Origin of the sequence: Pedobacter sp. SG908, from assembly GCF_011759615.1 — a bacterium.
Classification (GTDB): Bacteria; Bacteroidota; Bacteroidia; order Sphingobacteriales; family Sphingobacteriaceae; genus Pedobacter; species Pedobacter riviphilus.
In genome coordinates this window covers 288,328-345,998 of the sequence record NZ_JAAOYY010000002.1, presented here as the reverse complement: position 1 = coordinate 345,998, position 57,671 = coordinate 288,328, and the positions used below count along the sequence as shown (strand labels likewise).

Below are 57,671 nucleotides of genomic sequence, written 5' to 3'. Positions count from 1 at the left end.
ACCATGAGCCATAAAACACGAATGAACAATTTAACTTATAATTCAAACGTCGCTCCCCTTTCAGGCACCTCCACGTAAAAACCATCTTCTTGTAATGCCAATGATAAACTTTGCAGGCTTTTATCTTCACCATGCACCAGGAAAACTTTTTTAGGCTGACCGGTTTGTTTAATTGTTTTTACTAAATCGTTATGATCACCATGGCCACTGAGTAGATCGGTTTGGCGGATGGTGGCGTAAACCATCATTTCTCGGTCTTTGATCCGGACAATCGGTGCTCCGCTTAATAGTTTGTAGCCAAGCGTTCCTTTGGCACAATAGCCAATAAAAAGAATGGTGCAGTAATAGTTCTGAATGTTGTAATATAAGTGATCCTGAATCCTTCCGCCTTCCAGCATACCCGCAGATGAAATAATAATACAGGGATCAAAATAATTGGAAACATCTTTACTTTCTTTCATGCTTTGAACATAAGCCAGGTGCTCAAATTCAAACTCATCGCCCATGGTTTGGTAAAAATCTTTCGCTTCCTGGTTTACCAGGTTATGGTGTTTGCGGTAAACCTCGGTAGCTTGTATGGCCATCGGGCTGTCTACAAAAATCTGAATAGGTGGTAATAGTTTTTTGGTGAAAATCTGGTTTAAGGCAAATACCAGCGATTGTGTACGGCCAATACTAAATGCAGGAATAATCAATCGACCAGGGCTTTTAATACAGGCTTCGGTAATCTCCTGAACCAATCTTTCTTCCAGTGTTTGATCTTTGGTGTGCATTCTGCCGCCATAAGTGGCCTCACTTACTACATAGTCTACTTCTGGCAAGGGCTCTGGATTAACCAACACCGGGTAGTTCTCTCTGCCGATATCGCCCGTAAAAGCAATTTTCTTCTCTATGCCATTATCGTTTATGGTTAAAATAGCTGCCGCAGCACCTAATAAATGACCAACAGGCACAAAGGTTAAACTAATATCTCCATTAATCTTAAAGGGCTTATTAAATGCAATGGTTACAAAACGATCGATTGTATCCATTACATGTTTGTGCAGGTACAAAGGTTTTGGCCCGCTGAAGTTACCGCGTTTAGTACGTGGTTTGCGACCTGCTTTTCTTAGGAAAAGTTCAACAGAATCGAATAATAATATCGAAGTAAGATCGGCTGTGGGCGGTGTACAAAGCACCTGGCCTTCAAAACCCAATCGAACCAATGTTGGCAAATTACCAGAGTGATCGATATGGGCATGGGTTAAAATGACCAGGTTTATACTTGCTGGATCGAAGGGGAATTGTTGGTTTTCTTCCTGGTAGGTTTCCTTCTCGTAATCTAATCCACAATCTATCAGTATTTTATAATGCCCAATTTCGAGCAGGTGCATACTGCCTGTTACCTGCTGTGCTGCTCCCCAAAACGTTAACTTCATCTTCTTATCTATCGCGTAAAATCATTAGCCGTAAAGTAATATAATTGACGGGATTTTTAAACAATAAGACGTAATTTTTTAATTATAGTTGATCTGCTTCTCTAACTTTAACCTCAAAAGATTTTTATCTTTGTAAGAAAATATCAGTTATGCAAGAACCTTTTGATATAGAGATAGGGCCGATTAATTATTCAGTTTTTCCGGAAGGGAATGATTCGTATACCATTTTTAAAGATGGAAAGGAGTACATTCAGATCCAGAAAGATACTTCAGCTATCTGGCTGAAAATGGACTATAAAACCGAACTTCCGATTTTTGAGGAAGATGAAGAAGTGAATGCAATTGGACAGGCGATTGAAAATTATGTACCTGAACCTGAAGACGAGGAAGAAGACGAATTATAGCAAGAAATCCTCAACAGCGATTAGTTTCGCCCATCGTTGTTGAGGATTTAAATTTAGGCAAGGAGCTTTAACAACTCTTCTGCAACTTTTTCTGATGAAGCCGGATTTTGTCCGGTAATCAATAAACCATCCACTACAGCATAAGGATTCCAATCGGCTATCTTGCTGTAATGTCCACCATTTTTTATCAACATATCCTCTACTAAAAAAGGTACTACATTTGTTAATTGTACCGCTTCTTCTTCGGTATTGGTAAACCCGGTTACATTTTTTCCATTCACCAGGTATTCGCCATTTACCTTTACATCCTTAAGCACTCCCGGAGCATGACATACAAAAGCAACAGGCTTGTTGGCGGTATAGAATTCGGTAATGAGTTGCTGTGATGTTGCGCTTTCTGCTAAATCCCAAAGTGGTCCGTGGCCTCCTGGATAAAAAACCGCATCATAATCATCCATCACTACATCAGCCAATGGGGTAGTATTCTTTAATTTGGCCAAAAGAACAGTGTCTTTGTCCATTCTTTTCGTCGTTTCGGTTTGAAAAGAAGGATCTTCACTTTTAGGGTCGATTGGTGGCTGACCACCTTTTGGTGAGGCCAAAACAATATCAATACCTTTATCGGCTAAGGCATAATAGGGCGCTGCCAATTCTTCTGACCAAAAACCCGTTTTTAAACCTGTGTTTCCTAATTCGTCGTGGCTAGTAAGCACGAATAAAACTTTCTTATTCATATTTTTATGCTAAGTGTATCACAAAATTAGTGCAGGTGATTCTGGTAGCAAAGGACTTCAATCACAAATTTAATGTGCGCAAAATCACACTTTTGCCGAAAGTCTGCTTAAGGTTTCTCTCGAAATGCCCAGGTATGCTGCAATTATTGTTTTAGAAACCCGTTGCATCAATTGCGGATACTGTTGTGCGAGTTGTTCGAAACGCTCTTTCGGGCTTGTGGTTAAGAGCGATAAAATCCTTTGCTGTAAAGCGACATAGCCCAAACTGTTTTTTATCCTGAAAAAATGCTCCATTTTATGGCTTTCGCTACATAACTGATCTAAATTTTCTTTGCTAATGGAGAGTAGTTCGGAGTTTTCGAGGCAGCTGATGTTGGTAATTGATTTAACATGACCATAAAAAGCCCTGAAATCGGAAAGCCACCAGTTTTCCATCGCAAACTGGATAATATACTCTTTACCATTGGCATCCGTAAATGTGGCCTTTAATAAACCTTTAACTACAAAATAGATATGATTAACAAATTCATCTTCCTGAATCAGATACTGGTGCTTTTTTAGCGTTTTGGGTTTGAAATAAGCTGCTATATGCTCAAACTCCTGGTCGCTAAGGGAAATGATTTCTTCGAGGTGTGTTTTTAATTCAAAACTCATGCTATAAATTTAGCTAAATTAAGCATGAAACTCGTTTTTGATTTCAGAACCAACTAAGGACAAAAAATAAGGCCCGACTGCGAGCCGGGCCTTATTTTTGAATTATTCCTTGTTATCTGGTACAATCGGCAGTCCAGATCTGACTGTCTTTGGCTACCCTGATGGTTAGGTTGCTGGCATCGATGCTAATGCCTGTTAAACCCGAACCGATACTCACATAGCTGTTATCACCTTTCTTTTCAAACTTTACTCCTGTAATATCCGGAATGTTATTACCAAAGTAAAAATTATAGGTCTCTCCAACTTTACTCACGGTTACTTTTCCATCGCTGCTGGTAATGGTATTTTGACCGCTTCGATACGAAACAGAACCTTTGTAGGTGCCCACAAAGAAATCGCGATCTGCGGGATCGGTATCTTTTTTACATGATACCATTACGGTTAATGCTATTAAAAGCATGCTGAAAATTTGAACTGTCTTTTTCATCTCTTTCACTTTTTTTAGTTTTTAAATAGGTAATAAATGTAACAGAGCTATGACAATGACTATGCCAAAGGGTGATTTCTATGCTAGATACAGAAAGCTTAAAAGAGAAATTAAATTTTATTTTCTGTTGGTAACATGCTGCTTAATAGTTGATTGATTGCTGTATTTAGCTATTTGGGACTATGCTTAAGATTAGCTTGAAGTGGGAACAATAATTTGCTAATGCCAAACTCTAAAACTGTTCAGTATACAGGAATTTGCCCGCGGTGTTCCTTCTCTTTTTCAAAATTTGGATTATTTCGGCCTAAGTTCAGGGGTTGGTATTGGGTATAGGGTTTCGCATTGCTTAGTCAGCTAAATATCGGTAAAAATCGTTTACAAATGTTTTTTGTCCATCGCTAAAAATGTTTGTACAATTAAAGTTTAGGATTAATCCTTGAGGTGTTTCGAGCAATTTCATGTAGGTTAATATTTGTGCCTCTGCAATAGGCTCGATAATTTTTGCAGCTTTTATTTCAACAACAAGGCAGTCTTCAATAAGGAGATCACAACGGAGCATTGTCGCAACAACGATATCCTTATAGCTAACTGGCGTAGATATTTCGCTTAAAAACCCCAAGCCTCTAAGTGAAAGTTCATGTTTCATACATTCGTGATAAACACTTTCTAATAAACCGGGGCCAAGCGATTTGTGTATTTCAATGGCTGCCCCAATTACGTTATAGGTTAATTCTCTTAAGCTAGATTTGGTCGTCATAATTTGTTTAAATTTTAATTTGGCTGTATTATAGTGAACAAATAGTTTAAGTCCCTCTATGAACTCTATATCTATATGGTCAATTTTAATTATATGTTTAATGGGCCATATAGGTATATAGGGCATATAGTTTTATGTGCTGGATTTATATAATTTTATCCTGCCCAACCCTCTCTATCCAGACTCCTGTAATTAATCGATTCTGCTAAATGTTCGAGTTCTATATTTTTACTGCCATCTAAATCTGCGATTGTTCTGGCCACTTTCAGAATTCTATCATACGCTCGGGCGGATAGGCCTAATCTTTCCATTGCTGATTTTAATAGGGTGGTTCCTGCCTCGCTGATTTGGCATACTTTCCGGACCATTTTCGGGCTCATTTGGGCATTGCAATGCAATTCTTCTCTATCTGCAAAACGTAGATCTTGAATTTCTCGCGCCTGAATTACGCGTGTCCTGATGTGGTTGCTTTTTTCTGCTTCTTGTGAAGAGGCAAGTTCAGTAAAATCAACAGGGGTAACTTCTACATGAAGATCAATCCGGTCTAAAAGTGGTCCAGATATTTTACTCAGGTATTTTTGAACCACACCCGGTGCACAAACACAATCTTTCTCCGGGTGATTATAAAAACCACATGGGCAGGGATTCATCGAGGCCACCAACATAAAGCTGGCGGGATATTCTACCGAAAACCTAGCCCTTGCAATGGCCACTTTACGGTCTTCTAAAGGTTGGCGCATTACCTCTAAAACAGTACGTTTAAACTCAGGTAGCTCATCTAAAAACAAAACGCCGTTATGCGCCAGCGATATTTCTCCGGGCTGCGGATTCATTCCGCCGCCTACCAGTGCTACATCGCTAATGGTATGATGTGGGGAGCGATACGGACGGCTCGTCATCAAAGCATCGCTCGCGGCGAGTTTTCCGGCAACAGAATGGATTTTGGTGGTTTCTAAGGCTTCATTTAAATTTAAGGGTGGTAAAATAGTGGGTAAGCGCTTGGCCAGCATGGTTTTGCCCGCCCCTGGCGGACCAATTAAAATAACGTTATGACCACCTGCTGCAGCAATTTCTAGGGCTCTTTTTATATTTTCTTGCCCTTTAACATCTGCAAAATCGTGTTCATAGTTATTGATATTTTTTAAGAATTCTTCTCTGGTATTCACTTTAACCTGTTCCAATGTTTCACTTTTATTGAAAAAAGCAGCTATCTGAGCCAGGTTTTCTACTCCATATGCAATTAAGTCGTTTACAATGGCTGCTTCGCGAACGTTTTGTTTGGGTAAGATAAATCCTTTAAAGCCGTCCTGCTGTGCTTGTATGGCAATTGGTAAAGCTCCTTTTATAGGCTGTATACTGCCATCTAAGGAAAGTTCGCCCATAATAAAATAATCTTCCAGTTCGTCAGTAGGAATTTGCCCTGAGGCTGCTAAAATGCCGATGGCAATCGGCAGATCGTATGAGGACCCTTCTTTTTTGATGTCGGCTGGTGCCAGGTTTACCACTATTTTCTGTTTAGGCATGCGAAACCCGGAAACATTAATGGCACTAGCCACTCTTTGCAAACTTTCTTTTACTGCATTATCAGGCAGGCCTACCATATAGTATTTGGTACCTGCGCTAATATTCACTTCGATGGTTATGGTTAGTGCATTTACACCATAAACAGCACTCCCGTATGTTTTTACAAGCATTTAGTTTAATTAAAATAAATTCGGATGTAAATTATTCGGGATGAATATTGATTCTAATATACAGATTGTTTAAACAAAGATCAAGTTTTAGTATCTATTAATGAGGTGATTTTACCTGCCTTTGTTAAATAAACTCATTGGATGAATGCCGATTTCTTCTATCGGCTTAGGGAAAGCAGGGCTGAAACCCCTATGAAATACCGACATTCATTTCCAAAACCAATAAAACAAAAAATCCCGACCATTACAGATCGGGATTTGTATTATTTAAAAGATGCTGAAACAAGTTCAGGATAATGTTTAGGTTAGGATCGGGATTTAAATTTTCAGGAGGAAATAAAGCCTTGCGCCCTAAACCCTCTACCCTAAACCTTTTAATTATCTTCCAAAAGGCATTTTAGGCATACCTTTCATCATGGCTGCTGCGGCTGCCGGGTTCGAAAACTGCTTCATCATTTTACGCATATCTTCAAACTGTTTAATGAGCTTGGTTACTTCTTCTACCTTGCTACCCGAACCTTTTGCAATACGTAAACGGCGGCTTTGCTGAATAGCATCCGGGTTTTCTTTCTCAAATGGTGTCATAGAATTGATGATTGCTTCGATTGATTTGAACGCATCATCCTGGATATCTACGTTCTTCATCATTTTACCAACACCTGGTATCATGCCCATCAGATCTTTCATGTTACCCATTTTCTTGATCTGCTGAATCTGGTTGTAGAAATCGTTAAAATCAAATTTGTTCTTGCGGATTTTCTTCTGAAGTTCTGCTGCCTCTTTCTCATCGAACTGCATTTGTGCACGTTCAACAAGCGAAACCACATCACCCATACCCAAAATACGCGATGCCATACGATCTGGATAGAAAACATCCAGCGCTTCCATCTTCTCGCCTGTACCGATAAATTTAATAGGCTTGTTTACTACCGATTTAATGGAAAGGGCGGCACCACCACGGGTATCGCCATCTAATTTGGTTAGCACAACGCCCGTAAAATCTAAACGATCGTTAAATACTTTAGCTGTATTTACTGCATCCTGACCAGTCATCGAATCCACAACGAATAAAATCTCGTGTGGTTGAGTTTTAGCCTTAACTTCAGATATTTCGTTCATTAAAGATTCGTCGATCGCTAAACGACCAGCGGTATCGATAATGATTACGTTATTTCCATTTTGTTTACCGTGTGCAATACCCTCTAAGGCAATACCAACAGGATCGTTTGATGCGCGGTTAGCATAAACTGAAACGCCAACCGAGGTTCCTAAAACCTCTAATTGATCTACAGCCGCTGGGCGGTACATGTCACCTGCTACCAACAGCGGTTTTTTGCCCTTACTTTTTAAATGTAACGCCAGTTTACCTGCAAAAGTAGTTTTACCCGCACCGTTTAAACCTGCAATTAAAATAATAGTAGGATTTGCCTTAGTATCTAACTCTGTAACTTCGCCACCCATTAAGGCTGCAAGTTCATCGTTCATTATTTTGGTAAGCAATTGACCTGGAGAAACGGCAGTAAGTACGTTTTGCCCCAAAGCTTTTTGCCTTACATCATCAGTAAATGCTTTTGCTGTTTTATAGTTAACATCGGCATCTAGTAATGCTTTGCGGATTTCTTTCATGGTTTCTGCCACGTTGATTTCCGTAATGCTGCCTTGTCCTTTTAGTACTTTAAATGCTCTGTCTAGCTTGTCCTGTAAATTATCAAACATCTTTTTTTAAGCTAAAGGCTTATTGCCTGAAGGCAATAAGCTACTTGTTTTTAATAAAAGGCAAATGTATCAAATTTTGCTTGTAAATCTTAGCAACTCAAAGTCAAAACTTTAGGAAGATGAGCATTAAATTTTTCGTTTGGTGCAACATTTTGGTTAAGCGGCGGTCTTATACCTAACTAACCTAAACGAATGAAACGCTGCATCCTTCTTTTTTTCATATTTATTTGTGCTTTTTGTTCTGCTCAGGATATCTCCAAGCAAAAACATCTTGAAGCTAAAAGAACCTCGTTAAGCCCCAAAATAGATGGTATTTTAGATGATGAATGCTGGAATAATGTTTCCATAGCGACTGATTTTATTCAGATCAGGCCAAATCCGGGAAAGGTAGAAACTCATGATCGGCGTACCGAAATGAAGCTACTTTATGATGATGTTGCGATATATGTTTACGCCCGAATGTACGATCACCCTGACAGTGTATCGCACGAGCTGGTTTCGAGGGATAATATTGGCAATGCCGATTTCATTTCGATTATTGTTGACCCATTTTACGATAAAATGAATGGAAACGGCTTTTTTGTTACGGCTGCGGGCGTTCAGTTTGATGCCAAATACTCGCAGGTTGGTGATGAAGATGCGAACTGGAACGCGGTATGGGAAAGTGCAGTTAAAATTGATGATAAAGGCTGGACCTGTGAAATGAAAATCCCTTATTCGGCCCTGCGTTTTTCCAGTAAGGAGGTCCAGAATTGGGGTTTGAATTTTAGCCGCAGGATACAACGGAGCAATACGCAGACATTTTGGAATTTTGTAGACCCTAAAGTAAATGGTTTTATCAACCAGGAAGGATTGTGGATGGGAATAAAAGATGTTAAACCTCCGTTACGATTATCCTTTTCACCCTATATTTCGGCCTATGTAAACCATTATCCTGCTAATTTGCCTGGGGTAAAAAATACAACATCACGTTTTAACGGTGGGATGGACGTTAAATATGGAATCAACAACAGCTTCACGTTGGATATGACTTTGGTGCCCGATTTTGGACAGGTTCAGTCTGATAACCGGATATTAAACCTTACTCCTTTTGAAGTGAAATTTAATGAAAACCGACAGTTTTTTACAGAAGGAACAGAGCTGTTTAATAAAGGCGACCTGTTTTATTCGAAACGGATCGGCTCTATACCAGCTTATTATAATTATAGGGAGGTAGGCAGCGATAAAATTGTAAAAGATCAAACTGAGGCCAAGGTGTTAAATGCCACGAAGATTTCCGGGCGAACGGCTAAAGGCCTTGGTATTGGCATTTTTAATGCAATTACCAATAGTATGGAAACCGAGGTAGAGGATGCTCAGGGCAACCTTCGGATGGTAGAAACACAACCACTTACCAATTATAATATTTTGGTTTTCGACCAGTCGTTAAAAAACAACAGTTCGGCTACGTTTATCAACACGAACGTGCTTAGGCAAGGTTCTGCTTACGATGCCAATGTGAGTGCCCTGCTTTTCAATTTAAACAATAAAGGCAATAAATATTTCGTAAACGGCGGAGGTAAAATGAGCTATTTACGGGGTGAAGAATCGAGTACGGGTTATAGCTACACTTTAAGGTTTGGTAAACAGAGCGGTAACTTTACCTGGAGTTACAATCAGGTATATGCTGATGATAAATTTGATCCATCAGATATGGGTTTCTTTACCAATAACAACTTTTTAGATCAGCGGATTGGTATTGGTTACAACGTATACAAGCCAAGCAAATGGTATAATCAATTTGAAAGTTGGTTTAATCTGAATTATTCCCGCAGGGCAATACCCAGTGCTTATCAAAAAACAAGTACAAATGCAGGATATTGGGTTCAATTTAAAAATCAATGGTCGGCAGAATTAGATTTAAGCTGGGAGAGAAAAAGTAATGACTTTTATGAAGCGCGAAACGGCCAGTTATACCGCGCACCAGAAAACTACGGCATTGGCCTGTATATAAACCCCAACCGCGCCAAAGCCTATAATTTTGGTGGAAATGTGCGGTATTTTGAACAGCAGCTTTTCGGAGGTAAGCAGTATAATTTTTACTTTTTTCAGAACCTGAGGTTAAATGACAAGATTGCCTTTGGTTTAGACCTGAATTTTAACCCCAATTACAATTACGTAAACTGGGTAACGGCACAGGGTAATCAGGCTATTTTTTCGAAATACGACCGCCGGACGGTAGAAAACTCATTTGATGCTAAATACACCTTTACCAATTTAATGGGGCTAACCATTGTTCTAAGGCATTATTGGAGTGATAGAAGAAATAAAGAATTTTACCTGCTTCAGCCTGATGGCCATTTAACAGCATATCAAGGAGCGCCGTTAACCGGGATGGATAGAAATTATAACGTATTTAATATTGATTTAATTTATACTTGGCAGTTTGCGCCCGGTAGCACCCTCTCGGTTTCGTACAAGGATGCAGCCGAAACTTATGATACCTTTTATACAGCGCGTTATAATAAAAACCTGAGCGGGATTTTAAACGCTCCGCAGAATAACAGCCTTTCGGTGAAGGTTTTGTATTATGTAGATTATCTAGACCTTAAGAAGAAAAGGAAAAAGAATTAAATTACGGGTTTGAGTAGTCATTTCCTGGCCTTGGGTTTAAAGCCAAGGCCAGGAAATGGAAAATATATGCTGAGACTAAGGACTAAAGACTTTGGATTCTAAACGCTCAGCTAAACTACCTTGCTTTTGCAGGGCTTATACCGAATTTTTTACTAAAAGCACTGCTGAAATGCTGTACCGAAGAATAGCCTAGTTCATCGGAAATATGCTTAATGTTTTTGGCGCTATCGGTTAAGAGTTCTTTAGCCCGCATCAGTTTATAATCGCTTAAATAACCAAAAACAGTGTTCTGAAAAACCTCTTTAAAACCTTGTTTTAATTTAAATTCGTTTATGCCTGCAACCTTTGCCAATTCGGTTAAACACGGGGGATGGCTGGCATTGGCTAACAAATATTCGCGTGCATAATAAATGCGGTCTTTATCGTATGCCGATTTAATGGTAGAGCTGTCGGTTTTTTTTGCTGCAAGTTCAAAAGCCTGGGCTTGCAATGCCAAAAGTTCGAGGCATTTAGATTGCAGGAACAAGAGCTTTAACCCACCGGTAAACTGGCAGTTCATAATATCATTTATACAACTGTGCATGGCTAAGCTAATGGGCAGGTTTTCTGATGAAAGCTCTACCGGGCGGTTGTTCATGATTTTTTCGGCAAAGTTTTTTAGCAAAGTGCTGCTTTCACTAGTTAAATCAACAAAACGGGCTCTTTCGAAATTTACCTCGAAAAATTTATGCGGGCCATTGGTAGGAAATTCTGCCATCCCATCAAAATCAGGACTATAAATAATATTGTGCTGATTGGCTTTAATATCCAGGCGTTTGTTGGTGAGGTAATTTTCCATAATGCCGCCCCCTGTAATTGAAAAATGAAGCTCAACCATATCGGGCTCATCAAAAGATTTAATGCGTAGGCGGCTCTTTTTCACTAGCATATCGCCGTAAACAATGTAAATACCTGAAAAAGCGATCTCCACAATCTCTGCATCGCCAAAGGGAAAGCTGTATTTGTCCCTTCTTTCGGTTACCAGTGCCTGGTTAAACTCGTTATCGGCGAATTTGTTACCAACAATATAGTATTTTTCGTCACCATCATAAATGTTTAAAGCCATAAAATCCTTTTGATATAAACTTTAATCCTTTTGGTATAAAAAGATGCGTTTGTTAGACCATTACTTTTGTTCAAAGTTACTAAACAAAAGAATACTATGCCAAAATTACCATCATGGCTGGCCAATACAATGGAAAAAGTGATCAGCAATAAAATATATCAAGTAGAAGTTGTAGAAACTAAAATGTTAAGCAGCAATTTAAAGTGCGTTACCTTTAAAGGAGATTTTTTTGATGCTGAATTTATTCCGGGAATGGAAGTGTTGTTTAGGGTTAATGCCAACGAGTACCGGCATTATACCCTATCTGCCTTTGATCAAATGAACGAAACCTGCGAGGTGATCTTTTATTTAAACAGACAAGGACCCGGGCACAGCCTTGCCGTGAACATTCAGAAGGGAGACATTTTAAAACTTATTCTAGACCGCGCGAGAATTAAATACAAGGAAGAATCTAACCAGCATTTCTTTTTTGGTGATGAAACCAGCCTGGGTTTGTACGAATCGCTTGGGAAAAAAGTAGTAGATGAGGATGTAGAATATTTTGGCATTTTGGAGCTACAGGAAGAAAACCTTTGCTCAGTTGAACAGTTAAAACTGTTGATTGATGCGGTACCTTCTGATGTGGATACTCCGGCCAAAAATGCCATCAACTGGATGGAAAATATGCATCCTATGTGCTGGGAAATGTGGCAAAATGCTACGTTTTACCTTACCGGAAGAGCGAAATCAGTACAGCAATTTAAACGTTACTTAAAGCAAAGAGGTGTAAGTTTTAGGCAGATTATTACCATGCCATACTGGGAAATGGGTAAAATTGGTGGGGCTTAGGTTGATGCTATCTGGGGAAGGTAAAGCCAAAACCCAGCGCTAAAGTTTGGTTTGCCTGTATTTTATTGGTGCCGGTATCTTTATCGAACAGTAGTACACCAGTTAAACTGGTGTTCATAAAGCGATTGATTTTTGCCGTTAATGCAACATCTAAGCGATGATCAATATTGCTCATTTTAAAATCCTGATAAGGAATGAACATCTGATAACGTGCTTTAAGATTTGTATTGGTAAATATATCCTTATCAAATGCACTTACTATTTGAAAAGCCAGTTCGTTACGTACTTTTTTGCCATACTCTACCCCAAAAACAGTAGCTTTTGGTGGTTTGGTATTATCAACCGGATCAAGAAAAAGCTTTTCATCCAAAACAAAAGTCTGGCGTGCAGTACCTGTACCTATACGGGTAGAAAAATATTTAACAGGTTTATACTCGAAACCGATAGATTCTGTTAAATAACCTGGACCCATAAATTTTGAAATCAGCGTAGCGGTTTCTTGGCCGTTTGTGACACTGTAAGAATAACCGTTATCGAACTGGGATTCAAAACTTAACGACCCGAAGAAGAACCAGCTTTTAGAAAGTTGGAAAGAAGCTTTATTATCCCAAAAAATACGGTCGTTGGTTTTCTTTTGCAGCTGATCTTTATTTTTGATTTTACCATATTGCAAAACAAGTTCGCTTACATAGCTATAGCTGTCTTTGTTATATTCTGCCTTCCAGTTTAATAGCCCTCCAACAGCCACAGAGTTGGTACCGCCACCTTTCCAGTTGTTACTGAATTGGGCCTGGTTAATATTGATGCCGATATTGGTTCTTGTTTTCCAGTAATTAATCTTAGCGTTTACCACCAAAGGCTTAATTTTTACAGGCTCAAAGTTTAATGGTCCCTGCCTGCTTGGCAACGGACTACGCTTTAACTTTATATTCAGGTCTTTTGTATTGATCGGAATAGTATCAATTTCCTGTGCATATAATTTTGTAGAGCAGAAACTTAGAATCAGAATTATGGCAGCTAAACAGTTCTTCATTATCTACAAAGAAAAAGAAAAATTTTAGAGATAAAAAGCATTTAACAAAATGATTACCAGAACGGCAATTGAAGCTAAAGTGAAAGCGGCAGTTTCACATCTTTTTGATCCAACCATACCAATTGCCATTTTTTAGGTAATTTAAGTCGGTTTCATAATCGTAAGCCTCTTTCTCAAAAATAATGTTCCGGTAGGCCAGATCGTGTTTTTTGTATCTGATCAGGTTGATCAGATAGTTAAGCAGGTATAGGGTATAAAATGGGAATACAAGTAATTCTAGCTGTTGGCGCAGATGGATTTTCTCGTGATTAATAATCTCCGGATCGTTTTTAAGCTTTGCCGATTTTAGCAGGATAAACGGAAAGATTGCCATACCCGCTGCCGGAAGTTTTTTAACGATCAGTATGGGCGCTTTCACAACTTATCGATCGTTATTTTAGGCAATGCAGGTAATTGTAAGGCTTTGGGATTTAGCCTGTAGCTTTTATAGGCATTCCTGATAAAAAGATTAAATGCATAATCTGTTGCATCTAGTACAAATTGATAAGTGGGCCGATATTGCTGCATAAAATCTGTCAGTTCAGCATCTTTTATACCTAATACCTGACTAACCAGGCTGGCATTGAAACGATAATCAATCAACTCTTCCCGATAATCTTTTTCGAGGATTTTTTGAAGATGACGGGCATTTCTACCTTGTTTGCTTAATAGGTTATAAATGGCATCGATACCTAAACCAACACCACCGTTGCCTAAATTCAATAAATCTTTACTACTTCCTTTCATGGTTTGGTAACGATATTCCTGAACATTTTTTTCGTATTGCTGCTGTGGGCTTAATTTTTTTTGCTGAATAACAACATCACGCAGTCTGATGCCTAGTGATCTGAGCTGAAAGTATGCGGCTGTTTGTCCTTTAAAAACAATAGTATCTACACCGTAGCCTGATAAAGCTGCAACCAAGGTATCGCCCGGTAGTGCAAAGGTGCTAAATTCGCCTTTCGTATTGTTGTATAAACCATCACCTGTACGGATGTTATAAATATAAACCTTGGCCAAACGCTGTTTGGTTTCTTTATCAATAACAATTCCCTGCACAGGTTTATTTTGTGCGTGAAGCAACGTAGCGAAGCCCAAAGCAAATATTAAGGGAATAAAAAACTTCATTAAGCTACAAAACTACAAATATCTGGCAGGCTATGTTTGTACTTAACATTATTTAACCTTAAGTATCTGACCGAGCTTAATAGCATCCGTACTCATTTCATTCAGCATTTTTAACTGATCGACTGTTAAATTAAAGCGTTTTGCAATATTATAGAGCGTATCTCCTTTAACAACGGTATAAGTACCATCGGCAAGAATGGGTTTAGCCCCTGCTGGTGGAGTTTCAACTGGTGTAAATTTAGCTTTTTCCTGAGGGATATTCTGGTTGATTTCTGAAAACACGCGATCTTCGCGGGCAATCTTCTGTTTTTCGTTTTCCGATTGATCGTATTGGTAAAGCTGGTATTTTTCAATGGTGTTGATTAACAGATCAGGATATTTTGGATTGGTTGCATAACCTGCTGTTTTTAACCCCTGCGCCCAACTTTTGTAATCGTTTTTATCTAACTGAAAAAGAAAACTATAACGTTTGCGTTTTAAAAATTCAGAGTGATCCCTGAAAGATTCGCGGGCATCTTTATACACCCTAAAACAGTCGTTTTTCTGGTCATCATCCCGGAAATAGTTTTTCCCTTTCCAATCCGATGTACACTTAATCCCAAAGTGGTTGTTCGCGTATTTAGCCAGATCACTATTTCCACTGCCCGATTCTAAAATTCCCTGCGCCAGGGTAATACTTGCGGGGATGCCATTTGCATTCATTTCCTCTACCGCCACACCCTTAAACTCATCAATATAACTTAAAGTATTATAGCTTTTGTACGAATTGTTATTGGCTTTGTTGGCTGCCTTTTCGATCTGTTTGTTGTTTTTAGAAAATTTCCGCGTACCGCAAGAGCTAAAAAAGATGAGTATTGCTGCTATAAAGATGTAATGGTTATATGAACGCATATGGGGTTAATTGTTTAAATCGGTTAACGGGTTAATTGTGAAACTGAATAAAGCTAATTGTTGGATTCGACTTCGGACTCATGACTCAAAACCGTAATTTTTGTCCTGGTTTTAAGTTTGCCTTTTTAATGCCGTTTTTCTGCATGAGGGACTTCACGGTTGTGCCTTTCTTTTTGGCAATTATACTCAGGTTATCGCCAGATTTTACGGTATAACTTTTTGTTGTTCTTCTGTTTTTTGCTCGGTGGCTAACAGGTGCTGCATACACGGGCTCTTCATATCCCTCTGGCCGCTCATCGTATTGATAGAGTTCGTATTTTTTAATTAAGCCAATTACCTGGCTGGCCCAGCTTCTACTTCTGGCGTAGCCACAGCGGCGGATTCCATAAGCCCAGCCTTTGTAATCGTATTGATCATATTTTTCAAAAAGATTATTAAAAGGCTCTCGGGTTTCCATAATCTCTACAAAATGGCTGTAAGATTCATCCGCATTTAAATAATCGCGGTAAGATGACCGTATTTCCGCATTGTTGTTCGGGCCTTTTACTCCAAAGTGATTATTAAGGTGTTGTGCTATTTTACTGCTTCCGGCAGCCGATTCATGTATGGCAACAGCTAAAATAACACTGGCCGGAATTTTATGATCGTGCATTAAGCCCTGCGCATATTCTACATGCTCGGCAATATATTCTTCTGTGTCTTGTGCCTTCGCAATAATTGCTGTTAAAAGGAGCAGACAAAAAGTAAAAATTTTATTCATTTCTTTTTTGGTTAATAGACTATGGTATAATGGTTGATCACTTTGGCTTATAAGCCATCATCATTTCTTCCTGATCACAAACAAACCATCCCGAACAGGTAATATCAATTTCTCAACCCGTTCATCTGCAGCTATTTTATCATTAAAACTAGTAATATTTCTGGTGTCTTTATCCTGTTTCTCCTGAAGTACTTTTCCACTCCATAGTACATTATCAACAATAATAATCCCGCCTGGGCGAACGCGATCAAAAATAAGATCGTAATAGGTGCCGTTGTTTTTCTTATCGGCATCGATAAAAACAATATCGAAAACTTCATCTAAACCCGCTACTGTAGTGGTAGCATCGCCAAGGATATAGTTGATCTGGTGGTTAAATGCAGATTGGGCAAAGTTATGGCGAACCATATCTTCCAATTCTTCATTAATATCTAGCGTATACAATATACCATCTTTCGTTAATCCTTCAGCAAGGCATAAAGTGGCATAACCGGTAAAAGTGCCGATTTCTAAAATCCTTCTAGGGGAGATCATTTTGCTGAGCATGCTCAAAACCCGGCCCTGATAGTGGCCAGATAGCATACGGGGCATTAAAACTTTAAGGTTAGTTTCGCGATCTATCTGTTGAAGCAGTTCGCTTTCAGGTTCGCAGTAGGCAATTAATAAATCTTGTAAATCGTCGTTTATCAGGCTCATTTGTTGGTTATAAACGGTTACTTTCCATAAAATATTGTAAAATGATGGTTGCGGCAATGGTATCAACCCTATCTTTATCCCTTCTGTCCATTTTTTTTAAGCCACTCTGCATAATGGCCTGATGGGCAAGCTTAGAGGTAAAACGCTCATCAACCCAGTGCCTTGGGATATCAGGGAATGATTTTTTTAACAGTGTAGCAAAACCTTTTACATGTTGTGCGGATTCGGATGGAGATCCATCCATCTGTTTAGGATCGCCGAGTACAAAAGCCTCCACCTGCTCGGTAAGCATATACTTTTTAACATACTCGATCACATTTTTCGGATGCACGGTGTCCAGCCCTGTTGCAATAATCTGCAAAGGATCAGTTACCGCAATGCCGATGCGTTTGGTTCCATAATCAAATGCGAGGATACGTGCCATAAAAATAATTAAGCGTAGGGTGTTTGGCGCAAAGCTTTTAGTCCCGTTTAAAAAATAAAAGCCAAAGGTAAGGTTTTTGAAATAATCAATAAACCAAGATTAATGTTGTGGCAACGCGTATGTTGTTTATGGTAAAAGTTGATGGTTTCATTTTTTGGAAAGCAAAGCCTGTAGTACTTGGGTATATACGGTCCTGCTGTAGGATGCCCGCTCTCCCATCAGGTTTAGTTGATTCAGGCCTGTACGGTTTGGGTGAAGTTGGTGAGCATATTATATCTGGATATTCTGGTTTTAAAGGTTTATTTCCGAAGAATTACTGATTTAGTTAAATAAACCTGATAGAACGAAAAGCCCACAGCGAAGCGAGGACTTGAAGAGATAGCAGGGCTTTCGGAACCGAAACGCTCAAGACCTTGCTTTTCAAAATAATATTGACCAAATAAGCTACAGAAGTCATGAGCTTTATTTAACATTTAACACTAAAAAATGTGTTTCAAAAGTAAGATCGTAATGACGAATGTGTGAATCTCATATCTATTTCTTATTTTGCACCAAATGCAGTTTAAAGAAATCATCGGACAGGAAAGAGTGAAGCAACAATTGGTGCAAACGGTTAAAGAAAACCGCATTAGCCATGCGCAACTATTTTTGTCGCCTGCTGGTTCTGGCGCTGTACCGCTGGCTATTGCCTATGCACAATACATCAATTGCCTCAATAAAGGCGAAAATGATAGTTGTGGCGAATGTTCGAGCTGTAGAAAATACGAACGTTTAATTCATCCCGACCTGCATTTCTCCTATCCTTTTTTTGCCTCGGCAAGTGTAAAAACGGCCGTTGATGTATTGGAAGAATGGCGGGGCATGTTAATGCACGATCCTTATTTCGATATGGATATCTGGCGCTCTAAACTCGATGCTGCCAATAAACAGGCTAACATTAACATTGCCGAATGCCACGATATTATTAAGAAGCTAAGTTATAAGGCTTTTGAGGCCGAAACCAAGGTTTTGATTATGTGGTTGCCCGAATATTTGGATAAAGCCGGAAATGCTTTGCTGAAATTAATTGAAGAACCGCCTGCAAATACTTTGTTTATTTTAATCGCCCAAAGTCAGGATCAGATTTTAACTACCATTTTATCCAGAACGCAAATTGTGAAAATCCCAAAACTTTCGTCGGAAGAGGTAACAGGATATTTATTAAATGCGAGTGGATTAAGCGAGCATCAGGCTATTGATTATTCATTTTTAGCTGATGGAAATTTAATTGAAGCAAAAGCACTGGCAGCAGATACGCAAAGCGATAGTTCTGGTACGTTTACGGCCTGGCTGAGGATGGGGTTTGGCAATAAAGTGCCCGACCTGATCGATTTTACCGATGAAGCAGCCAAGTGGGGAAGAGAAAACCAGAAGAATTTTTTAAAATATGGCGTAAATTATTTACGCGAATGCTGTTTAATTTTGAGCGGAGCCGAAGAGTTGGTGAAATTACCCCCCCTAACCTTCGAAACGGCCAAAAAACTCAGCACACATGTACTTACCTTGCCCATGGCAGAGGCCATAATTGGCGAACTGGAAAAGGCACATTACCACATTGAAAGAAACGCAAACCCGAAAATTCTGTTTTTAGATGTATCTTTACAATTGGTAAAAATTATCAAGTTTAAAACGCTCCCTGCGGGGACTCAATATATATACAATTAATATGGGATGTGGAAGTTGTTCAACAGGTGGTGGCTGCACCCCTAATGGATGCAAAAGTAATGGCTCATGCGGCACCGGTGGTTGCCAAACAATGGAAGTTCACGATTGGCTGTCTAATTTGGATATGCCTTCTAATTATAAACCTTTTCAGGTTACAGAAATCAAATTTAAAGGCTCACGTAAAGAGTTTTTCCTCAATAACGATAACATTTACCTCGAAATTGGGGAACTTGTTGCCGTTGAAGGGCCAACTGGTGGTTTTGATGTAGGGCACGTTTCGCTTACGGGTGAATTGGTGCGTATCCAGATGAAACGCCGCAAAACTGCGCTTGATCAGGTAACCAAAAAAATCTACCGTAAGGCTACAGAGGCTGATGTGGAGAAATGGAATGCCGCCAAAGGGATGGAATGGGAAACCATGCATAAAGCCCGTAAACTGGCGCTCGATCTCCGTTTGCAGATGAAAATCAGTGATGTAGATTACCAGGCTGATAAAACCAAAGCAACATTTTTTTATACTGCCGATGGACGTGTGGATTTCCGTGAGCTGATTAAAAAAATGGCGGAGAGTTTCCGTATCAGAATTGAAATGCGCCAGATCGGGATGCGCCAGGAAGCTGGCCGTTTAGGTGGGATTGGCTCCTGCGGCCGCGAATTATGCTGCTCTACCTGGTTAACTAATTTTAAAACAGTTTCTACAGCTGCGGCGCGTTATCAGAACCTCTCGTTAAATACATTAAAGCTTGCTGGCCAGTGCGGTAAATTAAAATGCTGTTTAAACTATGAGCTTGATACCTATTTAGATGCATTAAAGGATATTCCGGACAGGATTGAAAACCTGGATACAGAAGCGGGTTATGCTCGTCATCAAAAGACAGATATTTTCAAAAAAATTATGTGGTTTAGTTACCAGGGCGATGAAAACTGGATTCCGGTTAAAGCAGCCAGGGTAAAAGAAATCATGGCCATGAACAAAGCAGGCAAAAAAGCACCTAATTTAAAAGAAGAAGCCGTACAGGTTGCTGTGCCTGTGGTAATAGAAAAATCTTTCGATTATGAAAATGTAGTTGGTCAGGATAGTTTAACCCGCTTAGACGAACGTTCTCGTGGCAAAAACAACCAGAATAAAAACAATAACCAGAAAAACAACCGCAACAATAATCAAAATAGAAGGGAAAGAGTACCAGCCGGAGAAAAGAACGCTGGAGCTAATAACAGAGCTCAGCAGCCTCAACATGGTGCACAGAAAGCTCAACAAGGCGGAAAACAACAACCTAACGGATCAAAACCGCAGCAAAATGCAGGTCAAAAGCCCCAACAGACTGTTCCGAAACCACAGCATGTTAATGGACCAAAACCTCAAAACAATAAGCAAAAACAGCAGCCACAAGCACAAAAGTCTGTAGTAAAAGCTGAAGGAAGTGTAGCGGCAGAGGGTGTTAAGCCAGAGCAGAGCAAAAATAAGAATAGAAATAACCGTAGGAAAAATAACAACCGCCGAAACAATAATAATGGTTCAGAAAATAAACCTGCTGCTGAATAAAAAGCATATAATTTTGCTTGGCTTTTTATTGATGGTTACATTATTTGTTGGCTGCACGGCCAGCGTAATTGATAGCAATGTAGAAATTGCCAATCGCAGGTGGACTTACCGTAATCATATTTCGACAGCATTTGAAATAAAAGACAATACCAAAGCCTATAATATTTATTTCAAGCTAAGGCATACCGCAGATTATAAATACGCCAATATATTTATTCTTGCCCATTTTAAGGATGGTAAAAAAATGATAACCAAACGTTATCAATATAAATTGGCTAAAAATGATGGCGAATGGTTGGGTAGTGGTTCTGGAAACGTGTTCAGCTATAGTTTACCCATGCTAACCAATTATCATTTTCCGAGAAATGGCAAGTTTGAAATCGAAATTGAGCAGAATATGCGCGATAATCCACTTTTGGAAGTAAGTGATGTCGGTGTTTTAGTTGATTTGGCTCAATAATTTGTTTATTTCTTGCCTGGGATTTAATTTTTGCATTTTTTCGATCGTTTGTCTTTAATTATTTACATGAAAAGGGTGCTTTTTTAGTACTTTGTTCTTTATCAGGTAGTTATTGTGTGAGAATGTGTGATAAAATTGTTATTATTGTTTATAAACCTATACACTATGATAAGAATTTTATTCAAAAACACCCTCGCTATTCTCCTTTTTCTAACGTCGGCCCAATTATTTGCGCAAGGCTTAAAAGGTAAAGTTACAGATTCGGCCGGCCTGGCTATACCTGGTGCAACTATTCAGGTAGTTGGCTCAAAAATTGGAACATCTTCCGATGGAAATGGGCTCTATGCCTTAAAATTTACGTCAGCAGGAGCTTATAAAGTCCGGATTTCTTTTACTGGTTACCAAACAGCTGAAGTAGCCGTTCAGATTGATAATACTGTAAAAACGATGGATTTTGTACTTCAGGATGCGAAAGAACTTTTAAGTGATGTAGTTGTGGTCGGATCAAGATCAACACCGAGAACGAACATCGAAAGTGTGGTCCCCGTTGATCTGATTTCTACAAAAGACGTTAAAGTATTTGCGCAGACAGATTTAACGCAGATTTTAAACTTTGTAGCGCCATCTTTTAGCTCTAACCGACAAACCGTTTCTGATGGAACCGATCACATCGATCCGGCATCTTTACGTGGTTTAGGACCAGATCAGGTTTTGGTGCTGGTAAACGGAAAACGCAGGCATACTACAGCATTGGTAAACATTAACGGTACTTTCGGCCGGGGTTCTGTTGGAACCGATTTAAATTCTATCCCGGTTTCGGCGATAGAACGCATTGAGGTGTTACGTGATGGTGCTGCGGCGCAGTACGGTTCGGATGCTATTGCCGGGGTAATCAATATTGTGTTAAAAAAGGTAACGCCTTATAGTTTCTCTACCTCTTTTGGCCAATCTTCTTCAAGTGCCTTAGGACGCGATTTTAGCGATGGCAGAACTTTTCAGGTTGATTTTAGCAAAGGCTGGGCATTTAAAAACGACAAAGGTTTCATTAATTTTGCGGCACAATACCTCCAAAGGGGCTATACGAACCGGGGTGGTTTAGATACCCGTCCATTATTGTATTCTGCAAATCCAACTAAGGGTTCGACAGAAACAGAAGCCGATTTTCAGGCCCGTTTTGCCAGTTTAAAAGCTGCCGATGACGCCAGGGCTGCAGCAAATGGTTTAGATAGAAACAACATGCGTGTAGGTAATTCTGACTCCAAAAACGGTGGAGGGTTTTTAAACGGGCAGTTCAATTTTGGTAAAACTACCCAATTGTATTATGCAGCAGGTTTTACCCATAAAACGGGTAGTGCAGCGGGTTTTTATCGTTTGCCAACACAAACTACTCAGATAGATTTGTCGATCTACCCTAACGGGTTTTTACCATTTATCGATACCAAAATCAATGATTATTCATTTTCTGCAGGTTTAAGAGGTAAAATAGGCACCTGGGATTACGACCTAAGTAATACAAGTGGAGAGAATACCATTGAGTTTAATATTGACAACACGGTAAATGCCTCTTTACCAACAGGTACAAGCCCTACTTCATTTTATGCTGGAGAGTTACTATTCAGACAGAACACCAGTAATCTTGATTTAAGCAAAAAGCACACTTTTGACGGTGGATTTTTAACTTCGTTAAATACTGCTTTTGGGGGAGAATTTAGAATAGATAACTATCAGATCAAAGAAGGCGAGCTGTTATCCTATTCAAATGGTGGAAGGTTGATCGGAACATCCCCTACTGCATCTGGCGCACAGGTATTTCCTGGTTTTAAGCCTAGCAATGCGCTGGATAAATCGCGGCATAATGTTGGAGCCTATGCCGATTTAGAAGCTGAATTTGGATCAAGGGTAACCTTAGAAGCCGCTGGCCGCTATGAAAACTACAGTGATTTTGGTTCAAACTTCTCTTATAAATTTACAGGTAAGATTAAGCTTTTTGGAGATGTTTCATTGCGGGGAGCTTATGCAACCGGCTTTAGGGCTCCTTCATTACACCAACAATACTTTAATAACGAGAGTACACAGTTTGTTGGCACAAACGCAACCCAGGTTTTAACAGTAAATAATGCAAACCCTATTGTTGCCCAATTTGGTGTTGGTGCATTAAAACCTGAAATTTCTAAATCGGGAAGTTTAGGCTTAGCAGGCAAAATAGCCAAAACCTTTACTTTTACCGTTGATGCTTATAACATTGATATCAGCGATCGTATTGTTTTCTCCAGCCAATATGCCCGCGAGCGTTCTGGCGGGGTTTTAGTGCCAACAGGTGTGGTAAACCAGATTTTAAACACGGTAGATCCAACGGCACAAATTAACAGCGTACAGTTTTTTACCAATGCCATTACCACCAATACTGCCGGGATAGATGTGGTTTTAACCAATAGATTCAATTTGGGCGCAAAAAGCAGCTTAATTTTAAGTGTTGCCGGAAATGTAAACAAAACCGTAGTGAGGAGTATTCAAGGCTCTGACAAAATTGAAAGTGATCCAACTTTAAAGGCTAAATTATTCGATCGTTTGGAACGCTCTCGTTTCGAAAGTTCCGTACCTAAAAACAAGTTAAATCTTACCGCAACCTATAATGTAAGTAAATTATCATTCGTGGCAAGAACAGTCCGTTTTGGAGAGGTTACCTATTTAAATGCCATCGATCCAAATATCCCTGCCAATGGTTTACCCGTTCAATTGGATCAAACTTTTGCCCCGAAATGGATAACTGATTTCTCTGTAAGTTACGCCGCAAGCAAAACCTGGTCGGTAACGGTTGGTGCAAACAATATTTTTGATGTTTATCCTGATAGATTATATATCAATCCACGTAATAATGAAAATAACTTGAGTGGAGACGCTGCCAGTAATTATTCTGGGGGATTAGACAACACCTCGAATGGTAGATTTTTGTACTCAAGAGCCGTTAGTCAGTTTGGCTTTAATGGCAGGTATGTTTACGGAAAAATTGCCTGTACGTTTTAACAATATTTAAATTAATTAGCTGTCTCAAATAAATATAATTGTTCTAGTGAAAAATTATATTTAGACGTATCGTCATTTCCAACCCGGTAGCTATCAGGTTGATTGGGAATCTTAATGCTAATGGAAGCACGCATTAAGATTCCCGCATTCGCGAGAATGACGTAAGGTGAATAAAGTTTTGATAAGAATACGATTCAATTTGAGACAGCTTTTCTTTTAGAAGAAAGGGCTATAAATACTGCAGCAAACTTTCCAGTTTCATTCCTCTTGATCCTTTTAGCAGTACTAAATGATCCCGAACCGGATTTTCCTGTAAGTAAGTGGCGGCCTCGGCCGGGGTTTCGAAAAATGTACCTTTAAAATTGTCTTTAAATGTAAAGAAATCCTTCCCTATAAAAATGAGTTGGTCTAAACCACTTTCATTAGCTTGCTTTGCAATAAGTTCGTGCTGGCCAGGTGACTCAGGGCCTAATTCGAACATATCACCCAAAATGGCAGTCTTTTTATCAGCCGATAACACTGCGATATTTTTCAGTGCAGCGGTCATGCTGCTTGGGTTTGCATTGTAAAAATCGCAGATTACAATATTCTTTTCTGTTTTGGTTAATTGAGAACGGTTATTTTTCGGCTGATAATTCGATAAACCGGTGTTGATCTCTTCAGGGCTCATGTCGAAAAAATCACCAATACAGATGGCTGCCAAAATATTTTCGAAGTTATAACTTCCTGTTAAATTGGTTTTTACTGAAGAAGAAACGTCATGGTTGGTCCAATCCACTTCGATAAATGGATCGCTGCTTTTTAACTCCCCTTTAATGGTATTGCCGTTTTCTGTTCCATAATAAATCAGTTTATTCAAGCCTGCGGCATTGCTCATTTCAAGCAAGTATGGATTGTCTCTATTGATAAAAGTATAACCATGGGTTTCTTTTAAATAGGCGTAAAGCTCAGCCTTTCCCTTTTTTACGCCTTCAAATCCGCCGAAGCCATCTAAATGGGCCATGCCCACATTGGTAATGATGCCATGGGTAGGCTGCGCAATGGTACAGAGCAGTTCTATTTCTTTTTGGTGGTTGGCACCCATCTCGATTACTGCAATCTGCACATCATCCGTAATGGATAATATAGACAATGGAACGCCGATATGATTGTTTAAGTTACCGAAGGTGGCAAAGGTTTTGTATCGCTCTGCTAAAACCGCATTTACCAACTCTTTACTCGTTGTTTTACCATTGCTCCCTGTTAAGCCAATAACCGGAATACTAAGTTGTTTACGGTGATGGCGTGCCAGATCCTGCAAAGTGCTTAACACGTCTTCAACCAGCAGGCATTGATTGTTTGTAGCATACTTTTCTTCATCTATAACAGCATAAGCCGCTCCCTTTTCAATGGCTTGAGCGGCAAATTCGTTGGCATTAAAAAGATCTCCTTTAAGCGCAAAAAAAATACAACCAGGGGTAATGTTTCTGGTATCGGTAGAAATGACAGGGTTTTCTTGGAAGTAATCGTATAATCTTTCGGTTGTAATCATGCCTATGGTAAAAAATATGATGTAAAATTAAGCTTTCGCATCAACAAAAAACAAAATTAGTACATTAGGTAAATTTTTTCCCCTATGAAAAGACTCTTAACGTTCTGCCTAATCTCCCTTAGTACTGTTCTGTTTGTACAAGCACAGCTAAAATCTCCCGATGAGTTTTTGGGGTACCAGCTGGGTTCGCACTTTACCCCGCACCATAAAGTAGCCGATTATTTTAGACAAACTGCTATAGCTTCTGCTAAAAACATGAAGCTGATAGAATATGGTAAAACCAATGAAGGCAGGCCGCTGATGGTGGCAGTTGTTTCTTCTGCAGAAAATATAAATAGACTGGAACAGATTAGGAATAACAATTTAGTTTTGGCAGCGGGCACGAATAATAATAGTGTCGATTTAACAAATCAACCTGCTATACTTTGGTTAAGTTATAATGTGCATGGTAATGAGGCAAATTCTACTGAAACTTCCATGAAGATGCTTTATACCTTAGTTTCGGGCAATAATAAACCTGCAACAGATTGGTTAAAAAATACAGTGGTGGTGATTGACCCTTGTTTAAACCCCGATGGAAGAGACCGTTATGTGAATTATTTTAATAGTGTGGTGGGAAAAACACCAAATTCTGATCCCTTGTCAAGAGAACACATCGAGCCATGGCCAGGCGGTAGACCAAATCATTATTATTTCGACTTAAACCGCGATTGGGCCTGGCAAACCCAAATTGAAAGTCAGCAAAGGTTAGCGCTATACAACCAATGGATGCCTCAGGTGCATGTCGATTTTCATGAGCAAAGTTATAATGAGCCTTACTATTTCGCACCGGCGGCAGAGCCGGTTCACCAAGATATTACACCTTGGCAAAAAAGCTTCCAGGTGGTGGTAGGTAAGAACAATGCCAAATATTTTGATGCAGAAGGCTGGCAGTACTTTACCAAAGAGCGTTTCGATTTGCTATACCCCTCCTATGGCGATACTTATCCTTTATATAATGGATCAATCGGCATGACCTATGAACAGGGCGGAATCAGGGCTGGATTATCTGTGGTAACCAATGACGGTGATACGCTAACCCTAAAAGACCGGATAGCACACCACTTTACAACGGGGATGTCGACCCTTGAAGTAACCTCTTTAAACCATAATAAATTATTAGAGGAATATAAAAAATATTTCCAGCAGGAATTAGCCAATAGTCCGGGCGTTTATAAAAGTTATATCATAAAAGCGACTAATTTATCCCGCTTAAAAAAATTGGCCGAACTGCTAACTAAAAATAAAATCGAATTTGCCTTTGGTAGCGATAAAACCGGAAGAGGGTACGATTATGATACCCAAAAGGAAGAAAATTTTAGCATCGCCCGTAACGATTTAATTGTTAATATTCAGCAACCAAGAGCAGTTTTGGCCAACGTTTTATTAGAGCCCCAAACCCTTGTAACCGATTCTAACACTTATGATATTACCGCCTGGGCCCTTCCCTATGTGTACGGATTAAAGGCTTATGCCAGTAAAGAAAGTATAAAAGGGAAATATTCAGCGATTGAGGAACCAAAAATAATCAATAACGAGGTGGAGAAACCCTTAGCCTGGTTGTTTAGCTGGGGAACGAGCGAAGATATTCAGGTTTTAACGGCGTTGCAAAAGGAAAATATAAAAGTTAGACAGGCCGATCAGCCATTTGCTGTAAATGGTAAAGATTATCCTGCTGGAACCTTAATTGTGTTAAGGGCAGAAAACGAAAGGCTGATAAGGGGGGTGAAAGATAAGCTTGCATCGATTACCAAAACCTTGAACAGGCCGATTCAAGCCGTTAGCAGTGGTTTTGTAGAAAAAGGGAAAGATTTTGGTTCTAATGTTTATCCATTGTTAAAACAGCCCAAAATTGCCATTGTATCTGGCATGGAGGTTTCTTCTCTCGCTTTTGGCGAAGCTTGGTTTTTTCTTGAGCACGATTTAAATCTTTCGCCAATCATTATTAATGCTAAAGATCTGAATAGCCTGGATATTAATAAAGTAAACACCTTGGTTTTGCCAGATGGAAGTTATAGCCCTTTTATAGGTGATGGTTTAACGGCCTGGTTAAATAAAGGAGGAAGATTGATTTTGATGGAAGATGCAATCGAAAGTGTATTCGAGAAAAAAGGATTTGATATTAAAAAGAAGGAAGCGGTTGTAAAAAAGGACGAAAAGCCTGAAGCGAACAAACTTCTTTTCAAGGATAAGGACAGAGACGATTTCGAAACGACCATACCAGGTGCAATTTATCGGATCAACCTCGATGCTAGTCACCCGTTTTCTTACGGCTTGGGTAAAACCTACTACAGTTTAAAAACAGACCGCAAGGTTTATGAGCCTTTTGTTAAAGGCTGGAACGTGGGTTTAATTAACGAAAAAAGCTTAATGGCTGGTGTAGTTGGCAAAAAAGCAAGAGAAGACCTTAAAACCGGACTCCTTATCGGGGTACAAGATTTCGGGCGAGGCAAAGTAGTTTATTTGGCTAACGACCCCTTGTTTAGAAACTTCTGGGAAAGCGGAAAAACCTTATTCGGGAATGTCATTTTTTGCGGGTATTAAAAGCTTGAAATTTATATCTTGTGTACCTTTTGATTTCTAAATTATTAAGGGAATAAAAATATATTCAATTAGATCAATTTTTGTAGATTTTATTAGAGTAGTTGACCAAAAAATTGTGTTTAAGTTCCTAAAACTCTAATTTAAAGGGTGAAATTAATGGTTGAAAAGGATGAAAATCACCTATTAATTAATTTGTATTAACATTTTATAATTTATAAACAAAATTTAACATTATTGTAAGCAACTGAAAAACAGGTGTTTAGTCTTTAAAAGATATGCTTTTGTTAAAAAATGTTAAAAAAATTTTCTATCCTGATTTTCAAAAGCTAAATTAGGCCAATCATTAATCATTAACTAACCTATTTCATAATTATGAAAAAACTTCTACAAAGTTTGTTCATATTGATGTTTGTTGCTGTGACGGCAATGGCTCAAGATCGAACAATCACAGGAACAGTTACTGCTTCGGACGATAAAAAACCTCTTCCGGGAGTAAGTGTTAAAGTAAAAGGCGCGCAAGGCGGTACTGTAACTGGTGCAGACGGCAAGTACTCAATAAGAGTTTCTGGTACTGCAACAGGACTAACCTTTACTTATCTGGGCTATGTAGCCCAAACAGTATCTCTATCTTCAAATTCAATCAATGTTGTGCTAGCCCCAGATGCGACTACCCTAAGTGAGGTGACAGTTACTTCGGCGTTAGGTGTTAAAAGATCAGAGCGCTCTATCGGTACTGCGCAACAACAGTTAACCGCAGAAAAAATCAGTCCTACTAAGATTGCAGACGTTAACACGGCCATTGCAGGTAAGATAGCGGGTACTCAGATCAGCGGCGGTTCTGGAGCTAAGTTCGGGACATCTACTATTCGTATCCGTGGTATTAACACTTTAAATGGTGGTAATCCTATTTATGTAGTTGATGGAGTAATTACCAATCCTGACGGTGTAAATCCTGATGATATTGAGACATTGAACGTACTAAAGGGTCCGGGTGCAACCGCACTTTATGGACAACGTGGTTCTGAAGGTGCGGTTGTTATCACAACAAAAAAAGCATCTAAAAAATCAGGAGTTGGTGTAGACGTGAATCACTCTACTACTTTCGAAAATGTTTATATCTTGCCTAAATACCAAAATGAGTATGGTGGTGGTAACGGTCAAACCTGGCTAACCTATACTGCTCCGGCAGGTAGCGCAAACGCGGTACTAAACGGTGCTAGATATTATGATTTCTCTATCGATGAGAGCTGGGGACCTAAATTCGATGGCCAACCGTATGCACCTTGGTATGCTTTCGATCCAACTGACCCGGAATATGGCAAAACCAAACCTTGGGTAGCTCAGCCAGACAATGTTAAAAATTTTTACGAAACAGGTGTTGCAAATAATACTTCTGTTGCCTTGTCTAAAGCAGGCGAAAACTCAACAACGCGTTTCTCGTTCACGAACTTAACCCGTAGTGGTGTTTCTCCAAACTCTAAGCAACAAAAGAACTGGATCGTATTCAACAATACAACTAATTTGAGTAATAGGTTATCGGTTACTGGTAACTTCAACTACGTTTATGAGAAGAGATTCAACATTCCACGTGAAGGATACGGTACCCAAACTGCAGGTTCATTTAACCAGTGGTTTCATAGAGATATCGAAATGGAGAAATTACAAAGATACCAGCGCCCTGATGGTACTTTTACCACATGGAATATCTCTGGTCCCGATAACTTAACTCCAAAATTCTGGGATAACCCTTATGTAGAAGTTTATAAGAACTTATCTGAAAGTTTTATCCAAAGAATTTACGGAAGTGCGAGCGCAACCTATGATATTGGTTCGGGTTTAAAGGCTTCGGTAATTGCAAGAACTAACGTTACGAATATCAATTCTGACGGTAGAACTGCATCATTTACTTTAAATACTCCAGCATTCAATAGTGCCTCTACAAAATTTTCTGAGACCAATTACTTAGCGAACCTTGCTTATGATAAAGAATTTGGTTCTTTCTCTTTAAAAGCAGCGGTATATGGCGAGTTAATGACCCAGGATAATAATAATGTTGCCACTGGCACGGTGGGTGGATTTATTGTTCCTAATGTATATAACGTATCTAACTCCCTTAACGAAAAATCGGCTACTAACTCTTTCAGCCGTAGAAAAGTAAACAGTTTATATGCTTATACAACATTGGGTTATAAGAATTATTTATTCTTGGATTTAAACTTACGTAATGATATCACTTCAACTTTACCTGTTGCTAATAATTCTTATTGGTATGGTGGTGCTGCAGGTTCATTCATCTTCTCAGAATTTACCAAAGATTTCAAAGCATTATCATTTGGTAAGTTACGTGCATCGGTTGCGCGTGTTGGTACAGATGTAGGTGCTTATGCTTTAGCTGAGACCTTTCCTTTAGCAGCAACAAACTATACTAAATCAAGCGTAGTTTATCCATCTCAAACAGTATCTAACTTAATTCCAAATCCAGAGCTGAAACCAGCTTTATCAACGGCTTATGAGATTGGTACCGAATTGAGGTTTTTCAAAGATCGTTTAAGAGCCGATTTCAACTTTTATAGCAGACAGACCAAGGATCAGATCATTAATGTAACTACTCCTGGTTCTTCTGGTTATACACAACGTACAATCAATGCAGGTAATATCAAAAACTATGGTTATGAGATTACCTTGGGTGGTACACCGATCAGAAGCAAAGACTTTACCTGGAATGCTGATTTTAACTTAGGTATCAACAAAAACAAAGTTATTGCTTTAGCTCCTGGTGTTGATAACATCCTAGGCGGTATTGATGGCTCTGCAGGATCTTTCGGATTCGTCGGATCTCCTTTTGCTTCATTGAATGCTAAAGTTGGACAAGCTTCAGGTTTTATCAATGGACAAGGAATTGTTAAAGATGCCAATGGAAACAAATTGATTGATGACGATGGGTTCTATGTATTACAGGACAATATGCCATTGGGTAGTATCCTTCCAAAATTTACCGGAGGTTTCGCAACTTCATTTACTTATAAACAGTTTACTTTGGCGGGATCATTAGATTTCCAAAAAGGTGGTAAATTACTTTCTTTAACTAAAATGATCACTGCTGGCTCCGGTTTATCTGAAGAAACAGCTGGATTAAACGATAAAGGTTTTCCAAAAAGGGATGATCCATCAAAAGGTGGTGGTATCAGGTTAGAGGGTGTTAATGCAACTACTGGATTACCGAATACAGTATATGTTGATGCCAGAGAGCTTTATGAAACAAGACTTCAGAACGTTTTCGAAAACTGGATCTACGACGCTTCTTATGTTAAACTAAGAGAGGTTTCCCTAACTTATAGCCTTCCTAAAACTTTATTCAAAAAATTGCCGTTCCAAAGAATTGATGTATCAGTTATTGGGCAGAACTTATGGTTGATCTACAGTAAAGTGAAGGGTATCGACCCAACAGAGTTACAATCTTCGTGGATTGATACTGCTCAGCTTCCAGGAACCAGAACGGTTGGTTTTAATGTTAAATTTTCATTGTAATTTTAAGGATAGGAAAAATGAAAAATCAATTTAAAAAATATATACTATTGATGGCCATGGGTGCAAGCACGTTATCTGCTTGTAAAAAAGATTTCGGAGATTTAAATACAAATCCTAATACGCCGCTTTCTCCAAGTACAAAATTTTTGTTCTCAAGTGCGGTTTTAGGTACAAGAGGTGTTCCGAACGGTGCCGCTGGCCTACTTTATGTACAGCATATGGCCGAGTTTATCTATACCAACGAGTCGAGATATTCTCAGATCCAATATTCTTATGATGGAATTTATTCAGGTCCGCTGCAGGATTTACAACGTATTATTAAATTGAATACAGATCCTGCTACAAAAGCAACTAAAGAAGTTACCGATAATGGTAGCAATGCCAATCAGATCGGTTTTGCTAGGATTTTGAAAGCTTTTTTAATGCTTCAAATTACCGATAGATGGGGTAATGTTCCTTACACGGAATCTGGATTGGGATTATTAAATACGCAGCCTAAATTTGATACGCAGAAATTCATTTATAATGACCTTTTGAAGGAACTGAAAGAAGCTCCCTTGCAAATAACAACGTCACAGCCTAATGACCCGCTATTTGGCGGTGATATCACCAAATGGAAAAAATGGGCAAATTCATTAAGGGCGATTATCGCTTTAAGAATGATGAAGACTGAAGATGTTGCGACCGCTAAGGTGGCATTCGCAGAGGCAGTGGCAGCAGGCTTGATGACTTCTAATGCGGATAATGCCATTTTTGCTTATCAGGCTAACTCAACGTATGAAAGTCCTTGGTATACAAATTATGTAAGAAACGGCCGTATCGACTATGGTGTGTCGCAAACTGTGGTTGACAAAAACATGGTGGTTAATGCAGATCCACGCTTACCTGTTTTCTCTAGAACAATTGGTTCTCCAGCTGTTTATAAAGGTATTCCATATGGTGTTACCGACCAATATACTGCCGGAGTTGATGGGGCTCTATTAGGAAGAGCAATTTATGCTCAGACCTTTCCTTTACAACTAACAACTTATTCACAGATGTGCTTTACGCTTTCCGAAGCTGCTCTAGAAGGCTGGATTCCTGGTGGCGATGTAGAAATGATCAATTGGTATATTAAAGGTATAGATGCTTCTATGGATCAATGGTCTGCAGTTTCTACTAATCCTGTTGTTTCAATTACTTCTGCGCAGAAAATAGCTTACGAAGCACAACCTAATGTTTTATTAACAGCTGCATTAACCCATAATCAAAAGCTGGAGAAAATCCAAACCCAAAAATGGTTAAATTTCTATATGAACAATGGTTATGAGGCTTGGGCAGAATGGAGAAGAACAGGTTATCCTGTTTTGGTGCCAGCTCGCGACGCTGCAAATGCAGATAAGCAGATCCCGAGAAGACAAGCTTATCCTAAGACTGAAAGTGATCTAAACAAAACAAATTATGATGCTGCGGTGGCTGCTCAAGGTCCTGATGCCTTAAGTACACGTGTGTGGTGGGATAGACCATAATATACGGTAAAAGCTATATTTATGAAGAGCGGCAGAATACCTGCCGCTCTTTTTTATGGGTATATATTTTATTACTCTTAGGCAATGTACCCCGTAAGATAAGTCAGTAATAAACAAGAGATGTGTTTTCCAAGCTTTTAGCTTGAAAATGTCTATAATTTTGATAAATTGTCATAATTTGAGAATGTTTCCGCATATTTAACGTGAGTTCGGTTTAAGCCGCGAGCGTTAGCTTTCCTTTTGTAAGATAGTAAGATAGAACGATAGTATCTTCTCTTTGTCTTGATGATAAGGTGCGGAGCCTGAATCCATAGAACCAGCAAATGGAGCATTACCCACGTTTTGCGCTGTCCTTAAATACCTGGTGCGGATGTATCCTGTGGTTATGGCATACTTTCGGGTGCGTGAAATCAATGGAGTTCAATGCCCTGCACTTTCCCAAACAGTTCATCTTGACAAACAACATGAACAGTACTGCTGACTTTGGCTGAAGCTTGACAAACCTGTAATAGGATACCAGCTCTGGAACATATCCTCCAGGTGCGGTTGCGCAAAATGGACATAGAACGACTACAAGTTGCTGAACTGCCATAGTGGAAGGCAACCATCAGGGTAATCATTTCACTGTTGCATAGTCCAGTCTTTCGCTTGCGCTTTCCCAGAGAACGGTCCTGGATTAGCTGTTTTTAAAGAGCAGGCGTTATTTCTTTGCAGAAATCATCAACTTGTACAGGAATTTCTATAATTTTATCTCTGAATACAGGGCTGATTGTTGTTTTTAATAGATTGATTGTCAGATGTTTGTATATGAAAAATCATACCCTTTGCTCTTGTTTTTATCTATTTCTTTATCCCAAACTCACGTTAATTATTTACTTTAACCTCATTAAATTGATTGTCATTTGAACTAAGTAACCTTGCCTATGCAATTGGTATGTGTAAAAAGAAGACTTTGTATTACGAGTGCTTTCGCTCTACCAATTAATAAGCTAATGGTTTAAGCGTATGATTTACTTAGCATTGCCAAATGTCTTATAAGGACGCGTTATCTAATTTTAATGTCATTTTGTTTTTCTCAAAAACATATTCTTTTGTAATATTTAAAATACGAGATAATAATTTTTCTAAATTAGTCCCCTTAACTATTTAATCAAACAACTAACTTAAATTTCATGAAAAAACTTCTACAAAGTTTGTTCGTGTTTTTGTTGATTGCATCTTCTGCAATGGCTCAAAACCGAACAGTCTCAGGTACAGTGACTTCAAAAGAAGATGGTTTGCCTCTTCCAGGAGTAAGTGTAAAAGCGAGTGGCACAGGTACTGTTACTCAAACAAACGTTGATGGAAAATACACATTAAGTGTTCCGGCCTCAACAAAAACAATAGAATTTTCTTATATCGGTTACAGCAAGCAGACTTTATCTATTGCTGGCGTAATCAATGTGGCATTAGTTGCTGACAGCAAGTCACTTCAGGATGTTGTGGTAACGGCTTATGGTACAGTAAAAAGACAAAACTTTACTGGGACAGCAGCAACCGTTGGTAATACGCAGATTAAAGATCAACTGGTAAGCAGTATCGGCAATGTTTTACAAGGACAGGCAAGCGGTGTAATTGCGGTTAACAGCACTGGCCAACCTGGGGCTAACCCAACTATCCGTGTACGTGGTATTGCTTCAGCAAATGCTTCAGCAGATCCTTTAATTGTTTTGGATGGTGCAATCTTCGGCGGTAACCTAAACAATATCAATCCTAACGATATTGAAAGTATCACAATTGGTAAAGATGCAACCTCAACATCGTTATACGGATCAAGAGCAGCTGCAGGTGTTTTATTTATTACTTCAAAATCAGGAAATGGTAAACCAAAAGTTGATTTAAGTATTAATAGTGGTTTTTCTAACAGAGCAGTTAAGGATTATGAATATTTAGGTTCTCAAGGACTTTATGAAGCTACTTGGGAAGGCCTTCGTAATCAAGCGTTAATTACTCCAACATTGGTTACTTCTTCCGGTTCTACATCGGCAGCAGACTACGCAAGTAAAACCGTAGTGCCTACGCTTGTTTATAACCCATATAACATCGCTCAGCCAATTGGCCAGGATGGTAAATTGGTTTCAGGAGCCAATGCTTTATGGAACCAAGACTGGGCTGATGCTTTATTAAGGACCGGTAAAAGAACCGATATTAATGGATCAGTTTCGGGTGCATCTGATAAAACACGTTATTATATTGGTGGTGGCTATTTAACAGATGAAGGTTTGGCAAACGAATCTAAATTTAAAAGATATAGCGGTCGTGTTAAATTGGATAATCAGATGACTAACTGGCTAAAAGTTGGTGCTAACGTAAGCGGATCTTTCTCTACCCAAAACTATCCTAATCAGGCAGGTTCTGGTTACTCAAACGTAATTTCTTGGATCCGTACCGTATCTAGTATTTATCCGGAATATATTTTGGCTCCAACAACAGGTCAACCTATTTTGGATGCCAACGGTAATAAACAGTATGACTTTGGTAACAATGGTCCTTTGCTTCGTCCGGTGTTAAGACCCGGTAACCCTGCCGCTACCACATCGATGAACCCAACTACTTATGACCGTTATTTAACCTCACTTAACGGTTATGCCGAAGCTAAGGTAATTGATGGTTTAACTATCCGTTCTCAATATGCTTTAGATTACTATCAATATGCATTCGACCAATATTACAATCCATTTGTAGGTGATGGTGCTGCTTATGGTGGTAGAAGTGAAAAATATAGGGAAGCAACAATCACACAAACTTTAACAAATACCGCTACTTATGATAAGACATTTGGTGTTCATCATGTTAATTTATTAGGCGGTTGGGAAGTTTACAAATACAAAGATAATTATACTGATGCAGAAGCTAGGGGTTTTACGTTCCCAGGTACAACAGAACTATCTTATGGTGCAACACCATATACCGCGAGTTCAAATACCTATTTAAACAGACAGACTAGTTTCTTCGGTAGAGCAAGTTACGATTATAAAGATAAATATCATGTAACAGGTTCGGTGCGCGGTGATGGAAATAGCCGTTTCGCAGAGAACGTTCGTTGGGCAACATTCTATTCAGTTGGTGCTTCCTGGAATATTAATCGTGAAGTTTTTCTTTCCGATGTTAAAGCAATTAACGATTTAAAATTAAGGGCAAGTTATGGTACAACGGGTAACCAAGCGCTATTAAACAGCTCCGGTGGGCAGAATTATTTTCCTTATTTAGGCGTTTACACTGGTGGAGCAAACATTGCTGGATACAGCGGTTCTTACATTTTAAGTGCTGCAAATGATGTACTTACCTGGGAAAAACAAACTGACTTAGATTTAGGTATTGATTACAGTATTTTGAACAATAGAATTTCAGGATCATTCACTTATTTCAATAAAAAATCTAAAGGATTATTGTTTAACAGACCATTGGCACCTTCAAGCGGTTTAAATGGTGTTAACGATAACATTGGTCAATTATCTAACAAAGGTATCGAGATTGAATTAACCACTAAAAATTTTGCAGGTAAAGATTTCCAATGGTCTACTTCGATCAACTTTACCCATATCAGAAATAAAATTACAGCTCTTCCTCAACCTACAATCACAGGAAGTAACTTCTCTCAGCTTTCTGTAGGAGAATCTTTATATAATTTCTACCTAAGGGATTATGCTGGTGTTGATCCTACTGATGGCCGCCCAATGTGGTATTTAGATCAAACGGATGCTAATGGTAATGTTACGCAAACAACTACTAAAACCTATAGCGCGGCAACACGTTACTATAAAGGAACAGCATTGCCAAATGCTACAGGAGGTATTAACAACACATTTAGCTACAAAAATTTTGATCTGAATGTATTAGCATCTTTCAGTTTTGGCGGGAAAATTTATGATTCTGACTATGCTGGCTTGATGCATGCAGCTATTGGTACAAACCCAGGTTATAACTGGAGTGTTGATATTTTAAATAGATGGCAAAGCGCAAGTAACCCTGGTGATGGCGTAACTCCACGCTTAACCGGTACAACTGATGATCAGTCAACTTCAGCTTCAACCAGGTTCTTATATGATGCAAGTTATGGGCGTATTCGTAACATTACTTTAGGGTACCGTTTCCCACAACGTTGGTTAGAGAAAATCAAATTTGCAAATGCCAGAATTTTTGCTGATTACCAAAACCCGTTCACCATATTCGGGCGAAAAGGTTTAGATCCTGAGCAAGGTATTGCAGGTGTTACCAATAACACATCTGTTGTTTACAAAACCTTATCATTTGGTATCAATTTCGGATTTTAGTAGGGCTATTTAAAAAAGATTATTATGAATTTAAAGAAATATTTATTGATCAGTTTAAGTGCTATAGCACTTTCATCATGCACTAAAGATTATCTTAACGAGCCTCAGCCAGCTGATGGTAGCGTTTCGGATGTATTGGTGTTTAATTCTAAAGTTGGCGTTGATAACGCTATGACAGGTATTTATTACCTGATGCGTAATTATCAAGGTACCCAGCAAAATATGTGGGGTTGGAAAACAGTACAGTTAAACTTTGACATGAGAGGTAATGATATGATCTCTGATGCAAGTAATTGGTGGTTATACGAGAATAACTGGACTGATAATGGCTATGGTAGAATTGCTACTGCAGGACGTAATACGCAAATCTGGAACCTTTGTTATAAAGTGATTAACAATGCCAATGCTATTGTAACAAACATTAACAAGTTGCCAGAATCTGATGCAGTAAAAAATGCTTTTGTTGCAGAAGCCAGAGCCTTAAGGGGTTGGGCTTACTTTCAGCTGGCAAGAGTATACCAGTTTACTTATGCTAAAGATGTAAATGCAGCAGGTGTACCTATTATGTTGGAGCCGACAACAGCTACAACAACAGGTAAGCCCCGTTCTTCTATGAAAGATGTTTATGCACAGGTGATATCTGATTTAGAGTATGCAACCGCAACATTAACAACAACACGTGTTGATAAATACCGCATTAATAAAAGTGTAGCTCAGGGTATTTTGGCAGAGGTTTACCAGGAAATGGGAATGGCCGATGCTTCTTTATGGGCTAAAGCAGTTGCTAATGCACAAGCAGCCAGAACCGGTTTTACTTTAATGAGTGCTGCCGATTATAAATCTGGTTTTAATACTGTTTCTAATACAGAGTGGATGTGGGGCTTGCAATTTAACGCTTCACAGTCATTATCTTATGCCTCTTTCTTTGGTTATATTGAACCTTTAAATACGCCAAATACTTCTTTCAAAGCAAGGTATAATGATTTATATATCAACAATACTTTTGTCAGTTTATTCACAGCTTCAGATATTAGAAATACTTTTTTGGCTGCTCCTGGGCAATCAAGCGCCTTAACCTGGAAAAAATTTGTAACCTACAAATTTCAGGATAATGCAACCCAAACAGGTGATTTTGTAATGATGCGTGCCGCTGAGATGTATTTGATCGAAGCTGAGGGTGATGCACAGCAAGGTTTATTAGAGCCTGCAAAAGATGTGCTTTTTGTATTACAGAAACAAAGAGATCCTAATGCTGTTCGTTCTACCGCTGCAAGTAAAGATGCGTTGATTAATGAGATTCTGGTGGAGCGAAGAAAAGAATTATACGCTGAGATGGGTGTTGAGTATTTTGACTTGAAACGCTACCAAAGAGGTTTAGTCCGCAATGGTATCCAATGGAGCTTGTTAAATATACCTGCAACGGATAACCGCTGGAGGTGGCAGATTCCACAAACAGAAATGGACAATAACAAGAGCTTAACCAGTGCTGATCAAAATCCATTATAGATTTTAATCCTTTGAAAGTATAAAAAGAGGCTATCTTAAAAGGATAGCCTCTTTTTTTATACTAAAATTGAAAGAACACTTCAGCTGTAGATAACGATAACATATTTTATCCTTTGAATATATATTATCTTAAACTAACATGCTTTCTGTCTAAATGAAGCTGATTTGTCTTACGGATGCTTTGTTCTGGTGAATAAATATTTGATGTAAAATGCATTACAGACACTCGTCATATATTGGGTAATTATTTAAAAAACCTAAACTTTTCATAGAAGATTTCTTAAAAGTTGTCATATGGCTGCGTATGGCAAATTCTGCAAAAAGAGATGATGAAACTGGTTAAAAATTTCTATCCATTGGGAATTTATTATTCTTTTCGGACTTATGATCGAAAAATAATGTTGATTTTGCTAAAGCTAAATTAAGTAATATCCTAATCCATTCAATTAATGTCTAGTCCTCATATATTGACAAAAAAAGTTTTTCAACGGACGAGAAAACAACTGTGGGTTTCTAATATTACCATCTGAAAGCTGGAGAAGAACCCAGTTACTTAGCTTTCGGCGGCAGATGCATATTCAAAAAAGGATAGTTGATTACGAAGTTTTTGAATATCTCAACTATTAAAGGGAGCAAACACGGACTGAAAATGTCTATCTCTAAAGGGCATATAAAAGGAAATATTGATCCATCATTCAAGCGGGCGGGGCGGCGCAGTATTGCGGTGATGAATATCCGCAGGTACTCAAATAAAATAGAATCAGGTGCAGCATGATAGAAAACACATGTAAAAATACTACACTGGGCAGGTAAATGTATTCAAATGCAAAGAATTTATCGCTATAAAAATTAATATAAATCTTAGCAATGAAGAATTGTTCTTGAATGGGTTATTACACTGAGCGTTTTTCACCTAGATTATGTTTTTCTAATGCAATTTTAATGTATTTGTATCTTTTTTGATAAACATTTATAGATTTCGCTTCGCTTGAATATCGTTTTCGGTCTCTTTTATGTTTTAAACATGTTTTCTTTGATAATTGGCCGAAAATTAATGCAAAAGTGTCTGGTTTTTTATTTTATAAAACTTGCATGACGTTATTGTATGTGCTATATTGTGTTGTTAAACGGAAACTAAGCTATTATTATGAAACAACTCACCCAGGATTTGTTCTCATTGTTGTTCATTGCAACCGGAGCAATAGCAAAAAAGAGAACAATAAAGAGCACAGATGTGGTCAGAAAAGATTACAAAGATCCGCCAGTAATAAGCTTTAAAATTTAAAATGCGACTTAAGAGCCACCATTGGCGCATTAACATTTCAAATAATCACAATTATTAAGCTTTAAACAAGTGCAATAAAAATATGTGCAGTTTTTATTGTCGAATTTATATTGAAGAATACAAGACCGTTGCACGATTATTAACTAAACTAAACTAAATTTTTATGAAAAAACTTCTACAAAGTTTGTTCATATTGCTATTTATTGCCTCTTCGGCAATAGCGCAAGAAAGAACAATCACTGGTACAGTTACGGGTAAGGAAGACGGAATGCCGCTTCCTGGTGTAAGTGTTAAAATTAAAGGCGCAACAGGCGGAACCACAACTGGCGCTGATGGTAAATATACCCTCCGTTTAACTTCAAGCGCAACAGCATTAGAATTTTCTTACATCGGTTTCACTACTCAGTCGAGAACAATTGGTGGAGGGTCGGTAATCAATGTGGCTTTAGAGAGCGACTCTAAAACTTTAACAGACGTTGTGGTTACCGGTTATGGTGTAACCAAGAAAAAAGATTTTACCGGTTCAGCTGCAAGCGTTAAGGGAGACGATCTGAAAGATAAACCCGTGCAAAGTTTTGTGCAGGGCTTAACAGGTCAGGCTGCCGGTGTAAGCATCATTCAGCCAAACGGTTTGTTAAACAATCCTCCGGTCATCCGTGTTAGGGGGGTAAGTTCAATTTCGTTAAGCTCTTTCCCTTTGGTAATTGTAGATGGTATCCCCTTTCCAACTGGTGATGCTTCAGCCAATTCTGCTACAAATAATCCATTGGGCGATATTAACCCTGCAGATATCGAATCAATAGACATCTTAAAGGATGCGGCTTCAACCGCCTTATATGGTTCCAGAGCTGCGGCAGGCGTACTGGTAATTACCACTAAAAAAGGGAAAACGGGCGATGCCAAAGTAACCTATGATGGCTGGGTAGGTGTGAACAATGCCGTTCGTTTGCCTGAAGTATTAAATGCCCAACAATATATCGATTCGAAAAATGCTGCAGTTAAAAATGCATTGGGGATCAATCCTAATGCGCTAACTGCTGCTCAGCGAGATGCAAATGGTGTAAGTTTCTTCCCAAGTTACAATGCCGACGGCTCATTGGTGGATACGAAATGGTACGATGAAGTTTATAGAACGGCTTATTCGCAAAACCATAATGTAACCATAAGCGGCGGAACGGCTAAAACAACCTATTACCTTTCTGGCGGTATTTCCGATCAGGACGGTTTCCTAAAGGCAAATTCTTTTAAAAGGAATTCTGCACGTGCCAATTTAACACACAAGGCCACAGAATGGTTAGAGTTAAACTTGAACCTGAATTATAACAACAGTTTCAACAAATCACCACAAAGCGGATCTGCTCCAGGTTCAGCATTTGCATCGTCAGGATTAGGTCGCATTGCCATTGCTGCTGCACCAAACGTATCTGTATATAAGCCCGATGGCAGCTATAACTTAAGTGGTCAGTATATTGGTAACAATGCTAATCTGATTGCAGGTACCTGGGCACACCCAACTGTATTGGTTGAGAAAGATTTAAATACATCAGAAAATACCAGGTTTTTAACCAATCTTGGTGCAACTTTCAAAATTGTAGATGGTTTAACTTTTAGGTCAAATTACTCATGGGACAGAAGTAATACCGAAAACATTCAGTTCTGGAACCCTTTATCCGGTGATGGTTTTACCTATACGGGTTATGCATATAATAATACCGCCCGCCGTAACAACTGGAACTGGATTAATACCTTACAGTATAACAAAACTTTTGGTGGCGACCATAACTTAAACTTGACCTTAGGTTCGGATGTTCAAAAAACAAGAACGGTAAACTGGGGAGCGATCCGTCAGGGCTTAGGTGATCCAACTTTCTTTGATCAGTTTCAGGGGACTTACGTAACCAACGTGCCGGGAGGGAATAGTATTAACCAAATTTCTTTCGAAGCCTACCTGGCCAATGTTAGCTACAACTACAAGGGTAAGTATTTCTTAAGTGGTAATTTTAGAAGAGATGGTAACTCTGGTTTAGCGCAGGAAAATAAATGGGGTAATTTTGGTGGTGGATCAATCGGATGGTCCATCTCTCAGGAAGATTTCTTCAAAAATTCGTCACTATCGAATACCATCAGCAATTTGCGTATCCGGGCAAGTTATGGTAGGGTAGGTAATGCAAACGTAGGTTCTTATAATGAATACACGACTTACAGCCCTGCTTTATATGGTGCTATTCCTTTTGCCTGGCTTTATGGGCAAGCTGGAAACAAGGATTTAAAATGGGAAACCAGTAACCAGACCGATATCGGTTTAAATATTGGCTTTTTTAAAGACAGATTGACCTTTGAAGCCGACTATTTCCATAAAGATATTAATAACCTGATTTTGGATGTACCTCAGGCACCATCTAAAGGTATCCCTGGTGGAAGTATCCTGGCTAACGTAGGTTCAATGTATAACAAAGGATTTGAGTTTGCGATCTCGGGCTCGCCTGTAAAAACAACAGACTTTACCTGGACTACTAACTTGAACTTCACCACCATTAAAAATGAGGTAACGGCATTAGATCCTAATGTGAAACAGATTATAGGTACTACAAGCGGCTTGGAGTCTGCCAGTATTACAACTGTTGGTCAGTCTATCGGAAGTATTTACGCGGTTAAAACAAATGGCGTTAATCCAGCTAACGGACGTAGGATCTTTATCAATTCCGCTGGTCGCGAAGTGCAGTATCTTCACCTTGGAGGTGCTAATGCGTGGACCTATCTGGATGGTACAGCGGCTTCTTCTCCAGCGGGCGATGCCCAGGTGATCGGGGGAACTTTGCCTAAATGGTATGGTGGATTTAACAATACCTTTGCGTATAAAAACTTCGACTTAAATATCATGTTTACCTATTCAGGTGGTAATTATATCTATAATGGTTCTCGTGCCGGCTTATTGGATCAACGTTTCTGGAACAACTCAACAGAGGTATTAAATGCCTGGACTACCCCAGGTCAGATAACCAACATTCCAAGAGTAGTTTATGGGGATAATGTTTCCAATGGATCATCATTCCCGATCGATGCCAATGTTGAAAAAGGGGACTTCTTGCGTTTACAGGCAGCAACGTTGGGATACAAAATTCCAAAATCGGTGTTTGGCAAAACCGGTATAAGCGGTGCGAGGGTTTATGCCTCTGTAAACAATGCTTTTATTATTACAGGTTATACAGGTGTTGACCCAGAGATATCTACTAATGGTAACTCCAACCTGGCAAGTGGTGTCGAACGTAACAGTATTCCACAAGGAAGATCTTTCACATTCGGAATTAGTTTAGGATTATAATTTAACTACAAATCAACATGAAAATTTTTCATATCAATTCATACAAACTCAAGGTTGCTGCACTAGCGGTAACAGCACTACCATTAATAGGTTTGGTATCTTCTTGTAAAAAAGATTTTTTGGTGGCGGCTCCGGAATTGAACCTTCCCGATCAAGATGCATTTGCTAATCCAACACGGATTTTAGGACAGGTAAATGGTTTATATGTATCACTTAAATCCGGTTCGTTTCTTGGCGGCAGATACGAAATTTATAACGATATCAGGGCTGAGGAATTTACCAACAGGTTAAGTAACAATGTTACAGGTTATGATGTTTACGGTGGTACAAATAACTCTACCAATACTTATATCGCCAGTTTCTGGTCGCAGGGCTATTTAACCATTAACCGGGTTAATCTTTTTTTAAGGGGGATAGAGGTCAACTCTACTGTTTTAACCCCGGCTCTAAATGCCAACTATATTGGTGAAGCTAAATTTATCAGGGCATTAAGCTACTTTTCTTTGATACAGATTTTTGCTAAACCGTATGTGCAAAACAATGGAGCATCGCGTGGTTTACCGTTGCGTTTGCAACCCGAAACTTCACTGGCTAATAATGCATTAAAAAGTAGCACTGTTGCAGCAGTGTATGCTCAGATTATTAAAGATCTCGACGATGCAGAGGCTGGTTTGCCAGATGGACAGGGCTCCGCTTTGGCAAATACGACCAGGGCCCATAAAAACACGGCTATCGCATTAAAAACACGTGTTTACTTAGCTATGGGCAACTATGCCAAAGTAATTGAAGAAGGAAACAAACTGGTTCCGCAAGTGGCACCTTTTGTCAATACTGCTAGGACAGCACACGCCTTACAGGCCAACGTAGCTAACGTTTTTGCAGCTCCATATACCACGTCTGAATCGATTTTCTCTTTACCGATGGCTGATACCAATGCACCAGGAACCCAGAACCAGCTAGGATATTACTACAACGCCAATGTAGAGTATTTTCTGAATCAAACAGGTGCAGGTATTTACGCAGATGCAGCATGGCCTTCAACTGATGCCAGGAAATCCAGTTTAACGGGTAATGTCGCTCTATCTTCTACCAGTACGGTACGCAGGGTAATTAAATTCTCAAGCACTTCACCGTTTATAGATTTTGTTCCTATTATCCGCTACGCGGAAGTATTGCTGAATGTTGCCGAGGCAGAAGCTTTGGTTACCGGCGGTAATTTGGTGCGCTCGAGGGCTATACTACAGGCAGTGCGCACCCGTTCTGATGCTTCTTATGTTTTTGGCGCTTTTGCAACTCCAACCGATTTGCTCAATGCCATTTTGAAAGAAAGACGGATTGAGTTATTGGCAGAAGGATTTAGGTATAATGATCTTGCCAGAAAAGCCGCTCCCCTGCCTTCATTTGGAATAGGTGCTGCCATTCCTGTTTCGGATGATCGCTATACTTTCGCAATTCCACTAGCAGAAATTAATACCAACTCAGAAGTTAATAACTTCTAATTATATTGCAGAGGGTGTCCAAAAAGGCACCCTCTTTTTTTATAACCCCTTTCTGAAATCATTATAGTTATCAAAGCTAACCTCTAATCGTTCAGCAATGGCACGCTGCCAGCCTCACGCGTTAGTTCCTGATCATCAATTTGTTCTATGTATCAAGGCTTTTTAAAAAGAATGCAAATTTTATTTTGTAAAATTTGCATTACAAAATACTAAATCCTATATTGGATTATTATTAACTAAACTAAATTATTTTTATGAAAAAACTTCTACAAAGTTTGTTCATATTGCTATTTATTGCCACCTCAGCAATAGCGCAAGATCGAACAATCACTGGAACAGTTACGGCCCAGGAAGATGGATTACCCCTCCCAGGCGTAAGTGTAAGAATTAAAGGCGCTTCAAACTCAGGCGTCTCTACAAATGCCGCAGGTAAATTTTCCATCAAGGTAAATGCAGAAGCCAAAGCGCTAATTTTTTCTTCGGTAGGGTATTCCACTCAAGAAATTGCTATTAGAGGCAGCGTTGTAAATGCATCTTTAGAAACAGATTCAAAGTCTCTATCAGAAGTTGTGGTAACGGCATTAGGTCAAAAGCGCGAAACCAAATCATTGGGTTATGCGACTACTACGATTAAGAACAGCGATTTAACCGCTGGTCGCTCAACCAATGTGGTAAATGCACTGGCAGGTAAAGTAGCAGGTGTAAAAATCTTGTCAACAGGTGGTGCAACAGGTGCATCATCAAACATCAATATCAGGCAAGCCACAACCTTTACCGGATCGAACCAACCGTTATGGGTACTCGATGGTATTCCGATTGATAATGGTGGAGGAAGCCAGAGTGTTAATACGGGAAGTACCAACTCTAACAGGGGTATTGATTTAAACCAGGATGACATTGAATCTGTAACCATTTTGAAAGGACCTGCTGCTGCAGTGCTATATGGCTCAAGAGCTGTTGCAGGGGCAGTAATTGTAACCACTAAAAAGGGTAGCAAAGGCCAGGCTGGAAGAGTAGAATTAAGCAGTAACTATAATTACATAGAGGTTAACCGTTTGCCAGATTATCAGAATGAATACTCACAGGGAACCAATGGGTTATACGATTCTTTCTCTCAAATGTCGTGGGGAACAAAGGTAACCGGACAAACAGTTACCAATTACCTCGGTAATCCAGAAACCCTTACCGCTTATCCAGATAATGTTAAGGATATATTTAAAGGAGGTTATAACTTACAGAACAATGTTACTTTTTCTGGTGGTACCGAAAAAACAGCTTATTACTTTAATTATGGAAATTTTAAGGAAAGCGGATATATCGATAATAACACTTTGGCTAAAAATAACTTTACCGTTAATGCAAATACACAATTGAGTAAAAATTTAACCATTAGTTCTTCAATTCAGTACATCCATAGTAATTCGGTGGGTACTCCTACCGGCAATGCAAGATCTAATCCTCTTTTCGATGGGATGACCTTGCCTAGGACTTACAATTTGGCCAATTATCCATTTGAAACTGCTGCAGGTTTAAATAATATACCAACAAGTCGTGTTCCCAATGCAGGTTATACTTATTACAATATTTTAGGATCAGATAACCCACTATGGTCAATTAAATATGTTTTATATAAACAAAAGATAGATCGGGCCATTGGTAATGTTGGTTTAGATTATAAAATTGCAGATTGGTTAAGTGCCAACTATAAAATCGGGATTGACCAATACACCAATGTATCCAAAACTATCAACGAAAAATCGGCAAATAATAATCAATCAGCAAGCAGAGTCGGTTCTATTATCGACAACACCACCAATAGACGTGAGGTAAGCTCGTATTTTAATTTAGTGGCTAACAAGCGGTTTTGGAAAGATTTTGGTGCTAGATTTTTATTGGGTAACGAGATAAACTACAGAAGATTAGATCAGCTACAGATTACTGGTAACGGTATACAAGCTGCTCATAATTACAATATTTCTAATACCTTAACTTATGTTCCGTTTCAAGCGGTAACAGAACAAAGTCTAGTTGGGGTATATGCTGATATTAGTTTAGATTATAAATCTTTTGCATATTTATCGTTTACAGGACGTAGAGATGTATCTTCAACCTTTGCCCCTGATAAAAGAAGTTATTTTTACCCTAAAGTTGATGCCAGTTTTATTGCTACAGAGGCTTTTCCTGAGTTAAAACAAAATGATATTTTAACCTACCTGAAAATTAGAGCCAATTACGCGAAAGTAGGTAGAGAAGCGCCAGTTTATAGTACTGGTACTTATTTTGGTACTGCAGGCCCTTCTGATGGTTTTGGGCCAAATTTAATCTTTCCGTTTAACGGTGTAAATGGTCAAACTTTTTCAAATGCAGCCGGTAATATTAATATAAAGCCCGAATTTACGGCTTCCAAAGAAATTGGTTTAGAGGCAAAGTTTTTAAAAGACAGATTGAGTATTGATGTTGCCTATTATAGTACTAAAAGTACCGACATTATATTTTCTGTTCCTAGCGCACCTTCTTCTGGTTTTAGCAGTACTTTGCTGAATGCCGGAACCTTAAAGGCGCACGGTATTGAGTTGTTGATCAGTGGAACACCGATAAAATCCACTGACTTTAACTGGGATTTATCTGTAAACTTCACTAAAGGAAGAAACGAAGTTGTAGAGTTAGCTCCTGGTGTACCTTTTATCGGCAATGGTGGTTTTACCAATCCACAAGGTCGTATTGTTACTGGATATCAATATGGAACCCTGTTTGGCCAGGTATTTAAGAAACTTAATGGGAAGGATGTTGTTGATGCGAATGGTAGGTTGAGTTCTGGCCAGATCAATACTGCAGAACTACAGCCGATTGGTGATCCAAATCCAAAATGGACCGGTGGTGTAAATACAACCTTCTCTTATAAAGGTTTATCATTAAGTTTATTTGCCGATATCCGTTATGGCGGCGATATTTATTCGAGAACAATTACCGACTTAAGAAGATATGGTGTTGCTGCAGAAACGGGAAATAGAGATCGTTTATATATGCACAATGCCGTATACGCAGATGGTACGCCAAATAATACATTAATTACAGCCGAACAATATTATAGTGATTTATATTCGTCAGCAGCGCAAGAATATGCAGTTTTTGATGGTTCCTGGATCAGGTTACGCGAAGCCACATTATCTTATCGTATCCCAAGCAAATTATTAAACAAACTGAGCTTTATAAAAGGAATTAATGTTGGTTTAACAGGAAGAAACCTTTTGATGTATGCGCCGAATTTCCCTCATCTGGATCCAGAGAATAATCTTTTGGGTGTTAGTAACGGACAGGGAATTGAGTATAACGGCCAGCCTCAAACAAGAACCTATGGTGGATTTTTAAAATTATCATTTTAGTATTAGGAGAGTTTAAATATGAAAATTAATATAAAGAAAATAGTTTTTGGATTGGCATTAGCCATGACAGGACTTAGCTCGTGCAAGAAATTTGTAGACATTAATGATGATCCTACACGATTAAAAGATCCTGATGCAAGTTTAATTTTACCTGCAGCACAAGGTAATCTTGGCTTTACAATGGGCTCCGATATACATCGTTTTACTTCCTTATGGGTACAGCAGTTTGCTGCCCAGGGCGGCGGTTCTGCTCAGCCAACACAATATGATAAATATGCAGTTGGTGAAGGTGACATCAATAATACCTGGTCGGCAACTTTCGCAGGTACTTTAGCTGATTTACAGAAAGTTATTGAAAAAACCAAAGCAACAAGCCCAAAATATGCAGGAGTTGCAGAGCTGGTAAAAGCATATGTTTATCAAACCCATGTTGATGCATTTGGAGATCTGCCTTATACAGAGGCCATTGGTTATGAAGCAAACTTAAAACCAAAGTTTGATGGATCGTCAACCATTTATGATAATCTGTTTGGTTTAATTGATGAGGGCATTGCAGATATCAAAAAAGCATCTTTATTGGCGCCTACAACCGATGACCTATTTTATGGTGGTGACATGGATAAATGGGAACGTTTTGGGAATGCTTTAAAATTAAGAATGTATATCCACTATTTTTCTACCAATGGGACAGCTGCCGATGCAACCAAAGCCAAGACAGGAATATTGGCTATTCTTGCTGCCAACAAGTTGTTAAGAACAAACGCTGATAATTTTCAAATGCGTTTTTTAACGTCTGCCAATCAAACCAACCCTATTCACCAATTTGAAGGATCAAGACCAAACCAGTTTTTTCCAAGTAAAACGCTGGTTGATATTATGAATGCCAAGAGCGATAGTAGAAGAAACTCATATTTTACCCTACAATCAGGAACCTATATTGGCGCTACAAATGGGAATGGTGATGTTGTGGTAAGTACTGCTTTTTCACGCATGAGCACTTATCTTAGAGGGAAACTTTCAGCAGGGGCATATTCTGGTGAAGCACCCATAAGAATGTTAACTTTTGCTGAGCAAAACCAGATTTTAGCCGAATATTACGCCAGAGCAAATGGTGGAAATGATTTATTAACTGCCGATACCTATTATAAAGCTGGTATAACAGCATCCTTTTCAGCTGCTATAGAATTTTCTGATCCAACAACAGAAGGTGCAGCAGTAACTGCCGGTTTAGCTACTTATCTGGCTTCTACAAACGGAACTTTGGCAACAGGCAATGCACTGCAAAAAATTATTGAAGAAAAATTTGTGTCCAACTTTGGGGTTGCCATAGAGCCTTGGACGGACTGGAGAAGAACAGGGTTTCCTGCACTATCACCAGTATCTCCTGCAACAGCCATTCCGCGTATATTGCCATACTCATTCAACGAAAGAAGCTACAATCCTAACACACCAGCCCGACCTTCAGTATTTGTAAAATCTGTATTTTGGGATAAATAATTATAACTATGAAAAGAATTTTAATCATATTATTTGCATCAATTTTAGGCTTGGCCTCATGCAAAAAAGACCCAAAGCAACCTGAAACACTTGATACAGCCGCTACCATTACTTTTGATGGTAACTTAAATACGGTATCGGGTACTTATTCAAGTTATGCTAGTGCTACTCCTACCATAAAGGGAACGGGAACGGTAAATATTGTAATTACCTATAGTGGAGATATAAAGACACTTTCGTTTACTACCCCAACTGGTACGGTGGTTAACAATTTGGGCACAGCTACAGTAAGTGGCGGTTCTTACACCTTTACTAAACTGGTAAAAGATTTACGTGGTACAGCTGATGCTCCACTCCCAACCTCTGGTACAAGTGGGGCGGTTGTTTTAACTGTTACCGCTACCCTTGGTAATGGACAAACAGTAAAACGCTTTTTTACCATTACCATTACCGGATAATTTGTATAAAAATAAAGGCTTGGAAATTTTCTAAGCCTTTATTTTTAAATTGAAGAAATTTAAACTTATTTCTTATCCACACTATACTTACCGGGTCCAATAAAAATCAGCCCGAAAAATACAATGCCCAATTCAATTGCATGGCTGGCACCACCTAATCCATCGCCTTTAGCGAAATGCACTAAAGCCGCTATAATCATCGTAAAGATTAATAAAATTAGTGCCGGGCGGAAAAACAAGCCTACAATTAGCAAGAAACCACCAAAGGTTTCGGTAGCGGCGGCCATAAAGCCCCAAAATATCGGTAAAAAGTTTATGCCAATTACTTTCATACTTCCACCTAAATCAGTCCAGCCGTTTGGCCCGCCTGCAAGTTTCGGGAAACCATGAATAATAAACATTACGCCTAAACCAATGCGTAACAGCAATAGTCCTGTATTGCGGTATTTTCCTAAATTGTCTAAAATTGCCATCTTATAAATATTTAAATTGAACGTTGTTTGTTTCTACTTTTAAGTACACCTCAGCACCTAAAACCATGCTGAGATTATTGTCGATATGCCCCGTTGGGAAATTAAAGCAAACCGGGAAATCATAGTCCTTAACAATATCCCAAATTACCTCGTCGGCTGTTTGCCCGAAAGAAATCTTTTCTTCTTCAATTTCATTAAAGGCGCCAATAACCAAACCCTTTAAGGCTTTTAGTTTGCCCGCTCTTTTTAGCATACGCAACATGCGGTCTATACCGTATTCTTGCTCGCCAACATCTTCCAAAAAGAGAATTTTATCGGTAAAATCCATTTCCGAAACCGAGCCCTGTACCATGGTAAGCAAACTTAAATTACCACCAATCAAAATCCCGCTTGCTTCTCCTGCCCTATTTTTAAAGCTGCTTTGGTAAGAATAGGTCTGTTTTTCTCCAAATAAAGCCTTTTGCAAAGAAAGTAAAGCCTCGGGTGTAGATGTATCAAATGTATAAGGCATTTGTGCGTGTACGCATTGGGTATTACATTGTGCAACCAGATGCGATAGCAGAACGGTAATATCGCTGAAACCTACAAACCATTTGGGATTCTTGTTAAATGCTGTAAAATCTAGGTCATCAATAATCCGGATGGTACCATAACCACCACGGCCCGAAATAATGGCTTTTATAGATGGATCGTCCAAAAAACGCTGAATGTCTTTAGTTCTTAAAGCATCAGTTCCGGCAAATTGGTGATGGCTTGCATATACACTATCGCCAATAATAACCTCCAAACCCCAGCTTTCTAATCGCGCTATGGCATGGTCTATAGGTTTGGGTAATTTCTTTGCCGGACACACCAAGGCAATCTTATCTCCTTTTTTTAAATACGGGGGCTGCTTAATCATCTTCAAAACACTTATCTTTGCCAAATTAATAAAAATTGTTTTGGATAATAGTAAAATAAAAAGATATACCGTAACTGCAGCGCTTCCATATACCAATGGACCAGTTCATATTGGGCACCTGGCTGGTGTTTACATCCCTGCAGATATTTATGCCCGTTATTTAAGATCGAATAAGCGCGATGTAAAATTCATCTGTGGATCTGACGAAAACGGCGTTCCGATTACTTTAAAGGCCAAAAAGGAGGGGATAACTCCTCAGGAAGTGGTAGATAAGTACCATAAAATTATTGGCGATTCCTTTAAAGAGTTCGGGGTATCTTTCGATATCTATCACCGGACTTCTTCGCTTACCCACCATCAAACTGCTGCTGATTTCTTTGAAACACTTTACGAAAAAGGGGTTTTTACTGAAGAAATTACCGAGCAATATTATGATGCAACCGCTAAGCAATTTTTGGCCGATCGTTACATCACAGGTACCTGCCCTAAATGCGGTAACGAAAATGCTTATGGCGATCAGTGCGAAAACTGTGGGTCTACGCTCAATGCGACCGATCTAATCAATCCAAAATCGACCTTATCAGGCGATAAACCAATTTTAAAGGAAACTAAAAACTGGTTTCTACCACTTGATAAGTATGAAGACCGTTTAAGGGCTTATATCGAAAGCCATAAAGAATGGCGCCCAAATGTGTATGGTCAATGCCAAAGCTGGTTAAATGCAGGTTTACAGCCAAGGGCAATGACCAGAGATTTAGACTGGGGTGTACGCGTTCCACTTCGCGATGCCGAGGGTAAAGTACTTTATGTATGGTTCGATGCACCTATTGGATATATTTCTGCAACCAAAGAGCTGTGTAACTATGCGAAGCTTGATGTGTGGAATCCTAAAGCAGAAGAATATTACATCAATAGTTACGAAAGCGATAAATGTGGTTGGGAAGAATACTGGAAAAGCGACGAAACCAAATTAGTTCACTTTATTGGTAAAGATAATATCGTTTTCCATTGCATTATTTTCCCTGCAATGCTAATGGCCCATGGCGAATATACATTGGCTGATAATGTGCCTGCAAACGAATTCTTAAACTTAGAAGGACAGAAAATATCAACTTCTAAGAACTGGGCAGTTTGGCTGAACGAATATTTAAGAGAGTTTGAAGGAAAACAAGATGTATTGCGTTATGTGTTAACTGCAACAGCTCCTGAAACTAAGGATAACGATTTTACCTGGAAAGATTTTCAGGCCAGAAATAATAATGAGCTGGTTGCTATACTTGGCAATTTTGTAAACCGCGTGGTGGTACTTACGCATAAATATTTTGGTGGCTCAGTGCCTACCTGCATGGAAATTACTGATGTAGATCAGGCTGTTATTGATGAGCTGGCTGGTTACCCTGCTAAAATCTCTGCATCTATAGAAAACTACCGTTTTAGAGAGGCTTTATCGGAAGTAATGAACGTAGCCCGGTTGGGTAATAAGTATCTGGCCGAAACTGAGCCTTGGAAATTGATTAAAACCGACGAGGACCGCGTAAGAACAATCTTGCATATTGCGCTTCAAATAGCGGCCAATATTCAGATCCTGATCGAACCTTTCTTGCCGTTTACAGCCGAAAAGTTAATGAAGATGCTCCAAAATGGCGGTCATGATTGGGCTGATGCTGGTACGGTTAGCCTGTTAAAACGTGGTCACGATATTGGAGAAGCGGTGCTCTTGTTTGATAAAATTGAAGATGCAGAGATCGACTTCCAGATCGAGAAACTGAATCAAAGCAAAGCCAGCAATGCGGCTAATAATGTTGTTGCTGTTCCGGCAAAAGAAAATATCCAGTTTGACGATTTCTCGGCAATAGATATCCGTGTTGCCACAATTATAGCCGCAGAAAAGGTAGAGAAAACTAAAAAACTGTTAAAATTAACGGTAAATACAGGCATTGATGAAAGAACAGTGGTTTCGGGCATCGCCGAATATTATAAACCTGAAGACATTGTTGGCAAACAGGTAAGTATGGTTGTTAACCTGGCGCCGAGAGAGATCAAAGGTATTTTATCACAAGGTATGATTTTAATGGCCGAAAATGCAGAAGGCAAACTCACTTTTGTGGCACCTACAAGTAAGTTTGAGGATGGGAGTGTGGTGAGATAGGGCAGTTCAGCATTCGGAGGTGTATTATTCTACATATTCTGTTGGATCATGTCGCCAATGGTGCGCTTATAAACATAAAATAAATCCGATGGGAGTCCGAGTATTTTCATAAAAACCGGACTCCTATCAGCCCCATCTACTCCTTAATAACTTGATTTGATGAATATGGAAGTCATTCAACTTAATGTGAGCGGACGAGCAGTTAGGGACAATAAATATTTTTTATCCTATCAAACTGACTCTTTCAATAAACTATTGTTGTTTAAAACTTCAATCGAAGGTTAACCTCAAAATCGCCATTGGTGTAATTGGATAATGATGTAGTTTGCAAAGTATGTGAAAAACCAAGGAGATATTTTTGCTGATAATCCATTCCAATACCAAAACTCGCACTTCCGCTAGTGTGGTAAAAGCCGTTTAATAATATCTGTTTCTTTGCAAAACTTAGTTGCGCACCTGTATCCCATATATGATCAAAACCTTTAATACCTCTAAAAACAATTTTTGGTTCTAATTCGGCCTCATTTACGGCAATTTTATAGCTAAAAGCCGAATAAAAAATGGGTAAATCAGCTACCATACTATTATTCCAGAATAAATTCTTTAGGTTGGGCAATGCTACTTCCAAGCTGATTTTACCAGTTGTTAACGCCAATCCGAAATCACCATCGAAATAGGTTTGACGTTGATTATAAAGGCTGACTAAATTATCATTCGGATTACCGTTAATTTCGTCTACCGTTAAACGTTGGTTTCTTATTCCTGCTGAAAGGCCAAAATGCAGCGTGGATGCCTCGTTAATTTGCAAGTGATAAGCGTAGCTGGCCAATGCACGTACATATCGTTGCAGACCAGCCTTATCTAACGTTACATTAAGGCCAATACCAACCTTTTTGTAACCATATTCTGCCGTTAGGTTCTGTATTACTGGTGCGCCAGGAATATCGCTGAACTGTGAACGATGAGATAGGCTTAATGCCCATCCTTTCTCAATCCCTGCCATGGCCGGGTTGCCTAAATAGCGGTTCGTGTAATATTGTGCTTGCAAGGGGTTGAGCTGTGCCCTGAGTACTGTTGGAGCGCAACAAGCGATAGCAATAATAATTGAAAGCCTGATTTTCATATGAGTTAAATTAGAGGAACTTGACTCCAAGTTCTACATGGTGTTATTGTTGCCTGATGATTGTAATGAAACCTTTTTGTTTTAATTTTTCAGGCCCAAAATCGATGATGTAATAATAAGTACCTTCTGCCAGCGCCTGTCCGTTTACTGTTCCGTCCCATGTATTATTATACCCTTTTTGGGTGAATAAGATTCTTCCGGCCCGATCAAACACCCGTACCAGATTGTCAGGATACGCATCTATGTTTTCCACAGTCCAAAGATCGTTTACGCCATCACCGTTAGGCGTAAGAATGTTATTGGCTTTTACAGCTTGGAAATCATCACGAACGTTTATGGTAAAGCTACTGCTCAGGCTACAGCCACTGGCATTTCTTGCCGTAACAATGTAGGTTGTGGTTTGGCTCGGCCTAATATTAAGCACGGCTGTATTTTGCCCTGAAATAATTCCATTAGCATTAGCCCAACTATACGTACTGCCTCCTGTTGCCGTTAAACTTAACATTTCGCCTTTACTTACACTATTTCCTTTACTGCTCAAAATCTCAATAGCGGGCAATGCATTGATGGTTAAGCTTCCATTTACATAGTTAAAACTATAGTTATTGGCAACTGCACCAGCGGGCGTTAATGTGTAGGTACCAGCCAAAGAATTACTATTGGCATTAGCAGTTACCGTGGGTTTGGTACTAAGGTTATTTTCATTGTCGCCATATTTAAAACCTGAATAACTTACATCAAGAGCCGGAGGGTTACTGCTTTGACACATCGTCTTATTATTGGCTGTTATGGTAAGCACAGCTTTGGTGATGGTTAGGCTAGCTGGATGATATGTAATGGCATAATTTATACCGGCGTTCAAGTTTCCTTGTCTAATGCTATAACTGCCTGCGTTTTCGCCAACTGTTCTTGCTAATGAGCCTGCAAGCGCATCAGCGCCTAACAAACCGCTGGCGGTATAGGTTAATACCGGATCAACATCGCCGTAAACCTTACTTTTTGCAGCCGCAGTAATGATTAATGTTTTTGCGATAATTGTTAAGTCGGCAGAAACATAGTTGATGCTATAATTGCTTCCCGCCGTCAAACTCCCTTGATTAATGTTATAGGTACCAACATTCTCGCCAATAGCCCTTAGCAATGCTCCTGTAAGCACATCTGTGCCTACCAAACCAGTACTGGTATAAGTTAGTACAGGATCAGTATCGCCATATACTTTGTTTTTTGCCTGAGCTGTTACCGTCAAGGTTTTTGAAGTAATGGTAAAATTAGCTGGTGCATAAGCGATGGTGTAATTGGTGCCCGCCGAAAGGCTTCCTTGGATTATTGCATAAGTCCCCACATTTTCTCCAGTTGCCCTGGTTAAGGCACCTATAACCACATCCGTACCAACCAAACCCGAACTGATGTAAGTAAGTGAAGGGTCGCCATCGCCATAAATCTTGCTTTTGGCTTGGGCAGTAATGGTTAGCACTTTATTGGTAATCGTTAAGCTAGCTGGTACATAAGTAATGCTATAATTAGCACCTGCATCTAAAGTTCCTTGGGCGATTGCATAAGTCCCCACATTTTCGCCAGTTGCTCTGGTTAAGGCACCTGTAACCACATCAGTACCAACCAAACCCGAACTGGTGTAGGTAAGCGAGGGATCGCCATCGCCATAAATCTTGCTTTTGGCTTGGGCAGTAATGGTTAGCACTTTATTGGTAATCGTTAAGTTGGCGGGTACGTAAGTAATGCTGTAATTAGCGCCTGCGTTTAAAGTTCCTTGGGCGATTGCATAAGTCCCCACATTTTCGCCAGTTGCCCTGGTTAAGGCACCTGTAACCACATCAGTACCAACCAAACCTATACTGGTATAGGTAAGCGAGGGATCGCCATCGCCATAAACCTTTCTTTTGGCTTGGGCAGTGATGGTTAGCACTTTATTGGTAATCGTTAAGTTGGCTGGTAGGTAAGTAATGCTATAATTAGCGCCTGCATCTAAAGTTCCTTGGACGATTGCATAAGTCCCCACATTTTCGCCAGTTGCCCTGGTTAAGGCACCTGTAACCACATCAGTACCAACCAAACCTATACTGGTATAGGTAAGCGAGGGATCTCCATCGCCATAAACCTTGCTTTTGGCTTGGGCAGTGATGGTTAGCACTTTATTGGTAATCGTTAAGTTGGCTGGTAGGTAAGTAATGCTATAATTAGCACCTGCATCTAAAGTTCCTTGGGCGATTGCATAAGTCCCCACATTTTCTCCAGTTGCCCTGGTTAAGGCACCTGTAACCACATCAGTACCAACTAAACCCGAACTGGTGTAGGTAAGCGAGGGATCGCCATTGCCATAAATCTTGCTTTTGGCTTGGGCAGTGATGGTTAGCACTTTATTGGTAATCGTTAAGTTGGCTGGTATGTAAGTAATGCTATAATTAGCACCTGCATCTAAAGTTCCTTGGGCGATTGCATAAGTCCCCACATTTTCTCCAGTTGCCCTGGTTAAGGCACCTGT

General features: G+C 39.2%; 38 protein-coding genes. 18 read left to right on the top strand and 20 right to left on the bottom strand.

Going from position 1 to position 57,671, the window contains the following annotated elements:
* Positions 1-35 precede the first annotated feature (35 nt).
* Positions 36-1,418: an MBL fold metallo-hydrolase gene (locus FHT21_RS16430; protein ID WP_167295858.1), complete on the bottom strand. Its 1,383-nt coding sequence runs from the start codon at positions 1,416-1,418 to the stop codon at positions 36-38.
* A 149-nt stretch (positions 1,419-1,567) separates the two neighbouring features.
* Between FHT21_RS16430 and FHT21_RS16425 the strand changes: the two genes are divergently transcribed.
* Entirely contained in the window at positions 1,568-1,822 is a 255-nt protein-coding gene (locus FHT21_RS16425; RefSeq protein WP_167295857.1) for a hypothetical protein, read from the top strand.
* A 53-nt stretch (positions 1,823-1,875) separates the two neighbouring features.
* On the opposite strand, the gene FHT21_RS16420 is transcribed toward FHT21_RS16425, so the two are convergent.
* From FHT21_RS16420 to ffh, 6 genes are all read right to left on the bottom strand, one after another.
* A complete protein-coding gene (locus FHT21_RS16420) occupies positions 1,876-2,556 on the bottom strand; it encodes a type 1 glutamine amidotransferase domain-containing protein (protein ID WP_167295856.1) in 681 nt (226 codons plus the stop codon).
* Between the two features lie 84 nt (positions 2,557-2,640).
* Positions 2,641-3,210, bottom strand: a complete 570-nt coding sequence (locus tag FHT21_RS16415; protein WP_167295855.1) for a Crp/Fnr family transcriptional regulator — start codon at positions 3,208-3,210, stop codon at positions 2,641-2,643.
* A 112-nt stretch (positions 3,211-3,322) separates the two neighbouring features.
* A complete protein-coding gene (locus tag FHT21_RS16410; protein ID WP_167295854.1) occupies positions 3,323-3,697 on the bottom strand; it encodes a hypothetical protein in 375 nt (124 codons plus the stop codon).
* A gap of 346 nt (positions 3,698-4,043) precedes the next feature.
* Positions 4,044-4,454, bottom strand: a complete 411-nt coding sequence (locus tag FHT21_RS16405; RefSeq protein WP_208398974.1) for a GxxExxY protein — start codon at positions 4,452-4,454, stop codon at positions 4,044-4,046.
* Between the two features lie 155 nt (positions 4,455-4,609).
* A complete protein-coding gene (locus FHT21_RS16400) occupies positions 4,610-6,148 on the bottom strand; it encodes a YifB family Mg chelatase-like AAA ATPase (RefSeq protein WP_167295853.1) in 1,539 nt (512 codons plus the stop codon).
* 378 nt (positions 6,149-6,526) lie between these two features.
* On the bottom strand, positions 6,527-7,864 hold the full coding sequence (gene ffh, locus FHT21_RS16395) for a signal recognition particle protein (RefSeq protein WP_167295852.1): 1,338 nt from the start codon (positions 7,862-7,864) through the stop codon (positions 6,527-6,529).
* Between the two features lie 192 nt (positions 7,865-8,056).
* Here ffh and FHT21_RS16390 point away from each other — a divergent pair, with 192 nt between their 5' ends.
* Entirely contained in the window at positions 8,057-10,477 is a 2,421-nt protein-coding gene (locus FHT21_RS16390) for a DUF5916 domain-containing protein (RefSeq protein WP_167295851.1), read from the top strand.
* 115 nt (positions 10,478-10,592) lie between these two features.
* Here FHT21_RS16390 and FHT21_RS16385 read toward each other — a convergent pair whose 3' ends face one another.
* Positions 10,593-11,582, bottom strand: coding sequence for an AraC family transcriptional regulator (locus FHT21_RS16385; RefSeq protein WP_167295850.1), 990 nt, complete (start codon positions 11,580-11,582; stop codon positions 10,593-10,595).
* A 96-nt stretch (positions 11,583-11,678) separates the two neighbouring features.
* Here FHT21_RS16385 and FHT21_RS16380 point away from each other — a divergent pair, with 96 nt between their 5' ends.
* Positions 11,679-12,410 (top strand): hypothetical protein, encoded by a 732-nt coding sequence (locus FHT21_RS16380; RefSeq protein WP_167295849.1) that lies wholly within the window; start codon positions 11,679-11,681, stop codon positions 12,408-12,410.
* A 7-nt stretch (positions 12,411-12,417) separates the two neighbouring features.
* On the opposite strand, the gene FHT21_RS16375 is transcribed toward FHT21_RS16380, so the two are convergent.
* From FHT21_RS16375 to ruvX, 7 genes are all read right to left on the bottom strand, one after another.
* Positions 12,418-13,443 carry a DUF3078 domain-containing protein gene (locus tag FHT21_RS16375; RefSeq protein ID WP_167295848.1) on the bottom strand — a complete coding sequence of 342 codons (1,026 nt, stop codon included), beginning with the start codon at positions 13,441-13,443 and terminating at the stop codon, positions 12,418-12,420.
* Positions 13,444-13,537: 94 nt separating this feature from the next.
* Positions 13,538-13,861: a hypothetical protein gene (locus FHT21_RS16370; RefSeq protein ID WP_223833452.1), complete on the bottom strand. Its 324-nt coding sequence runs from the start codon at positions 13,859-13,861 to the stop codon at positions 13,538-13,540.
* Positions 13,858-14,610: a hypothetical protein gene (locus tag FHT21_RS16365; RefSeq protein WP_167295847.1), complete on the bottom strand. Its 753-nt coding sequence runs from the start codon at positions 14,608-14,610 to the stop codon at positions 13,858-13,860. The genes FHT21_RS16370 and FHT21_RS16365 overlap by 4 nt, the downstream gene beginning before the upstream one ends.
* Positions 14,611-14,658: 48 nt before the next feature.
* Positions 14,659-15,501 (bottom strand): glucosaminidase domain-containing protein, encoded by an 843-nt coding sequence (locus tag FHT21_RS16360; RefSeq protein ID WP_167295846.1) that lies wholly within the window; start codon positions 15,499-15,501, stop codon positions 14,659-14,661.
* An 85-nt stretch (positions 15,502-15,586) separates the two neighbouring features.
* Positions 15,587-16,261, bottom strand: a complete 675-nt coding sequence (locus tag FHT21_RS16355; RefSeq protein WP_167295845.1) for a glucosaminidase domain-containing protein — start codon at positions 16,259-16,261, stop codon at positions 15,587-15,589.
* 60 nt (positions 16,262-16,321) lie between these two features.
* The gene (locus FHT21_RS16350; protein ID WP_167295844.1) at positions 16,322-16,957 is read right to left on the bottom strand and encodes an O-methyltransferase; all 636 of its coding nucleotides are present in this window, start codon (positions 16,955-16,957) and stop codon (positions 16,322-16,324) included.
* 7 nt (positions 16,958-16,964) lie between these two features.
* Positions 16,965-17,381: a Holliday junction resolvase RuvX gene (gene ruvX, locus FHT21_RS16345; RefSeq protein WP_167295843.1), complete on the bottom strand. Its 417-nt coding sequence runs from the start codon at positions 17,379-17,381 to the stop codon at positions 16,965-16,967.
* A gap of 555 nt (positions 17,382-17,936) precedes the next feature.
* Between ruvX and FHT21_RS16340 the strand changes: the two genes are divergently transcribed.
* From FHT21_RS16340 to FHT21_RS16325, 4 genes are all read left to right on the top strand, one after another.
* Positions 17,937-19,085 carry a hypothetical protein gene (locus FHT21_RS16340; RefSeq protein WP_167295842.1) on the top strand — a complete coding sequence of 383 codons (1,149 nt, stop codon included), beginning with the start codon at positions 17,937-17,939 and terminating at the stop codon, positions 19,083-19,085.
* Position 19,086: 1 nt separating this feature from the next.
* On the top strand, positions 19,087-20,628 hold the full coding sequence (ricT, locus tag FHT21_RS16335) for a regulatory iron-sulfur-containing complex subunit RicT (protein WP_167295841.1): 1,542 nt from the start codon (positions 19,087-19,089) through the stop codon (positions 20,626-20,628).
* A 31-nt stretch (positions 20,629-20,659) separates the two neighbouring features.
* Positions 20,660-21,088 carry a gliding motility lipoprotein GldH gene (locus FHT21_RS16330; RefSeq protein WP_243854039.1) on the top strand — a complete coding sequence of 143 codons (429 nt, stop codon included), beginning with the start codon at positions 20,660-20,662 and terminating at the stop codon, positions 21,086-21,088.
* A 165-nt stretch (positions 21,089-21,253) separates the two neighbouring features.
* Positions 21,254-24,112: a TonB-dependent receptor gene (locus FHT21_RS16325; protein WP_167295839.1), complete on the top strand. Its 2,859-nt coding sequence runs from the start codon at positions 21,254-21,256 to the stop codon at positions 24,110-24,112.
* Between the two features lie 229 nt (positions 24,113-24,341).
* Here FHT21_RS16325 and murF read toward each other — a convergent pair whose 3' ends face one another.
* Positions 24,342-25,643, bottom strand: a complete 1,302-nt coding sequence (gene murF / locus FHT21_RS16320; protein ID WP_208398973.1) for a UDP-N-acetylmuramoyl-tripeptide--D-alanyl-D-alanine ligase — start codon at positions 25,641-25,643, stop codon at positions 24,342-24,344.
* Between the two features lie 84 nt (positions 25,644-25,727).
* Between murF and FHT21_RS16315 the strand changes: the two genes are divergently transcribed.
* The 10 genes from FHT21_RS16315 (at position 25,728) to FHT21_RS16265 (ending at position 50,525) form a co-directional block, all read left to right on the top strand.
* Positions 25,728-28,226 (top strand): M14 family metallopeptidase, encoded by a 2,499-nt coding sequence (locus FHT21_RS16315; RefSeq protein WP_167295838.1) that lies wholly within the window; start codon positions 25,728-25,730, stop codon positions 28,224-28,226.
* Between the two features lie 372 nt (positions 28,227-28,598).
* Positions 28,599-31,754, top strand: coding sequence for a SusC/RagA family TonB-linked outer membrane protein (locus FHT21_RS16310; protein ID WP_167295837.1), 3,156 nt, complete (start codon positions 28,599-28,601; stop codon positions 31,752-31,754).
* 17 nt (positions 31,755-31,771) lie between these two features.
* On the top strand, positions 31,772-33,262 hold the full coding sequence (locus FHT21_RS16305; protein WP_167295836.1) for a SusD/RagB family nutrient-binding outer membrane lipoprotein: 1,491 nt from the start codon (positions 31,772-31,774) through the stop codon (positions 33,260-33,262).
* A 1,172-nt stretch (positions 33,263-34,434) separates the two neighbouring features.
* Positions 34,435-37,575: a TonB-dependent receptor gene (locus FHT21_RS16295; RefSeq protein ID WP_167295834.1), complete on the top strand. Its 3,141-nt coding sequence runs from the start codon at positions 34,435-34,437 to the stop codon at positions 37,573-37,575.
* Between the two features lie 24 nt (positions 37,576-37,599).
* Positions 37,600-39,081, top strand: coding sequence for a RagB/SusD family nutrient uptake outer membrane protein (locus FHT21_RS16290; protein ID WP_167295833.1), 1,482 nt, complete (start codon positions 37,600-37,602; stop codon positions 39,079-39,081).
* A gap of 1,448 nt (positions 39,082-40,529) precedes the next feature.
* The gene (locus tag FHT21_RS16285) at positions 40,530-43,688 is read left to right on the top strand and encodes a TonB-dependent receptor (protein ID WP_167295832.1); all 3,159 of its coding nucleotides are present in this window, start codon (positions 40,530-40,532) and stop codon (positions 43,686-43,688) included.
* Positions 43,689-43,705: 17 nt separating this feature from the next.
* Positions 43,706-45,187, top strand: coding sequence for a RagB/SusD family nutrient uptake outer membrane protein (locus FHT21_RS16280; RefSeq protein WP_167295831.1), 1,482 nt, complete (start codon positions 43,706-43,708; stop codon positions 45,185-45,187).
* Positions 45,188-45,441: 254 nt separating this feature from the next.
* Positions 45,442-48,570, top strand: coding sequence for a SusC/RagA family TonB-linked outer membrane protein (locus tag FHT21_RS16275; RefSeq protein ID WP_167295830.1), 3,129 nt, complete (start codon positions 45,442-45,444; stop codon positions 48,568-48,570).
* A gap of 18 nt (positions 48,571-48,588) precedes the next feature.
* Complete coding sequence (locus tag FHT21_RS16270) at positions 48,589-50,067, top strand: SusD/RagB family nutrient-binding outer membrane lipoprotein (protein ID WP_167295829.1); 1,479 nt, start codon at positions 48,589-48,591, stop codon at positions 50,065-50,067.
* A gap of 8 nt (positions 50,068-50,075) precedes the next feature.
* The gene (locus FHT21_RS16265) at positions 50,076-50,525 is read left to right on the top strand and encodes a hypothetical protein (RefSeq protein ID WP_167295828.1); all 450 of its coding nucleotides are present in this window, start codon (positions 50,076-50,078) and stop codon (positions 50,523-50,525) included.
* Positions 50,526-50,590: 65 nt separating this feature from the next.
* On the opposite strand, the gene FHT21_RS16260 is transcribed toward FHT21_RS16265, so the two are convergent.
* On the bottom strand, positions 50,591-50,998 hold the full coding sequence (locus tag FHT21_RS16260; RefSeq protein WP_167295827.1) for a DoxX family protein: 408 nt from the start codon (positions 50,996-50,998) through the stop codon (positions 50,591-50,593).
* A gap of 1 nt (position 50,999) precedes the next feature.
* On the bottom strand, positions 51,000-51,899 hold the full coding sequence (locus FHT21_RS16255; RefSeq protein WP_167295826.1) for an LD-carboxypeptidase: 900 nt from the start codon (positions 51,897-51,899) through the stop codon (positions 51,000-51,002).
* A 40-nt stretch (positions 51,900-51,939) separates the two neighbouring features.
* On the opposite strand from FHT21_RS16255, the gene metG reads away from it, so the two are divergent.
* Entirely contained in the window at positions 51,940-54,048 is a 2,109-nt protein-coding gene (gene metG / locus FHT21_RS16250) for a methionine--tRNA ligase (RefSeq protein WP_167295825.1), read from the top strand.
* A 262-nt stretch (positions 54,049-54,310) separates the two neighbouring features.
* Here metG and FHT21_RS16245 read toward each other — a convergent pair whose 3' ends face one another.
* Positions 54,311-55,171, bottom strand: a complete 861-nt coding sequence (locus FHT21_RS16245; protein ID WP_167295824.1) for a PorP/SprF family type IX secretion system membrane protein — start codon at positions 55,169-55,171, stop codon at positions 54,311-54,313.
* A 43-nt stretch (positions 55,172-55,214) separates the two neighbouring features.
* Positions 55,215-57,671, bottom strand: a 2,457-nt coding sequence (locus tag FHT21_RS16240) for an MBG domain-containing protein (RefSeq protein ID WP_167295823.1), incomplete at its 5' end; no start/stop codon positions are given.

Coding starts and splice junctions, on each gene's coding strand:
- FHT21_RS16420 (WP_167295856.1), bottom strand. CDS start 2,556: ATGAATAAGAAAGTTTTATTCGTGCTTACTAGCCACGACGAATTAGGA.
- murF (WP_208398973.1), bottom strand. CDS start 25,643: ATGATTACAACCGAAAGATTATACGATTACTTCCAAGAAAACCCTGTC.
- FHT21_RS16290 (WP_167295833.1), top strand. CDS start 37,600: ATGAATTTAAAGAAATATTTATTGATCAGTTTAAGTGCTATAGCACTT.
- FHT21_RS16375 (WP_167295848.1), bottom strand. CDS start 13,443: ATGAAGAACTGTTTAGCTGCCATAATTCTGATTCTAAGTTTCTGCTCT.
- FHT21_RS16385 (WP_167295850.1), bottom strand. CDS start 11,582: ATGGCTTTAAACATTTATGATGGTGACGAAAAATACTATATTGTTGGT.
- FHT21_RS16430 (WP_167295858.1), bottom strand. CDS start 1,418: ATGAAGTTAACGTTTTGGGGAGCAGCACAGCAGGTAACAGGCAGTATG.
- FHT21_RS16305 (WP_167295836.1), top strand. CDS start 31,772: ATGAAAAATCAATTTAAAAAATATATACTATTGATGGCCATGGGTGCA.
- ffh (WP_167295852.1), bottom strand. CDS start 7,864: ATGTTTGATAATTTACAGGACAAGCTAGACAGAGCATTTAAAGTACTA.
- FHT21_RS16315 (WP_167295838.1), top strand. CDS start 25,728: ATGAAAAGACTCTTAACGTTCTGCCTAATCTCCCTTAGTACTGTTCTG.
- FHT21_RS16415 (WP_167295855.1), bottom strand. CDS start 3,210: ATGAGTTTTGAATTAAAAACACACCTCGAAGAAATCATTTCCCTTAGC.
- FHT21_RS16255 (WP_167295826.1), bottom strand. CDS start 51,899: ATGATTAAGCAGCCCCCGTATTTAAAAAAAGGAGATAAGATTGCCTTG.
- FHT21_RS16365 (WP_167295847.1), bottom strand. CDS start 14,610: ATGAAGTTTTTTATTCCCTTAATATTTGCTTTGGGCTTCGCTACGTTG.
- FHT21_RS16405 (WP_208398974.1), bottom strand. CDS start 4,454: ATGACGACCAAATCTAGCTTAAGAGAATTAACCTATAACGTAATTGGG.
- FHT21_RS16265 (WP_167295828.1), top strand. CDS start 50,076: ATGAAAAGAATTTTAATCATATTATTTGCATCAATTTTAGGCTTGGCC.
- FHT21_RS16425 (WP_167295857.1), top strand. CDS start 1,568: ATGCAAGAACCTTTTGATATAGAGATAGGGCCGATTAATTATTCAGTT.
- FHT21_RS16325 (WP_167295839.1), top strand. CDS start 21,254: ATGATAAGAATTTTATTCAAAAACACCCTCGCTATTCTCCTTTTTCTA.
- FHT21_RS16260 (WP_167295827.1), bottom strand. CDS start 50,998: ATGGCAATTTTAGACAATTTAGGAAAATACCGCAATACAGGACTATTG.
- FHT21_RS16410 (WP_167295854.1), bottom strand. CDS start 3,697: ATGAAAAAGACAGTTCAAATTTTCAGCATGCTTTTAATAGCATTAACC.
- FHT21_RS16340 (WP_167295842.1), top strand. CDS start 17,937: ATGCAGTTTAAAGAAATCATCGGACAGGAAAGAGTGAAGCAACAATTG.
- FHT21_RS16400 (WP_167295853.1), bottom strand. CDS start 6,148: ATGCTTGTAAAAACATACGGGAGTGCTGTTTATGGTGTAAATGCACTA.
- FHT21_RS16275 (WP_167295830.1), top strand. CDS start 45,442: ATGAAAAAACTTCTACAAAGTTTGTTCATATTGCTATTTATTGCCACC.
- FHT21_RS16285 (WP_167295832.1), top strand. CDS start 40,530: ATGAAAAAACTTCTACAAAGTTTGTTCATATTGCTATTTATTGCCTCT.
- FHT21_RS16360 (WP_167295846.1), bottom strand. CDS start 15,501: ATGCGTTCATATAACCATTACATCTTTATAGCAGCAATACTCATCTTT.
- FHT21_RS16350 (WP_167295844.1), bottom strand. CDS start 16,957: ATGAGCCTGATAAACGACGATTTACAAGATTTATTAATTGCCTACTGC.
- FHT21_RS16390 (WP_167295851.1), top strand. CDS start 8,057: ATGAAACGCTGCATCCTTCTTTTTTTCATATTTATTTGTGCTTTTTGT.
- FHT21_RS16330 (WP_243854039.1), top strand. CDS start 20,660: ATGGTTACATTATTTGTTGGCTGCACGGCCAGCGTAATTGATAGCAAT.
- ricT (WP_167295841.1), top strand. CDS start 19,087: ATGGGATGTGGAAGTTGTTCAACAGGTGGTGGCTGCACCCCTAATGGA.
- FHT21_RS16380 (WP_167295849.1), top strand. CDS start 11,679: ATGCCAAAATTACCATCATGGCTGGCCAATACAATGGAAAAAGTGATC.
- FHT21_RS16280 (WP_167295831.1), top strand. CDS start 43,706: ATGAAAATTTTTCATATCAATTCATACAAACTCAAGGTTGCTGCACTA.
- FHT21_RS16310 (WP_167295837.1), top strand. CDS start 28,599: ATGAAAAAACTTCTACAAAGTTTGTTCATATTGATGTTTGTTGCTGTG.
- FHT21_RS16355 (WP_167295845.1), bottom strand. CDS start 16,261: ATGAATAAAATTTTTACTTTTTGTCTGCTCCTTTTAACAGCAATTATT.
- ruvX (WP_167295843.1), bottom strand. CDS start 17,381: ATGGCACGTATCCTCGCATTTGATTATGGAACCAAACGCATCGGCATT.
- FHT21_RS16245 (WP_167295824.1), bottom strand. CDS start 55,171: ATGAAAATCAGGCTTTCAATTATTATTGCTATCGCTTGTTGCGCTCCA.
- FHT21_RS16270 (WP_167295829.1), top strand. CDS start 48,589: ATGAAAATTAATATAAAGAAAATAGTTTTTGGATTGGCATTAGCCATG.
- FHT21_RS16295 (WP_167295834.1), top strand. CDS start 34,435: ATGAAAAAACTTCTACAAAGTTTGTTCGTGTTTTTGTTGATTGCATCT.